This window comes from Halorubrum vacuolatum (assembly GCF_900188065.1).
Lineage (GTDB): Archaea > Halobacteriota > Halobacteria > Halobacteriales > Haloferacaceae > Halorubrum > Halorubrum vacuolatum.
In genome coordinates, this window is the sequence record NZ_FZNQ01000001.1 from 1 (window position 1) to 54,474 (window position 54,474).

Genomic DNA, 54,474 nt, shown 5'->3' on the forward strand with positions numbered 1-54,474 from the left:
TCCCGCCGTGCAGTCATCGGTGGTTTGCGTCATCTAGTGACGGCGCGTATCCCCGCCGTAAACGGCGAGGTTTTGCGCCTGCTCATCCGATAAACACCGTCGGTCCATCGTCGACACCGTTCACGATCGTCACCGGGATCTCGATCGCGTCCCCGAGGTAGGTCTCTGAGACCTCATACCGGAGGTGTCGCTTCTTCCCGGGTGCGACCTCGCTCTCGAACCGGAACGGATCGGTCCGGCCAGGCGTCCGCGTTCCTGTGTCGTTTTCGGCCATACAACCCACGGGCGGGCAGTCCTCTTGAAGCCTCTCGTGGGCGGTCGTTGCGATCCCGTGGCGTTCCTCCGCGTTCAGGCGGAGACGGAGTCAATCTCGGGCAGCACGTCGGTCCGCGTCGAGTGCATCACGCAGGAGCGTGGCGACGGCCTCGACGGCAACGACGAGAACCAGAATGATCAGGATCGCCGCCATGACGCGCGTGTAGTTCCTGGCGTTGAACGCCATGATCAGCGGGTAGCCGATCCCGCCGGCGCCGACGATGCCGAGCACCGAACTCTTCCGGGCGTTAAGCTCGAGATAAAACAGCGTCCAGGCGACGTACGCGGTCGTCACCTGTGGACGTCGGGCCGCCCACGTCGTCGCGAGGAGGCCCGCTCCGGTCGACATCACGGCTTCGACGGGCCGAGGGTCGATCTCCTCCATCTCGTCGGCGAACAGCCGACCGAGGTCACCGATCGTCCCCATGGCGATCGCGAGGACGCCGGCGACAGGTCCCAATCCGGCGAGGATCACGAACAACAAGGCGTAGACCATACTCGGGACCGCCCGGATCGTCCCCAGGAGGAGGCGAAGGGGGCCGTGAACCGGTCTCGGTGTCACGTTGCCTGCCGCGAGGACGCCGAGACAGAACGCCAGTGGCAGTCCGATCGCCGTTCCGACGGCCGCAATGGCGAGCGTTTCGATCGCCGCCCAGCCGAGCGCTGGCCCGTCCCCTTGGAACTCGGCGAGCAGTTCCGACGGGACGAGCATCTCCTCAAGCAGGACGGATTGCAAGTTTCCACGGTGCTCCCAGAGGTATCCGAGGTCGAACCCGAGCCAGGTGGCCGTGTAGACGACCGTTGCGAGGAGGCCGACGACGACGACGAGTCGCCGAAGCTGTCTTCGACGCCACGTGCGCTGGACCTGCTTGAGTTCGTGTTCGACGTCCGGAGGGTCCTCGGAACGTGTGTGGGTCCCTTCGGATGGTGTATCGCCCCTGTCGGCCGCCTGTTCGTGATCAGCCACCGTCGTACACCTCGAGAATGCGCTCTTGGCCGACGTCGGCAGCCGATGCATCGAGAACGAGACGGCCGTCGTCGAGGCCGAGGTACCGATCGGCGACCGCTCGGGCGAGTGCAGGCTGGTGGAGGCTGACCAGACCGACCAGCGACTCCTCCCTGACGACTTCGGCGAGCAACTCGAGGACCGTGCGACCGGTCTCGGGGTCAAGCGAGGCGACGGGTTCGTCCGCGAGCAGAACCCGTGGCTCCTGCTGGAGGGCCCGAGCGATCCCCACGCGTTGCTTTTCGCCACCGGAGAGATCCCCAACCCGGCGGTCGGCGTACCCGCCGAGCCCGACCGCGTGGAGGCGTTCGATGGCCTGCCGTTTGGCGGTCGGTGCGTGCCACCCGACCAGTTCCCGCCAAGCCGGCTCTCGGCCGAGCCCGCCGTCGAGGACGTTCTCGAGGACGGACTTGCGCTCAAGGAGCGCCCCTTCCTGAAAGACCAAGGCGACGTCCGTCGGACCGAGTGGTCGCTCGTTGAGCGTGATAGTCCCTCGATCCGGTCGCTCGAGACCATCGAGACAGCGGAGTAACGTGGTCTTACCGGCCCCGGATCGACCGACGAGAACCGCCAACTCGCCGGGCTGGAGCGTCACGGAGACGGAACTGACCGCCCGGGCATCGTCGTATCGTTTCTTGAGGTCGGTGACGGTGAGCATCGTTCGTGTCGCCTCCCTGTGGTCGGGTGCCGTTTCGAGGTCGCCGGGTTCCGTTTCGAGGTCCCCGGGTGCCGTTTCGAGGTCGCCGGCTACCGTATCGAACGAGACGCGGCGGTGGGGATCAGTCGGATTCGGCCTCGTCGAGCGTGTCGATATCGACGCCCATCTCGATCGCGATTTCGCGCGTCTGGTCGTAAAGGTCCGCGTCGAACTCCCCGTACTCGTCGACGCGGTGGTCCTCGAGGTGCTCCTCGGGGGTGTCATGGAGTCGGTCGGCCACTGCCTCGCGGACCTCATCCGGTGTGTCGGGTGTCGCGACGACGACGTCGAACGGGATCGGGTCACTCTCCCCGATGACCTCGAGATCGGCGTCGGTCTCGTCCGGCTCGGGATGCTCGAAGTCGCCGTAGGCGGCGGCAGCCACGTGGCCCTGTTCGAGTGCGGTCAGTGCGCTCCCGTGACCGCCGGCCCACTCGACCTCGACGTCCTCGGCTTCCGTGTTGACGTCGCCGGCGTCGATCCCTGCTTCACGAAGCGTGTACTGCGGGAAGATACCGCCGCTAGCCGAGAGCGGATCGACGAGGGCGAGCGTCTCACCGTCGAGGTCCTCGAGTGATTCGATTCCGGTCTCAGCGCGGGTAACGATGTAGGTCCGGTAGGAGTCGCTCCCGTGCGACCAGTTGACCGCGAGCGGGTGGACGCCGTCCTCCTGCGCGAGGGCGAAGATCATCGGCGAGAGGTTCCCGATTTCGCTATGCCCCTGAACGACGCTCTCGACGGCAGCCGCGTAACTGGTCGTCTCCTGACCCGCCACGGCGTCGACACCGTCGAACCCATCCTCAAGCCATTCGAACGTGCCGGCGTATTGCGTCTCGAGGTCCTCGAGGTCCTGAAACGGCGGCAACGCGAACCCGATCTCGCCGCCGGACCACTCGCCGACCGGATCGTCCGTGTCAAGGCCGGTGTCGTCGCCATTCGTCCCGTCATCGTTCCCACCGAGACAGCCAGCGACGCCCGTGAGAAGTGCGCCTCCGGCAACCCCAAGATAGCTTCGTCTGTTCACGCAGATGCCTCGGAACCACCCACAGATAACACCCACGAATATCATCCGTGAAGAAGCGTCTGTGATCGCATGCGGTCTGGACAGCGGAACGTCGACGGATCGAATCGACTGAAGCCCCCCGGACGCTGACCGTTGCTACCGTGGCCCCGTCGGTCCCTCCCCCGTTGGTCAACGGGGAACGGGCGTTCACCGACGATCCCCCGAGGGTTCTTATCGGAAAGCGCCGCCAGTCGGCCCATGTCATCCATACGCCCGACCGGTGCCGGCTTCGATACGTCCCACGAGGATCGCCGAGGGGAGACGGACTCACCCCGCCTGAACGGCGAGGAGCAGTACCCGTCCCGTGCAGATCCGACGACGCAGTCGGCAAGGATCGCCGAGTCCAACGTCCGCGAGCGGTTCAGCGGGAGACGGATCGCCGGCGGACGAGGCGGGGGATACCGATCCGCGGGAGCTTGGCGGCCGAACGCCGTCGCCCTCCTCGGGCTCGTGCTGGTCGTCGTCGGCTTCGTGGCCGTTCCGACGGTAGTCCTCATCGAGCGGCTGTCCACGGCGGTCAGCACGGGAGCGCTCGGGAACGGTGTCGGCCCGATGGGCGGTGTCACGACTGGGATCACATCGGCCGGGCAAATGCCGATCATTCACGGGCCGCTCAGGCTGCTGCGAAACGTCGCGCTCCTTGTCGCCGGACTCATCGCTGGCATCGGGGTCTCCGTGCTCGGACTCGTCACCCTTCGAGCGCTCATCCGGCGGTGACCGACGGCGCGTTCCGATCGATCGCTCGGAACGCCTTTCCGCACGGGGCCGGAAGGGGTGATATGGCGCTTATGGAATCCGACTCGGAACTCGAACGCGGCGATATCGCTCCGTCCTTCGAGCTACCCGGCACGGACGGTGAGACGTACACGCTGGAGAACTTTACCGGGAAGGCTCTCCTCGTCGTCTTCACCTGTAACCACTGTCCGTACGCGGTGGCGAAGTTCGACGTCCTCAACCGGCTTGCCGCCGAGTACGACGACCTCGACGTCGTCGGCATAAACCCGAACGACGCCGACGAAAAGGCGGACGATTCCTTCGAACGGATGCGTGAGTACGTCGCTGACGGTCGGATCGCCTACGACGCGTACCTTCGGGACGAAGACGGCGCGGTCGCCGCCGCCTACGGCGCGGTCTGTACGCCCGACCCGTTCCTCTTCGGTCGCGACGACGGGGGGACATGGCGGCTCCGATATCACGGTCGACTCGACGACGCGTTGAATCCGGAGGAGGAGCCGACGGAGTCCTATATTCGGCCGGCGGTCGAGTCGGTCCGTGCCGGCGAGGAGGTCTCGATCCCGGACCGGCCCTCGCGGGGCTGTTCGATCAAGTGGCCGCCGGAAGCACCGACCGACAGCTGAAGGGCCCCGCGGACCGTTCCGGTTGGCGCCGAAAACGATCAGTCGCCGCTTCCGTCGGCCCCGGCTCTTTTATCGCTGCCGTCCGCCTCGTTCCCATCCTCCAGCCGTTCGAGCGTCTCGTGGGCGTTCTCGACGGCGGCGTCCTTCTTCGCGGGATACGCCTCGACCTTCGCGCGGACGGTGATGCCGTCACCGAGCCGGATATCGCCCCCGAAGGCGGCCTGTTTGTCCAGCCGGAGAAAGAGCGCGCACTTCTCGTCGATGCGCTCGTCGAGTTCCGCGAGCACGCGGTCGAGGCCTTCGAGGTCGGCGAGTCGGTCGAGGACGTGACGCATCCCGTCCGCGGTCTCGATCCTCGTGGAGAGGATGACGATCCGGTCGCCATGGTGGCCAACGTTCTCGACGCGATCGATGTCGGCGTCCTCCGGGAGCAACTCGCGAAGCGCCTGCTCGACACGCTTCTCGTCCTCCGTCGCGTACGCGAACGTGCGGAGGTCGACGTAGTGAAAGGGGATTCTGGGCATGATTGGTGAGTCCGGCCGTCCACGGTGCGTCGGCGGTAGGGTGCCGATCGATGGACGATCGATGGGGGGTCCGAGCGGTTATTCCTCGTCGTCGACGGCTTCAAGCGCGTCCTCGGGGATGCCGGTTTCCTGGCCGTCCTCAAAGCTCACGGTGTAAGTCGACTCGCCGAACATGGTCTCCATGACCTGCGTGATCGTCCCGGCATCACCGTCGTACTCGCTGTGTTTGTCGTGCAGGACGACCTCATCATCCTTCTCAAAGCTCATAGAATCCCGTTTCCGTGGAACGGTTAAAAGCGCGCGGATCCGGTCCCGAAAGCGCGCACGGGTTCAGCCATGGGGTGGCGCAGCCACGGTTATAAAATCGAACGGGATCGGCCGCAGAGGGGTTGGACGGACACGACCGTCGACGAAACGAGGACGGGGCGTCGCATGCATCGCGCCGGGCAGCGGTACTGAACTCACCACACGAGCAAGAAGACGAGCGCGGCGAGTGCGATACCGAGCACGACGCCGACGGCGACGAGGACGAGGACGCTTTCGACGGTGACCGCGACGAGGATCGCGACGAGGATCGCGAGGAACGCGACCACGGCGGCGGGGATCCCGCCGTTCTCCACCAACCGGTCCATCGCAACGGCAAGACGCTGGCTCAGCGGCGGTTCGGCGGGGCTCCGTTCGGGCGGCTTCGCGAACGTCTCGTCGACGACGACCTCCTCCGGGCCGCGTTCCGGCGGCGGCTCGATGGCGACGTCGACGTACGCGACGCCGGAGCCGTAGCCGGTTACCACCTTCAGCTTGCCACGAACGGGCTCCTCCACCTCGTCGGTGGCGATGTGGACCCGGCGGATCCCCTCGTCCTCGACGAAATGGTTCACCGCGGCGAGCGACGCGACCCGATCGAGATCGTCATCGAGGTGGAGATGCACGTGTGTCGAGCGGCCGAGGTTCTGCAGCTCGACGGAGAACGGCCTGCTCGTCGTGAACCGGTCCGGTGCCTGAATGGAATGGACGCCGTCCCCATTCAACTCGACGGATAGGGTCGCCACAGGTGTCAGGTCGGACCCACGGTAGAAAAAGATTCAGTTCGATCCGGAAGACGGAGGGCTCCGAACGGCCGGAACGGTCTGGCGATTCGGGTCACCCGTCTCCGCTCAAGTCGGGTGACCGTTCAGGCGGTCGCCTCCTCCCGCATATCCGGTGGAAGGAGGTTCGGGATACCGTCTTCGATCGGGTAGGTCTCCCCGCACTCGGTGCAGGTGAGCGTTCCCTCGAGGATCTCCTCGTCATCTCGCTCGTCGACGTCGAGATCGAGGTCGTGTTTGTCGAGCGGGCAACAGATGATGTCCATCAGCGACTCCTTCATGTCGCGGGATTGGCCGGGGGCCATCAAAAGCCTGCGGGTTGCCGGAGCGGGAAAGGCGACGGCGACCAGCTCAGACCAGCTCCGCGTCCGTGACCTCGAGGTGACCGCGGTCGCCCTCCCATACCCGTTCGTACGTCAGGTCGATCCGTCGAGCCATATGTGGCCCATCGACGACGTACGTCTCGAACTCGCCGCCCTCCCCGAGCGGATGAACCCCGTACTCCTCGCGAAGCGCGAGCAGTTTCGCAAGCGTCTCGTGGTCGTATCGTCGCCCGAGCCAGGACTCGTCCAGTCCGTATGCGGCCACCTGCACGATCCGGATGTCGAACCCGGCGTCGATCATCGATTCGGCAAGTTCGACGGGGTTTTCACCCCAAAGCGGGGCGAACAGGTCGATCCCCAGTCGGTCACACATCCCGCGGATACGGCTCGTCTGAAACTCGCTCTCGACGGCGCCCGCGGTCACGCCCGCGAGGTCGATCCCCTCCGCCGCGGCGATCTCCGTCAACGCCGCCTCCATCGGGACGAGCTCCGCGTCCCCCTGTGCGCCGGCGTCCTCGACGTCGGCGGCGCCGAAGTCTGCCGGCTCCACCTCGACGAGGTCGATCCCGATGCTTTCGGCGGCGAGCGGAGCGAGTCGGGTCGCCGGCGTGTGATACATATAGGAGTCGCCGGCGGGATGAACGGTCAACAGTCGAGTGACCGAAAGCCCCTCCTCCAGCGCCCGATACACCGCCCACGAGGAGTCCTTCCCGCCCGAAAAGAGTCCGACCCAGTCTGCGGTCATACACGATTTGAGCGGCCCGATGGGTAAAGCATCCACGATCGTCGGATCATCCCTCCGAGTTATACCGAGAACGGCCAGTTATTACTCTAAAATGATAAATTATTACAGCCACGGCCGCGATCGGTCGACATGGACCGAAACGAAGTGGGGAGATCACCGTCCGAGAATCCGGAGTCGGAGGCCGAACACGGAAGCGAACTCGGCCGGAGGTCGGACGGCGAGCGGGGCTTGAACACGGTCGCCGTTTCGGCGGGCGAGGAGCCGTTCACCGTCGGGACCGAGGCCGGCGACGTCGTCTCGCCGATCCATCTCTCCTCGACGTTCGCGCTGCCGGGGCTCGACACGGGAATGAGCCTCGAAGACGTCGACCCCGACGCCGGCGAGTTCGTCTACTCGCGGCTCTCGAACCCGACCCGCCACCGATTGGAGACACGCCTCGCGGCGTTGGAGGGTGGCGAGCACGGACTGGCGTTCGCGTCGGGAACCGCCGCCATCTTCACCACGTTGCTCGCGTCGCTCGAACCCGGCGACCACGTCGTCGCCTTCGAGGACCTCTATGCCGGCACCCGACGCATGCTCGATCGGGTCTTTTCGGAGCGATTGGGCGTGGCGATCTCCTACGTCGATGCGACCGAGACCGCGAACGTCGCCGACGCGGCCGACGAGGACACCGCTGTGATCTGGATGGAGTCGCCGACGAACCCGCGGCTCGCGCTGTGTGACATCGCGGCGATCGCCGAGGTGGCCGACGAGGTCGGGGCGACCTTCGGCGTGGACAACACCTTCGCGAGCCCGGTCTTCCAGCAGCCGCTCGCGCTGGGAGCTGACGTCGTCGTTCACAGCACGACGAAGTACCTGAACGGACACTCCGACGCCGTCGCGGGGGCAGTCGTCACGAACGACGACGCGCTCGCCGAGGAGCTGACCTTCCTCCAGCAGGTCGGCGTCGGCGCGGCGAGCCCGCCGTTCGATAGCTATCTCGTCGGCCGTGGGATCAAGACGCTCGGGGCGCGGATGAGCCACCACGAGGCCAACGCGATGGCCGTCGCCGAGTACCTGGACTCCCGTCCGGAGGTGACGGCGGTGTACTATCCCGGGCTCGAAAGTCACCCGGACCACGATCTCGCCCGCGAGCAGATGTCGGGGTTCGGCGGCGTGCTCTCGTTCGAGATCGACGGCGAGATCGACGACGCGAAACGGTTCCTCGAGGCGTTAGAGGAGTTCACGCTTGCCGTCTCGCTCGGCGGCGTCGAGAGCCTGATCGAACTCCCGGCCGGAATGACACACGAGCCGATCCCCCGCGAGGAGCGTGAAGCGATCGGTATCACGGACACCCTGATGCGCGTCTCCGTCGGCATCGAGGACATCGACGACCTGATCGCCGACCTTGACCGCGGCTTCGAGGCGATCGGTCGGACGGCGACGAAGGCTCACGGCGACGATTGAGCCGACCGAACTGGATCGTCCATCAGTGGAGTTCCGCACGAAGCGCGTCGTTCATCGCCCCGACCGGTGCCGTCTCTCCGGTCCAGATCTCGAAGGCCTCGACGCCCTGGTAGAGGAGCATCCACGCGCCGTCGACCGTCGTCGCGCCGGCCGCAGCCGCCTCGCGGAGGAGCCGCGTCTCGATCGGGGTATAAACGGCGTCGAGGACGGCGAGGTCCGCATGGAGGTGGTCGGCGGGAACCGGCGTCTCCGTGGGGGCCTCCATGCCGACGCTCGTCGCGTTAACGAGGACGTCGGCCGACGCGACGTGCTCACCGAGGTCCGAGAGTCCGCCACCGGTCGCGCCCGGGACGTCACGTGCCAGATCCTCGGCCCGTTCGGCGGTTCGGTTCGCGATGTGAACCGTCGCGCCAGCGTCCGCGAGCGCGAACGCGGCCGCCCGCCCCGCCCCGCCCGCGCCGACAACGACGGCATCGGTTCCCGAGAGCGCGACACCGTGGTGTTCGAAGGCCCGCGTGACGCCGGCGGCATCCGTGTTGTGGCCCCGCGGGCGGTCGCCCGCCCCGTCGCGAATCGGGCCGAAGTCGATCGTGTTGACGGCGCCGATCCGCTCGGCGAGCGGGTCGACGGCGACGGACTCCAGCACGTCCTGTTTAAAAGGGATCGTCACATTCAATCCGGCGACGCCGAGCGTCGCAGCGCTCTCGACAGCCTCCCTAGCGGCGTCGGGGGCGGGCTCGAACGTGACGTAGCGGGCGTCGAGGCCGAGCGCGTCATAACCCGCCTCGTGCATCGGCGGCGACAACGAATGGCCGACCGGGTGGCCGATCAGTCCGTAGACGTCCATATCGAAGCGACCGTTGCGGGCCTCTTAAATGACGGCATCGTGCCGCTCATCGGCGACGTGTCATCGCGACCATTTATACCTCCGGACGAGAACGGTTCGGCGTGCCGCTCGGCTCGCCCGCAACCGAACTCCTCTTGCTTGCCGCGGGAGTCATCCTCTTGTATTTGGGCGCGGAGTCGCTTATAAAGGGCGCGGCGGATCTCGCGCTCGCCGTCGGGCTCAAAGCGTCGACCGTCGGCGTGACCGTCGTCGCGTTCGCCACGACCGCACCCGAGCTGTTCGTCGCCATCGTGGGTGCGGCCACCGTCTCGACCGATATCGGGCTCGGTGCGATCGTCGGCTCCAACATCGCCAACATCGGGCTGGTCCTCGGGATCGCCGCGCTCATCCGCCCGCTCGACGTCTCGGAGACGGTCCTCCGGAATCAGGTGCCGTTCATGGTGGTTGCCGCGCTGTTGCTCGTCGCGTTGGGCTGGAACGGTCGAATCGGTCGGCCGGAGGGGGTGGTGCTGCTCGTCGCGCTGGCGGGGTTCACCCTCGTCGTGATCCGCCGGATACAGCGAACCCAGTCCGGGATCACGGCCGCCGAACGGGACGCGATGCCGGACGCCAGACCCCGTGACGTCGGGCTCGTCGTCGTCGGGCTCGTCGCCCTCGTCGCCGGGTCGCAGTGGCTGATCTCGGGCGGCCGAGGGCTCCTCTCGGCGGCTGGGTTTTCGGACCTCTTCATCGGATTGACCGTCCTCGCCATCGGCACGTCGCTGCCGGAGCTCGCCGCCAGCGTCGTCGCCGCCGTCCGCGACGAGACGAGCTTCAGCATCGGCAACGTCGTCGGGTCGAACATCTACAACGTCCTCGCGGTGATCGGCATCCTGGCGATACTCACACCGATCCAGGTGAGCGCCGGCGTCCGTGCCTTCGAGTTCCCGGTGCTGGTCGCGATCACCGTTCTCGTCGTCGGCTTGATGATCCGCGGCGCGCGGCTCTCACGCCTCGACGGGTTCGTACTCATCGTCGCCTACGGCGTGTTCGTCTATCTGCTGTTTCCGTGACGCCGCGGTGGGTTCCTCCTTTCACCCCGCTCATGTGGCCTGTTCGGAGTCAACCGCGAGCACTCGCCCCGGACCGATGCCTATTCGGCGGCCCGCGTGGACGGATCGACCGTGATCGCGATCGTCGTCAGTCGGGCGGACGAGGCCTCCGAACACATCGGGGAGCGGCTGCTTGAAGCGGGGAGTTGGACGGAACACGAGGACCTCGACCGCCCGGAGGAGGTGGGCGGGGGGACCTACTATCGCACGCGGGGGTTCGAGCTTCGGACGTTCGAGGAGCTACACATCTATCTCGACGATCCGAGCGTCGCCTTCGATGACCCGGCGTTACTCGTCTTCGTCTCCAGACATCGCGGGGAGACGGGGCCGCTTCTGACCGCACACGTCACCGGAAACTTCGGACCCGCCGAGTACGGCGGCGATCCCGGGGCGCTGGCGCACGCACCGCCGGGCGCGGAGAAACGCGTCGTCGAGGCGCTCGCCGAGCACGCCCCGGATGGCTACGATGTCGGCATCGAATGCACCCATCACGGTCCGACAGACGTGACGGTTCCGTCGATGTTCGTCGAGCTGGGGTCCGGCGAGTCGGAGTGGGCGGATCCGGCGGGCGCGCGGGCGGTCGCCCGGGCGGTGCTCGAGTTGGGTGGCGATCGAGAGGTGCAGGATGGAAACAAACACGGAGCCCGCGAAAACCCGTATGAACACGTACCGGCGGATCTCCGTGGCGAAGACGACGTTCCAAGGCACATCGTGGGCTTCGGGGGCGGTCATTACGCCCCACGGTTCACGCGGATCGTGCGGGAGACGGAGTGGGCCGTCGGCCACGTCGCCGCGGACTGGGCGCTCGCGGAGATGGGGCCGCCGGGGGAAAACGCGGCGTTGGTCGCGCGGGCGTTCGAACGGAGCAACGCCGAGTTGGCGGTGATCGAGGGCGACCGTCCCGCGCTCGCCGCGACGGTCGAGGACCTCGGGTATCGAGTCGTGAGCGAGACGTGGATCCGGGAGGTCGAGGATCGACCGCAGCGGCTCATCGCGACCCTTGAAGCCGAGCTGACTGCCGTGGATGAGGGATTGCGGTTCGGGGACGTCGTTCCCCCGGCCCACGGCACCGACCCGATCGAGGGCCTCCGTGTCCGAACCCTCCCCGGCGACCTCCTCGCACGGGCACAGGGGATCGATGCGACGGCAACCCGCGCGGCCGTCGAGCGACACACGGTCGCCTTCGAGACGGAACAGGCGGGGACACGGGCGGCGGGCCGTGCGGTATTCCTCGCGACGGAAGCGGGAGGTGGTGAGGACGGCTGGTCGGACCCGATGCGTGCGCTTATCGTCGATCTCGCGACCGTCCTCGAAGACCGGTATGAGCGCGTCGAGGTCGACTTCGAGGGCGGCGTCGTCGTCGCCCGCGAGTCGGCGTTCGACCCCACGCTGGCTGCGGAGCGAGGGGTTCCGGAAGGGCCGGCGTTCGGTCGACTGTCGGCGGGCGAGTCGGTGGTCGTCGACGGGGAGCCGATCGAACCGGACGCGGTGACACGCGAGTCCGTCGATCGATTCCCGATCGGCTGATCGAGTGAACCGTCGAAAACGCCCCTGTCGGCCCGTGAAACGCCGTCAGCCCCACGTCTGACGATGGGCAAAGATAAATAGGCGTGGGTCGCAACGATGCCACATAATGGACTCCATCCTAGAGGATGCGATAGACGAGGCCGAGGAGGGAGCTGACGGATTCGGCGGACCGGACGGCGACGCCGGCGGTCCCCCGCAAACGGGTATGATGACCGACGAGGAGCTACAGGACGTTTTAAAGGACCTCCAAACGAACATCACGGTGATCGGTTGCGGCGGGGCCGGCGGCAACACGGTCAACCGAATGGTCGAGGAGGGGATCCACGGCGCAAAGCTCGTCGCCGCGAACACCGACGTCCAGCACCTCGTCAACATCGAGGCGGACACGAAGATCCTGATGGGCCAGCAGAAGACCCAAGGTCGAGGGGCCGGCTCGCTCCCGCAGGTCGGCGAGGAGGCCGCCATCGAATCCCAAGAGGAGATCCAGGACGCCATCGACGGCTCGGACATGGTGTTCGTCACGGCCGGACTGGGCGGCGGCACGGGGACCGGCTCCGCGCCCGTCGTCGCGAAGGCCGCCCGCGACTCCGGCGCGCTGACCATCGCCATCGTCACCACGCCCTTTACCGCCGAGGGCGAGGTGCGCCGGACGAACGCCGAGGCCGGCCTCGAACGGCTCCGTGACGTGAGCGACACCGTCATCGTCGTGCCGAACGACCGCCTACTCGATGCCGTCGGCAAGCTCCCCGTTCGACAGGCGTTCAAGGTCTCCGATGAGGTGCTCATGCGCTCGGTGAAGGGGATCACCGAGCTGATCACCAAACCCGGCCTCGTCAATCTCGACTTCGCCGACGTGCGCACCGTGATGGAGAAGGGCGGCGTCGCGATGATCGGGCTCGGCGAGTCCGACTCCGACTCGAAGGCACAGGACTCCGTCAAGAGCGCGCTCCGATCGCCGCTTCTGGACGTCGACATTTCCGGGGCGAACTCCGCGCTCGTCAACGTCACCGGGGGGACCGACATGTCGATCGAGGAGGCCGAAGGGGTCGTCGAGGAGATCTACGACCGGATCGACCCCGACGCGCGGATCATCTGGGGCACCTCCGTCGACGAGGAGCTGGAGGGCGAGATGCGGACGATGATCGTCGTCACCGGCGTCGACTCCCCGCAGATCTACGGCCGTAACGAGGCCGCGGAGGCGCAGGCCGCCGCTCAGATGGAAGATATCGACTACGTCGAGTAGACGAGTCCTCGGGACGGGACGAGCCGCACACGCTCCCCGCCACACCGACGCTCCCACCACACCGCGCCGCTCCCGCCACACCACTGCACCCGCCACACCGCCGCTCCCCTCCAATGGTTCAACTGCCTTTCACGACCGACGCCGACCGCGACGCAGTGCCGACGATCGACCGACCGACACCGGATACCGATCGTGGCATTCCGGGGCGGGCGGAGGCCCCGCTCACCGCGTCCGTCACGCTCGTGGTCGCCGTCGCCATGGGGGCGGCCCTCGGCGACCCGCTCACGTGGAGTGATGCGGGGACGGCGCTCACGGCCGTCGCCGCAGGGCTGACGCTCACCTCCCTGCTCGGACGTGGGTAGCCGTCGGGCGGGCGGCATCAAAAAGGTCAAACGGCTCCGCGTCAAAAACCCCGACAACATGAAAGTTCCCTACGACCTCAACAGCTACATTCGCGTGTTGAAACTGGCCAGCACGCCGAGCATGGACGAGTTTATGCAGGTCTCGAAGATCGCCGGCGCCGGCATCATCCTCGTCGGGGTTATCGGCTTCCTCATCTTCGCGATCATGAGCCTCCTCCCGGGGGTCGGCGCCTGATGGGGATCTTCTCGGTGAAGACGACCGCGAGCCAGGAGCGGACGGTCGCCGACATGATCGCCGAAAAGGAGATGCCGGAGATACACGCCGTCATCGCCCCCGACCAACTCACGAGTTACGTGATGGTCGAGGCGTCGAACGGCAACGTCTTCGCGCGGATCCTCGATGAGATCCCCCACGCCCGCGGCGTCATCGAGGGGGCGAACGGCCCCGCCGAGAGCCCGTTCTCGGAGGTCGAACACTTCCTTTCGCCGACCCCCGACGTCGAGGGGATCGCCGAGGGCGACATCGTCGAGCTCATCGCCGGTCCATTTAAAGGCGAGAAGGCGCGCGTCCAGCGTATCGACGAGGGCAAAGATCAGGTGACCGTCGAGCTGTACGAGGCGACCGTCCCGATCCCGGTGACGGTCCGCGGCGATCAGATCCGCGTGCTCGACTCCGACGAGCGGTGAGGACGGGCGGAAACACCACCCCGGCTTTTTATTCGCTCCCGCGTTCCACCCAGTATGCACGCCGTCGTGATCGGAGGGGGGATCGTGGGGGTGGCGACCGCACATGCCCTCGCGGAGCGCGAGGTTGCGGTCACGCTGCTCGAACGCGACGCGCTCGGAACCGGCAGCACGGCACGTTCTGCGGGCGGGATCCGGACGCAGTTCTCGACGCCGGTGAACGTTCGCCTCTCGCTCGCCAGCCTCCCGGTCTGGGAGACGTTCGAGGAACGGTTCGACGTCGATATCGGCTTTCATCAGCACGGCTACCTCTTTTTGGCCCGGACGGACGCGACGGCCGCGCGGTTCGAGGAGGCGGTCGGCATGCAGCGAGGGCTCGGTGTCGACGTCGAGCTGCTTTCGCCGGCAGAGGCGGCAGCGATCTGTCCGGGCCTGCGGGCCGATCGCTTCGTGGCGGCGACATACAACCCCCGCGACGGCTACGCGGATCCCAATCTCGCGGTACAGGGGTTTGCGGCCGCCGCCCGCGAGCGGGGGGCCGAGTTGCGGACCGGCGTGGCGGTTCGGGACCTCCACCTCGAGGGTGGGCGGATCGTCGGCGTCGAGACCACGGAAGGACGGATCGACGCCGACATGGTGATCAACGCGGCGGGTGCGTGGGCGGGACACGTCGTCGACCCGGCCGGCCGATCGCTTCCGATCGCGCCGCGTCGACGCCAGATCGCGGTCGTCAAGCCGGGGAGGGGGATACCGGCTGACCTCCCCCTCACCATCGACATGGACGCGGGCTCGTATTTCCGGCCCGAGGGGGAGGACACCGCGCTGGTCGGCGGTCACGCCGCGTCCGAGGACCCGGACGTCGATCCCGACGCGTATCCCACGTCGATGAACTTCGAGGAGGCGGTCGGCGCGCTCGAACGCGCCGCCGACTACACGACCTACTTCGACGGGGACACCCGGCTCGTGCGGGGATGGGCCGGTCTCTATGCAGTCACGCCGGATCGGCACCCGATCATCGAGGAGACCGCCCCGGGATTATACACCGTCGCCGGCTTCTCCGGGCACGGGTTCCAGCACGCGCCCGCAGCCGCCCGGTGCATCGCGGAGATCGCCCTCGACGGCGAGGCCGCGATCGAGGGTGTCGAGTCGCTATCGAGCGACCGTTTCGAGGACGAGGACGGACCCGTCGAGCAGAACGTCGCCTGATCGGGCGGCGTCGATCCCGCCGCATTCGATGACACGACGTATCGACCCCGCCGTCTTTATTCGGATCCGTGTCCTCGGTCGGAGCAACGATGGCGACCCGCGAGGCCCTCTGGAACTATCGCAACGAGTTCGGTGACGCGTTCGGGCGCACGTACTTCCGACGGTTCGGGCCCGGAGTGATAGCGAGCATCGGGCTCGGGACGTATCGTGGCGAGCCGACGGATGCGGTCGATGGCGGCCTTCGGAAAGCAGTCGGGCTCGCGATACGCTCCGGCGTCAACGTTCTCGATACCGCAAGCAACTACCGTCATGGGCGCTCCGAACGGGTCATCGGCGAGGTGTTGAGGAACTCGTCGATCGAACGCGACGCGGTCATCGTCTCGACGAAGGGTGGGTTCGTCCCCTTCGAGGGGGGCGAACCGATCGACCGCACCGCATTCCTTCGCGATCGGTTTCTGAACCCGGGGATCCTCGAGGTCGATGACCTCGCGGGCGGGTCACACGCGCTAGCGCCGACCTTTCTGGAGTGGTCGCTCGACCGATCGCTTGAACGACTGGGCGTCGCGACGGTCGACTGTTATTATCTGCACAATCCGGAGACACAGCTCGCGGTACGTTCACGCTCGGCCGTCTACGACGCGATCGAGGACGGCTTGGAGCTGTTGGAACGACGGCGACTCGCGGGCGACGTGGGGTGTTATGGCATCGCGACGTGGGAGGCGTTCCGGGTGCCCGAAACCCACGACTCGTATCTCTCGTTGACCGAGATACTCGCCCGTGCCGAGGCCGTCGGCGAACGGATCGGACCGACCGACGATCACGGGTTCGAAGCGCTACAGCTGCCGTTCAACGTCCACATGGCGGACGCGTTCACCCGGGCGAATCAGCGACCACCGAAGAAGGCTGCGCGCCCGTCCGATGGATCCGATCGAAGGACAAAAGGGACCGATGATGAGCGCCTGTCAACGCTCGAGTTGGCCCACGAGGCGGACCTCTCGGTGTTCACCAGCGCGAGCCTCGCAGGGGGCGATCTCGCGCGGATCGATGCGATCCCGCCGGCGGTCGATCGGGAACTCGCCGGCGACACGCCGGCTCAGCGGGCGATCAACTTCGCACGAAGCGCTCCCGGCGTCACGTGTGCACTCGTCGGCACAGCGGACCGCGATCATCTCAGCGAGAACGTCGCGGGCGGAACATTCGATCCGATGGGCGCGAAGGCGTTCGACTCGGTGTTTGTGTGACCGACACGAAGCGTCCCTCGTCCATGAGCACGCCACCGGGATCGGTTAAAAGAGGAGTAAACCCGATCTATCGGAGTTCTTTGAACCGGAGCCCGCAGTCCGGACAGATCCGCACCGAAAAGACCTCATCGGGGTCGTTCTCCTTTTTCAGTCCGCGTTCACACGCGGCGCAGGTGAGCCGCTCGTAGTTGTCTTTATAGAGGTCGCCGTCGCGAAGCGCCTTCCGCGTTGATTTCATATGCGCGGATTGAACATCGGACGGTATAAAAACCCCGACCCTCGTCGGACGACCGTCCGACAGCGATGTGGTCGGGTACCCGAAAAGCGAGGCGGACCGAAACGACAAGGACGGTTCGGATAGAACGGCACGTATGGCCACCCTCCTCGTCGTCGGCGGTAGCGGGTTTATCGGACGTGAGGTCTGTCGGCTTGCGGTCCGGGACGGACACGAGGTCCGGAGCATCTCACGTCGGGGCCCGCCAGCGGTCGATGCCCCGTGGACCGAGCAAGTCGCGTGGACGAGCGCGGACCTGTTCAGACCCGACGCGTGGCGAAGCCGTCTCGACGGCGTCGATATCGTGGTACACGCCGTCGGGACCATCACCGAAGCGCCGACGGACGGCGTCACGTTCGAGCGGATAAACGGCGATTCGGCGATCCTCACCGCGCTGGAAGCGGAACGGGCGGGTGTAGAGACGTTCGTCTTTCTCTCCTCGGCGGTGAAACCCCCCGGCGTCAGGCATGCGTATCTCTCCGCAAAACGACGCGCCGAGGCGGCTATTGCCGGGCTCTCCTTCGAGCACGTGACGCTTCGTCCCGGGCCGGTGTACGGCTCCGAACAACCGCACTTCCCGACATCCGTGAACACGATCCTCCGATTGGTCGGTTCGCTCACACCGCTTGCAGAGCGGCTCGGCGAGGCGCGGCCCCTCCCCGTCGAAACCGTCGCGCGGGCGGCCTATCGGAGCGCGCTCAATCCCGAGGAGACGCTTTTTGACGTCGAAGACATCCGACGGATCGGACAATGACAGCGGTGCCGAGTTCCGAACAGTTAGGCTTCCGGGCCCGCTGGTTCCGATACTGACTCCCCGTGGGTAACGACGACGCCCGGATCGATATGACGTCGGGGGCGATCCCCCCGAAGCTCTTCCACCTCGCGTGGCCGTTAGTGCTCGGCAACCTCTTACAGACACTATATAATCTTGCCGACATGTTTTGGGTCGGGAGGGTGAGCACGGACGCGGTCGCGGCCGTCTCGCTTATGTTCCCGCTCTCGTGGATGTTCGTCTCCACGGCGATGGGGCTCACGGCCGCGACCATCGCGCTCGTGAGCCAGCATATCGGCGCGGACAACGATCGTCGCGCGGACGCCATCGTCGCCCAGACGTGTCTGCTCGCGACTATCGTCTCCGTCGCGCTGGCGATCCTCGGATTCGCGACCCGCCATTGGCTGCTCTTTTGGATCGGCGCCCGCGACGCCGTCTACGTCGAGGCGCTCGCGTACATCGAGGTGATCTTCTTGACGCTCCCGCTCACGTTCCTCTTTTTCGCCTTCCGATCCTCGTTGCAGGGCGCGGGCGACACGAAGACCGCGATGTGGCTCGTGGCGGTCTCCGCGGGACTCAATATCGTCATTGACCCGTTTTTCATCCTCGGTTGGGGACCGTTCCCGGCGCTCGGTACGCAGGGTGCGGCGATCGCCACGTTCATCGCTCGACTGGTCGCCACCGCGATCGGTATCTGGATCCTGATCCGTGGCGACTGGGGCGTCAAACTCCACGTGAGCGACCTCAAACCGGACCCGGCGATCCTCCGCAGGCTGATCTCGATCGGCTACCCTGCGACGCTCGACGGCTGGGCGCGGTCGTTCGCGGCGGTCGCGATGGCGGCGCTGGTCGCCCGGTTCGGCCCGGCGGCGACGGCGGCGTACGGGATCGGCGTTCGATTGATGTCCGTCTCCTGGACGGTCGCCGGCGCGGTCGGACAGGCGACGGCGACCGGGGTCGGCCAGAACCTCGGGGCGAACACGCCGGCCCGTGCGGCGTCGATCACCCGCACCGCGACGCTTGCGACGATGCTCCTCCTCGGCGCAGCCGGCGGGCTCGTCTGGCTGTTTCCGGCGACCGCAATGAGGATCTTCATCGACGATCCGGCGACGATCGCGGAGGGTGTCATCTTCCTCCGGATCGTCGCGCTCTCGTGGGCGTTCTTCGGCGGGTTGATGGTGATACAAGGTGCATTTCGTGGAGCGGGCCACACCAAAGCCGCGATGGCGCTCTCGATGCTCTCCCGGTGGATCTTCCGGATTCCGCTGGCCGCCGGGCTCGCGTTCGGGGCCGTCTCCATCACCGTGGGTGGCGTCTCGTTCGGTCCCTTTACCGTTCCGGAAGTCGATCTCGGCTACGTCGGATTCGGTTGGGGTCCGGAGGGCCTCTGGTGGGCGTACGCGACCGCCGCAGTCGCTTCGTTCGTTATCGGCGTACTGTGGTTCCTTCGTGGGACGTGGACTGAAGGGGTCGTCGATGGGAAGCATTCGGATGAGGGAGTGCCACACGCCGTCGACGATCTCTCCGAGGACGACGATTGAGCGATCAGCCGGTGCGTGAGTGACTCGAGGTGACCGATCACAGGGATGGCGCTACCGCGGATCCTCCTCGGGAAGCGTCAGGACGTTCTCGCGTCCGAGACGGAAGCCGACGAGGTCACCCTCCTCGCGTAACCGCTTCGTGACCTGGCTGGTCTTCGCCGCCGTCCAGTCCAACTCCGCTGCGACCTGTTTCTGTTTCATCCGGCCCCCATGCGCCTCGATGAGCCGCATCACCTGCTCCTCGTTGCTCAACAGCTCCCGATCAACACCGGCGAACGGATCCGACTCGGTCGGCTCGGACGAGCCGTCCGCATTCGAGGGTTCCTTGGATTCGGGAGGGTCCTCGGATCCCTCGGTATCGGTTGTATCGGTGGTGTCTGTTATCTCTGTGGAGTTGGTTGTATTTTCGGTGTGCGTCGAACCCGCGGATTCGGTCGACCTGCCGGCCGCATCCGTAGCCGTCCCATCGGCGTCGATTTCTACCGCCGTACCGTCCTCCTCGGGCGATACACCGACGGGGTCGTCCCCCCGGTCGGTCGTTTCCCGACCGGGGACGGTGAGTCGCCCGCTCGCGAGTCCGTAACCGAGTGCGACGGCGAGCAGGATCACGCCGAGGAAGGCGAGCGTCGTCGCCGAGAGTATATGGTCGCTCGCGATGGGACCGGGATCGGCGGGGTCCGTCCCGTCGTCCACCGCAGCGGGATCGAGCGTCACACGGGGTTCACCCTCCGAGAACGTCGTCGGGCCACGCCAGCTCACGGACGTCTCGCCGGTCTCCGTGGGCTCCGGGGTCGCCTCAATGAGGCCATACTCCCCGTCCCACGCGATCCGAAGCTCGGAAGCATCATCAAGGAACAACCCGTCGATCGCGTCCCCGATGACCAACCGATCGCCGTCGACGGCCGCGAAGTTCGACCAGCGGAACGTGTACCGCACGATCCCGTACTCACGCGGCAACTCGACCCGTTCGGCGTCGATCCCAAATTCGGAAACCACCATTTCACGGTCGGTGAACTCGCTGGCATCCGCCGCAGTCGCATCCATCCGGTCGCCGAAGGGGTCGAGATAGGCGTCCGGATCCTCCTCGACATCCGCCCGCAAGTCGTCGAACGCCGCCTCTTCGTCCTCGGAATCGAGCCGAGTTCGGTACTCGATGGTCCATACGGCGTCGCCGCCGGACTCGACTTCGATCGAAAGGATAACGTCGTCGAGATCGACTTCGTCTTCGACCTCTGCGGGCCCGAACACGCTCGCGTGATCGGCAGTTGCGGGGACGGCCGACACGGCAGTGCCCCCCATCAGAAGCGCGAGGAGGAGACAAACACAGAGGGCGGCCGACGAACCTTTCACGTTCGACGGGCAGGGGAAGAACTAATAAAAGGCTTCGTACAGCGCCTGACGGGCGAGAGGACGAACCGATGATCGAGTCCGGTGGTCATTCGACGCCACCCCGATCACAGCCGTGAAAGATGGACGGCGGACGCCCCTCAGATCGGACCACTGCTCACCCCGCTTTCGCTGACCCCATTACCGGTAGGGCCGCCGCCGATGTCATCCGGTGGACCACCGCCCCGATCATCGTCTGAGCTTCCACCGCCCCGATCATCGTCTGAGCTTCCACCGCCCCGATCATCGTCGGACCCGCTGGCGTTTTCAGGTGGCCCTTGGCTCACATTGTGCGCGCCGCGATCGTCGTCCGCGTCGGGGGATCCTGCACGATCGCTCGCGTTTTCAGGTGGTCCCTCTCCGCGTGTCTCGTTCGCCGTGGGCGGTCCCTCTCCGCGTGTCTCGTTCGCCGTGGGCGGTCCAGCGTGCTCCGGACGATCCGGCGGGCCGCCGACATTCGGACCGGCGATATCACGGGCGATCTCGGCGACTTCGGGCCCGGAAAGCTCGTTCGCCTGATTTCGGAGGGTGTCGATCCGCTCGGCATCTATCCCACGGGCCTCCAACCGTTCTTGTGGAACGTTCTCGGCGGCGCTCACGCTGCGGTTCGTCGTGCGCTCTATTGTCGTCGTCTCGGCTGCCAGTCTAGCCATTCGGGAGCGATACTCGCCTTCACTGATCTCGCCGGCCTCCCGCAACTCTCGGAGCTCCTCCTGTCGGGCCTCGATCTCGTCCAAGCGCTCCGCGTTTCGGTCCAGGCGTTCCGCGATAGCGTCCGCGCGCTCCTCCTCGCTTCGGTTTTCCCCGAGACTGTACTCGTAGGATCGTGACGCCACGTCGCCGTCGAGTTCTGCGGCTCCGACCCCGACGACACCGGAGAGCCGCTCACCGGGACTCGTGCGGGTGTCGTTCCCCTCGCGATGTTGTCCCCCGTCGTCGTTCTGTGCGGCGTTGTCGTCGGTCGCGGCCACGTCTGCGGACGGGACGTCCGTCTCGAACACGTCCGCGGCCGTGACGCCTCCGATAGCGGCCCCCCCGATGCCAAGGATCAACAGTCCGGCGAGGGCGACCGTCATCGTCGGCGTCAGTCGTCTCATACACCCACATTGGCTTCCCGTTCACATATAAACTGATCACCTTCAATTCGGATTTATTCGGATCAACGCCGTCGGTCAGAACCTGCTCAGTCTATCGATCCTGCTGCTTTCTGCACATGTTGCAGCACGTAGATTGATTCGTTTCCGAGTCCAGTGACGGGTATGGAGCGGACACCGGATGGAACCCCGGTCGGGGTCGATGACCCGTACGAGGTCGCGGGCGTCTGTGACCACCTCACCGACGACGGCCGCTGCCGCTACGCGCTTGCATACGGCGGGAACGATCCCACGTTCACTGCGGCGCGGCGGCGGGACGACTATGCCTGTCACGTCGGCGAGGCGGGCCGCTGGCGTGCCTGTCCACACTACCGATTCACGAGCGACGAAGCCGCCTGTTACCGCTGTGGGATCGAGGAGATGCGGATGGCACACGACGAGTCGCGTCCGCTGTTGGAGGAACACCATCTTCAGTACGGAGGTGCCTCATCGTCGACCGAACAGGATGCAAACGAAGCGTCCACGAGCGGCGCGGACAAAACCGACGACCTGGAGGACGATGCCGGCCCGCATGAGATCACGGTGACGCTCTGTCGTTGGTGTCACGCGAAGGTGCACAAATCCATCGCCCGGATCGACGACGACGCGAGCCCGACCCCGGAGGCGATAGCGGAACACGAACGACGGCGATCACGGGAACGTTCGGAGGCGTCGTTCACGAGCGCGAGCGAGCGATACGACCCGGATCGATAGGCGGGTCCGCGTGAAATCGGCGTGCCGGTGCGTGACCGTCTACGCGACGCGTGGCAGCCTACGCCGTCGCCATCGGCTCGACGGCCTCCGTTATCCGGGCGAGCGCCTCGTCGATATCGGCGGCGTCGACATCCAAGTGGGTCGTGAAGCGGGTCGTATAGGTGTCGAACTCGCTGGCCCCGACGCCGACGGCATCGCACGCCTCCACGAGTTCCGTGGCGGTGATATCCGCATCCTCCGTGTGTGCGAGCACGATGTTGGTGTCCGGCGACGGCACCGAAAACCCGTCCAACTCGTCGAGTCCGGCGGCGAGCAGTGCCGCGTTCTCGTGATCCTCGGCGAGCCGATCGATGTTCTCCAACGAGAGCAGCCCGGGGGCGGCGATGATCCCCGCCTGCCGCATCCCGCCGCCGAGGAGCTTGCGGATCCGACGGGCCTCCTCGATGAACGCCTCCTCGCCCGCGAGGATCGATCCGACCGGCGCGCCGAGGCCCTTCGAGAGACAGAAGTTGACGGAATCCACCCGTTCAAGCAGATCGGTGATAGGAACCTCAAGCGCGACCGCGGCGTTGAACACGCGGGCGCCATCGAGGTGGACCGGGACCCCGGCGTCGTGGGCGGGAGCGGCCGCTTCGTCGAGATGCGCCTTCGGAACGGCCACGCCCCCGCGATAGTTGTGTGTGTTTTCGAGCGTCAACAGACCGGTTCCGGGTCGATGAAGGTCCTCCTCGACGATCCCCTCCTCGACGGCGTCGCCGGTCGGAACACAACGATCGCCGGCGTCGAGCGTACGGGGTTGGAGTCCCGAGATCCAGGATGCACCCGCGACCTCCCACCGGTAGATGTGTGATTCTCGCTCAAGTAAGACTTCCTGACCCGGTTCCGTGTGAACGTTCACCGCGATCTGGTTGCCCATCGTCCCGGACGGGACGTAGAGTGCGGCCTCCATGCCGACCAACTCGGCCGCACGGCGCTCCAGTTCGTTGACGGTCGGGTCACCACGATGGACGTCATCACCGACGTCGGCATTGCGGGCCGCCTCGCGCATCGCGTCGGAGGGTTTCGTGACGGTGTCGGAACGAAGATCGATGAACTCCTCGGTAGTCATTCGTGAGACGATACACGTGCCCGCGGGAAATAGACTCGCTTCGGATCGCCACCACACTCCCGTCGGCCGTCGCCGCGCTCACGTCGACCGTCGCCGCGCTCACGTCGACCATCACCGCCCTCACGTCAGCCGTCGCCGAAACATCATGAGGGCATCGCCGGAACGTCCCGAGAGCCCCGTCGTCTCCGCGCCCTTCATAAGGACGTGGGGATCAGATCCGATATGGCAACGGAAGCCACGGCTGACGACGCGACGGACGCTCCCGAAGCGTACGAGGCCCTCCTCGACCGTGCACGACGATGGAACGCGATCGGAAGCGCCGCGGGCGTCCTCGGCTGGGACCAACAGGTGATGATGCCGGAAGGTGGCACGCCTGCCCGATCGAAACAGCTCTCGGCGCTCTCGTCGGTCAAACACGACATGCTCACCGCCGAGGAGACCGCCGACCTCCTCGAGGCGTTGGCCGACACCGATCTGAACGACGAGCGGGCGGCGGTCGTCCGCGAGATCCGACGGAAACACGAGCGGGCTGCGGCGGTCCCGGTCGAGTTGGTCGAGGAGATCTCCGAGGCGAGTTCCGAGGCGCTTCCCGCCTGGGAGGAGGCGAAGGCGACGGACGATTTCGACCACTTCGCCCCCCATCTCGAAAGACACGTCGAACTCAAACGCGAGTACGCCGAGGCGATCGATCCCGACAGCGACCCGTATGCGGTGTTGTTTGCGGATTATGAACCCTGTCTGTCGATCGATCGGGCGGAGGCGATCCTCACGGAGCTTCGCGAGACGCTCGTCCCGATGATCGATGCGATCCGTGACTCCGACGCCGATCTCGCCGTCGACACCTTCGAGGGGACGTTCCCGGTCGATGAACAGGAGGCGCTCTCGCGGGACGCGCTCGAACTGGTCGGCTATGATTTCTCTCGCGGTCGGCTCGATGTCTCCTCACACCCGTTCACCTCGGGGAACCAGTTCGATTGCCGCGTGACGACCCGCTTCGATGAATCGGATCCGCTCGGAGCGATCGGCTCGACGATCCACGAGTTCGGTCACGCCCAGTACAACCTCGGGCTGCCGAAGGACCACTGGGGAACGCCGCTCGGGGAATCCCGTGACCTCTCCGTTCACGAGTCGCAGTCGCGGCTCTGGGAGAATCACGTCGGACGGAGCAAGCCGTTCTGGGAGCTGTTCCTCCCGACGGTGAAGGATCGATTCCCCCAAGTCGCCGATGCGACCGTACAGGACGCCTACGAGGCGGCGAATCAGGTGTACGAGGACAACCTTATTCGGGTCGAGGCGGACGAACTCACCTATCACCTTCACATCATCGTGCGGTTCGAGATCGAACGCGACCTCGTCCGTGGGGACCTCGCCGTCGAGGACGTCCCGGAGGTCTGGAACGACAAGTACGAGGAGTACCTCGGCATTCGCCCGGAGACCGACGCGGAAGGCTGTCTACAGGACATCCACTGGAGCCACGGGAATTTCGGCTACTTCCCGACGTACTCGCTCGGCTCCGTGATGGCCGCACAGCTGTACGCCGCCGCCGAGGAGGCGATCGACGACCTCGAAGGCGCCATCGCCGAGGGCGACTTCGATCCGCTTCACGAGTGGCTCGCGGAGAACGTTCACCGGCACGGCTCCCGATATGAGACGAACGAACTCGTCGAGGAGGCGACCGGCAAGCCGTACACCGCGGACGCGTTCGTCGAGTACGTCGAGCGCAAGTACGGCGAGTTGTACGCCCTCTGAAACCACCGACCGCTGCGGACACGGATCGTATATAAGCGCCGACCGCTGCGGACACGGATCGTATATAAGCGGTATCCAAATCGTTTTGACTGCGGGTTGTTCTGTATATGCATGGATCGCTCCCCGTGTATTCTCTATGTCTCCGGATCAGCGTCCAATGACGGGCTTTCGGATCACCTACGGGAGCGACTTGGAGGGACCACGACTGGGGGAGACACCGAAGCGGCGACGATACACACCGTTACCACGGGCTCGGACGCCGCCGAACGGCTCCAAAACGACGCGTTCGACGCGATCGTCATCGAACACGACCCGCCGACGATGGACGGACTCGCCGTGCAGCAGTCCATTCGGGACGAGCCAGGAGAACTCCCGACAGTACTCGTTCCGAAGCGGGGTTCCGAGAAGCTCGCTGTAACGGCCTTTCGGCAAGGGATCACGGATTATGTTCCACGGGAGAACGGCGATCGGCCGTTTGGAGACCGGCTCGCCGACCGGATCGGGGAGCTGGTCTCGAACGATCGGTCGACACCGTTCGAGCGACTCCCCGTCGGGGCCGCGATCTGGGACGACCAGTTGACGCTTCGTCGGACGAATTCGGAAGGGGAGACGCTGCTCGGACGGGATCGGCGCGCGCTTCGGGGCGAGTCGCTGTCGACGTTTTTGCTCGACACCGAGACCGGGGATAACCCGGAACAGCAGGTCGAGGGGGGTACACAGCAGGTCCTCCCGGACCGTGATGCGGTGTCCCGGGCCGACGGCGACCCGCTTGAGACGGTCGTCCCGACGCGAACGGCCGATGGACGCATACGCACCTACGAGTGGGTCCATCGGGGGCTGCTCGATGCGGAGGGGGATCTCGAGGCAGTGATCTCGACGTTCCGCGACGTGACGGCCCGAACCGAACGGGAGCGTCGCGTCAACGAGCTCCGAGATCGCCTCCGGAAGCTCTCATACACGACGACGGTCACGGAGACGGTTGATGTCGCGGTCGATGCCGCCGCGGACGTCATGGAGGCGTCGTTGAGTGGGATCCACCTGGTGGATGCGGACGGGGAGCGCCTCTCGCTTGCGAGCGGTGTGGAGGAACTCACGGAGGTGTTCGAGACGACGCCGTCGTACGAGCGCGACAGCGCGCCGGGGACACGGGCGAGATTCGTCTGGGACGTCTTCGAGAGCGGGTCTCCGGCCCGGATGGACGACGTGGAGCACGATGAACGGATTCGAGAGGAGACGCCGGCACGAAGCGTACTCATTCATCCCCTCGGCGAGCACGGCGTGTTCGTGATCTCCGCGCGGGAACCGAACGCGTTCGACGACACCGACGAGGCGCTCGCGGGGATCCTCTCACGAACGTTGACGACGGCGATGAATCGCGTGAAACGCGAGGAACAACGCCGGACACGTGAACGCCGATTGAGCCGGTTACACGAGGCGACCCGCGACCTCATTGAGTCGGAGACGGAACGCGAGGTCGCCGCACAGACTGTGACGGCCGCCGAAGAGGTTCTCGGATTTCCGATCACGGTGGTGCGACTGTTTGATCCCGATGTGGGTGGATTGATCCCCGTCGCCGAGAGCGACGCCGTGGAGGACGTGCTTCCGAAACGCGGGACGTTTAAACCGGACGACGGCAGCCTCAATTGGCGGGCATACGAGCGCGGTGAGGTGACGATACACGACGACATCGAGGAGACGTCAGCACTCGATACCGGAACGGGTCTTCGAAGCTTGTTGGTGCTTCCGCTTGGCTCGTACGGGACCATGTCGATCGGCGAGCTTGAGCCACGCGCCTTCGAGGAATCCGATATCTCGCTGGCACGGATCCTCGCGACGACCGTGGAGACCGTTCTCGAAGCCCACGAACGGAGAGCGGAACTCCTTCGTCAGCGCGACGAACTCGAAGCACAGAACGACCGGCTCGAACGCTTCGCGGACGTGTTGAGCCACGACCTCCGCAATCCACTCAACGTCGCACGCGGGCGCTTACAACTCGCACGAGAGGGCTGCACGTGTGGGTTAGCCGATCAGTTCGAAGCGATCGACGACGCCCACGACCGAATGGAAACGCTGATCGAGCGGCTGTTGACGGTGGCGCGAGAGGGGGAAACGATCCTCGATACCGATCCGATCGAGCTCCGTGAGTTCGTTGCACGATGCTGGCGGACGGTCGACGCCGCCGATGCCGAGTTGGAGGTACAGACCGATCGGACCATCCACGCCGATCGCGTTCGACTCGGCCGGCTCTTCGAGAACTGCTTTCGAAATGCGATCGAACACGGGGTGCGTGAGGACGGAACCGTGAGGATCACCGTCGGTGATCTCCCGAACGACAACGGCTTCTACATCGAGGATGACGGTCCCGGAATTCCGGCGGACCGACGCGAGGAGGCGTTCGAGTTCGGCTACACGACGACCGGTGGTGGCACGGGGTTCGGGCTCGCGATCGTCGGCCAGATCGTCGCCGCACACGGCTGGGAGGTAACGCTCGTCGAGGGCACCGAGGGGGGCGCACGGTTCGAGTTCCGAACGGACCCGGGGTCGTGAGCATCCACGCGGTATCGCAGGTTTCGGGTGGCTCTCGAACGGCTATTCGTCCGAAGTTTATAAATGACTCAATTATTTAGTCAGACGGCCGGCGGATTTCAGCCGCATTGGAACGCGATGGGGTTTATACGTGCCTGCAGGCCGTTCGTTCAACCAGAGGGAGAAGACCCATGTCAACGCAAGCGCGCAACGAGTTCGGCGGGGAGTTCGGTGGCATAGAGCTGTTCGGCAAGGCGCACTCGCTGTCGGCGCTGTTCATCGTGGCGCTGCGGGCCGTCATCGGCGGGATGATGCTGTTCGCGGGGCTCGGCAAGTACGCCTTCATAAGCGGGGAGGCGTTCGACGCCAGTGGCTACCTCGCGAACGTGGATCCGGCGAGTCCGGTGAGCGGGATCTACGCGTCGATGGCGGCGACCCCGTGGTTCGTCGAGATGGCGAACGTACTCGTGCCGTTGACGCAGGTGCTGATCGGCCTCGCGCTCATCGCGGGCGTGTTCGTCCGGCTCGCCGCCTTCGGCGGGGCCCTCCAGATGTTCATGTTCTACCTGGGCAACTGGGAGGGACAGTGGCTCGCCGCGTTCGACTCGACGCTCATCTACGCGGTCGTCTTCCTGACGGTCGCGGCCTTCGGCGCTGGGCGCATCCTCGGGCTGGATGCCTACATCGAGCAGATCGAGATCGGCGGACGGCCGCTCGTCGAGCGGTTCCCCGTCGCCCGCTACCTCCTCGGGTGATTCCGGGCGACGCTCGCCGTTCCACGCCCGCGCGTGAAAAATAACCCGCACTGGCCGGTCAGAGTGCATTCGCACTGGCCGGTCAGAGTGCATTCGCACTGGCCGGTCAAAGTGCATTTTCCGACGGCCGCTCGGCCGAGTTACTCGATGACGATCACGTCGCTGACCTCGAAGCGGGCACCGCCGTCCCTCGCGTCGGTGACGGTGATCCGCCAGCCGTGTGCTTCGACGATGCCCTTCACGATCGAGAGGCCGAGACCGGCACCGGCCGTGCCGGTGGAAAAGCCGCTCTCGAAGATACGATCCCGGTCGTCCTCGGGGATGCCGGGACCGTCGTCCTCGATATAAAACCCATTGTCGGCTCTCAGGGCTCCGATCCGAATGGTCACGTCCGACCCGCCGTGTTCGACGGCGTTCCGAAAGCAGTTCTCGACGAGACGGGCGAGCCGGGAGGGATCCGCACGGAACCGAACGTCGTCACCGACCGTCACCGTCGCCGAACCCGTTTCGACGGCACGCCAACAGTCATCGACGACGCTCGACAGTTGGACGGTTCGAAGGTCCTTCTCCTCGACGGTATCGCCCTCGCGAGCCATCGTAAGAACGTCCTCGATAAGCCCCTCCATTCGATCGATCGCCCGGGCTGCCGCCTCGAGGTTCCCGGAGTCGGTCCGCTCGCGTTCCAAAGCGATCCGACCCTGTGCGACGTTAAGCGGGTTCCGGAGGTCGTGTGAGACGACGCTCGCGAAGTCATCGAGTCGGGCGACCTGCGCTGCGGTGCGTTCCCTGAGCAGTTCGGCTTCCAGCATCCTCGCGATCAGCTCCGCGAACATCGTCTCCGCGTCGGTGAACGCCTCCTCACGCGGATCGAATGAGACGAAACAGAGCGTTCCGTAGGGACGGTCATCGACGTACAGCGGCGTTCCGTGATAGCAACTGATCCCGTGATCCTGATAGACCGGATCGTCGCGAAGCCCCTGGGAGACAGCGTCGTGGATCGCGAGCGACGCCGTGCCGTCGATAACCCGGCGACAGTACGTTCCCGCGAGCGAAGAGGTCACTCCCGCTGGGAATTGGCCATCGTCCGGATCGGTGCTTGCGATCGACCGCCAGTAATCGCCGTCCGGGTCGATCCGTGCCAGATAGCCGTTCTCGACCCCAAGGTACGCCCGACCGATCGCCATGGCCCGTTCGGCTTTGGTCTCGAAGGAGTCGTCTCCACGCATCACGGCGTACAGCCGCTCCCGGGCCTCCGCGGCGTTCGGCCGCTCGTCACCCTCACGGGGGTCGCCTCGTTCCTCGATGTCGAGAAGATGAGCGCCATCCCCCTGCTCGTCGGCCCCGGAACCACCATCGGTCCCACCGACGGTAGTGGTATCAGCGGGGTCAGATCGATCGGCGGCACCGTTGGGTTGGTCATCGCACATTACTGTAAGGTAATGAACTCGCCGCACAAGCCTATCTCTGCCGATTCGTGCCACACCGGCAGCCCAGCCGATCCGTGCCCCGTGAACGGTCGAGAAACACGGGCGCCCCGAGGGAACGAAGTCGGTACGGAGCCGATCAGCGGCCTATTCGCCGCCACTCACGCAGGGTGAACCGGTCATGGACCGTTTCGGTATCGATCGTCCACTCGGCGTCGTCGAAGCGAGGATAGAACGTGTCGCCCTCGTACTCGCCGTGGACGTGGCTCAACACCATCCGATCGACGTGCGGCTGAAAGAGTTCGTAGATCGCCGCCCCGCCGAGAACGTATGCGACGTCTTCGCGTCCCTCCGCCCCGGCGGCGACGAACTCACGGGCCCGACCGATCGCCGTCTCGACGTCCGGAACGACGACCGCGTTCGGGTCGTCGACCGCACCGAGACTGCGACTGAGGACGATCCGTTTCTCGCCGGGTGGATCCGCACGCATCGACTCGAAGGTTCGCCGGCCGAGTATCACCGGGGCATCCGCGACGCGAGCACGGTACTGTCGTTTATCGGCCGGAATGGAGGGCCACGGGAGTTCACCATCCAGACCGATGGCGTGGTTCTCCGCGAGCGCCGCGACGCTGACGAGTTGCACAGCGTATCCACGTGACCAAGGAATATAAGCGCGGACCAAAAGCCGCTCTCGATCCGGAGCAGGGACAAAATCGAGAGGGGGCGGATTTATGTCGGACCGCGTCGGACATGACAGTATGGAAGAATCACGGCTCGGAACGATTCAAGAGACGGTACGGGGACGAACGACGAGAGCCCTCGGACGGGCGCGGTACGCCGCCATCGGCGGGGCGATCGGTGGCGGGGTCGGCGGCCTCATCAGCCGCAACGCCGCGAGCACCGGAGCCGGCATCGGCGCGCTGATCGGGGCCATCGTCGGCGAGACACGGACCGACGTGGATTCGCTGTTCGACGAGTTGGCCGAGACGGTCGGCGCGGCCAGATCCGGTGAGACGGACGAGCAGGACGAGGACGCCGTCTGATCGGCCCATCGCTGTCTGATCGGCCGATCGACGTCGACGACCGCACACAACGGAGCATCGGTGTACACCCGTTACTGTACGTCTTTTATACGAACAGCGATGGTGATCAAAAGGCGTCGTCTATCGTCCGATGAAATCGACGGGTGGCGAGAGGTTTCGCTTCCCGCCGAAGGTGAGGACAAAGAGGATCCCGAGGCCGACGCCATACGCCGCCATGATGGGAACCGTCATCAGGAACATGGTGACCACGTCCGCGGGCGTAAAGATCGCCGAGAACAGCAGGATTCCGACGGTCACCTCACGCCATCGCCCGCGGAAGGCCTGATACGGCATCCCGGCGTTGTTTAAAAGCACCATCAACACCGGGATGTCGGCGAGGAAGCCGATCCCGATGGTGGTGAAGATGACGAGCCAGAGGAAATCGCTCACCTGATAGGTGATGATCATGTCCGCGTTCGCGGCGTCCGTGACGAGCCAGCCGATGATCGCGGGGGCGATATAGCCGTAGCCGAGCGCGAAGCCGCCGACCAATCCCGCAAAGAGGGCTCCGGTCCAGAGGTAGACTTGTCGGATACGTCCGGCAACGAAGCCGCGTTCGCGGAGCGCGGGCCACGCATAATATAAAAGCACCGGGAAGACCGCGATCAGCCCCAGTAGCACGGAGAATTTCACCATGAAGATAAGCGCCTCCACCGGATGAAGCGTGATGAGGCTGATCCCGCCGTCGACCTCCGCCGGGACACGAGCCTCGAGGTCGGACCGAACCGCAGCGAGCCCGCCGAGATACAGCCACGTGAACGCGAGCGCCATCACGCCGCCGAAGACCACGAGGATCCGGAACGAGCGGGAGCGAAGCGAATCGAAGATGAACCGCAGGTCCTTGTAGTAGCCGCCGATGTCGTCCTCGGCGTCATCGTCATCCGTCAGCTCCGAGAGGAACGAGGAGGACGCGCGGGACGCCCGATCGCCCATGTCGCCGCCGAGGAGCCCGGAATCACCGTCGGAGGCGGCCGCTCCCGAGCCGGCCGCTTCGTCGGCCGCGACCGTCTCATCGTTGCTGCCGGCCGCCGGCACCCCGTCGTCGCCGTCCTCGCTTGCGCCGTCCTCGGCGATCGCATCGTAGCGGTCGAGGATCGCCTGCGCCTTCTCGGGGTCGTCCTCCTCCAGTGCCGCCCCCGCGAGCGCGACGGACTCGTCCTCGGTTAGCTCCGCGAACGCCGCTTCCGGCGCCGAGCGGATCCCCGCGGCGTCGAGTTCGCCGAGATCGATCGCGGTCGGATCGCCGTACTGGGAGCCGGCACTTGTCGTATCGAGGTCGGTGTAGACCGCCCATAGAGTCGCCAACAGGCCGAACGCGGCGGCCCACGCGACCCCGTAGAGCCCGACCGCGACGAGCGGGTCGAGCCCCAATCCCTCCCCGGCGGGAACGATCCGCCAGTCGCTGCCGGCCCACGCGAGGAGGTCGTTCGCGCCCGTCCGCCCACCGTACTCGTAGAACCCGTAGACGAGCGCGCCACCGAGCGCGGCGAGGCCGGCGACGATGTTCCAGTGGTTCCGAACCGCGGCCGCGACGTCGATCCGATCGGAGCTCCGTTTCGCCGTCACGACGACCTTCGCGAGGTAGAGGCTGAACCCGTAGAGGGCGATGAGCGGGAACGCCCACATCAGCTGGGTGAACGGGTCCGGCGGCGAAAAGAGCGCGCCGAAGACGAAGATGCCGACGACCGCGTATCGCCACTTGTCCCGGAACGTCTCGTACTGGACGATCTCGGCGTACGACAGGCCGGTGACGAGCAGCGGCATCTGCCCGGCCAGCCCGAACGACAGCGAGAGGAAGACGATGAACTCCGTCCACATCACGATCGAGTAGGTGGGTTGGAGTCCCGCCTCGAGGCCGAACCCGGCCAAAAACGAGAACATGATGGGGAAGAACGCATAGACACCGTAAGCGACCCCGACGCCGAAGAGGCCGGTCGCGAGCAGGCCAATGAGCGCGAGTTTCCACCGCGGAACCGGGGACTGCGGCCACATCCCGCGGCCGCGAAGCTCGTCGCGTGCGAAGTAGATGAGCGGCGGAATCGCCACGATGGCACCGATGATGAGCCCGATCTTCGCCTGAAGGAGGATCACCTCGAAGGGGGTCTGTGCGATGACCTCCGTCTGCTCGGCGATCTCCGGGGTCATGTTGGCCTCGGTGACCCCCTTTAGGAAGTCCCAGACGTAGATCCGGAGCGCCCAGAACGTCCCCAAAAAGCCCAGGAGGAAGACGATAAAGACCTTCTGGAGGTCCTTTTGGATCGACCGCAGAAACGCCTTCGCGGTCTCTCGACCGTCGGCGATGGTCCGTTGGGTATCCTCGTCGAGGGCGCTCGCCATGCCCGATCCGAGGTCCGTCGGTGTTATCAACCTTTTCGACCGCGGCCGACCCGTCCGACGGGCCATCCGCCGCGATGAACTGCGAACGGGGAGCCATGGGTGACGGTCGAATTCTTCGAACGCATCCAAAAAGGCCTATAATGGCCGGGTGGCGAGTGAAAGACGAATGGACGACTCCGACCGGTCGCGTGATGAGCCGTCGGAACCCGAAACGCCGGATGCCGGAGGTGTGGAGGTCAGCGACGGCGCCGACGCGGAGGCCACCGAAGACGACGTAGCCGACGACGGTGCGGAACGCGAGTCGGCGACCGATGCGGACGACGGGGGCGGCGAGCGACCGATCTCGGGAGACGCCGAAGAGGCGGACGGCGAAGCTGTCGGAGTGGACGAGGACGACGAAGACGACAACGTAGACGACGAGGGCGACGAAGAAGCCGGAGACGGAGGCGACGAAGAAGAAACCGAAGACGACCAAGAAGCCGAAGACGACCAAGAAGCCGGAGACGACGACGAAGAAACCGAAGACGACCAAGAAGCCGAAGACGACCAAGAAGCCGGAGACGACGACGAAGAAACCGAAGACGACCAAGAAGCCGACGACGACGAGGACGACGTGTTCACCGGCATCGAGGGTCCCGAGGAGGACGAGGAGATGCCGCTCGCTCAGCACATCGAGGAGATGATGCGACGGCTCGGGATCGTCTTCCTCTTCGGCGGGCTTGCGACGCTCGTGGCGGTGACGGAATCGACCGCGTTGATCAACTACTTTTGGAACTATCACATTCCGGCGCCCACGGAAAATCGCCCGCGGCTGTACGGCCCGCTGGAACTGCCGCTCACCCGGTTAAAAGTGGCCGGGATCGCCGGCGTCGTCGTCGGGCTCCCGGCGTTCGTCTACCAGACATACCTGTTCATGAAACCAGGGCTCTACGAGAACGAGCGACGCTACTACCTCGCGGCCGTCCCAACGAGTCTCGTCCTCGGGAGCGTCGGCGTCGCGTTCGCCCACTTCCTCGTGTTGCCCGCGATCTTCTCGTATTTCACCACCTACACCGAGGACGCGGCGGTGGTCGCCTTCGGGCTCGCGGAGACGTTCAACCTCATCGTCGTCATGCTCGCGTTCATGGCCATCGTCTTTCAGATCCCGCTTTTCATCATGCTCGCCATCATGATGAACCTCGTGACCCGGCAGTGGCTGGAGGACAAACGGCTCATCTTCTGGGGGGCGTTCCTCGGCATCGCGTTCATCTTCAGCCCCGACCCGACCGGGATGGCCCCGATCATCGTCACGCTCACGATGATCGTTTTATATGAAGGGACCCTCGCCGTCCTCCGATGGACGGGGAACTGAGCTGCCGCGGCCCGTCTCGTCCAATACCGCCGGTCGGCTCCCAACGCGACCGACCGGCCCCCGACGCGACTATTTAACCCCCGTCGCCGTCCCGCTTCAGCGAGAGCGCCGTCCGGTCGAACGAGCAGACGAGTTCGTCCTCGCCGTCGACGATTTTGAAGGCCTCGACGCGCATCGTGACGACGCCGCGCTCGCCGTCGCTCGTCTCCCGTTTCTCCGTCACCGTCGACTGCGCGCGGATCGTATCGCCGTGAAAGACCGGGTTCGGATGTTCGACATCGTCATACGAGAGGTTGGCGACGATCGTTCCGTCGGTCGTTTCCGGGATCGACAGCCCCACCGCGAGCGCCATCGTATATAAGCCGTTGACGAGTCGCTCGCCGAACTGTGTCCGGCCCGCGAAATCCGCATCGAGGTGTAACGGCTGCTGGTTCATGCTCAGATCACAGAAGCGCTGGTTGTCGGACTCGCTTATCGTCCGCCGCCGTTCGTGTTCGATCGTCTCACCGACCGTGAACTCCTCGTAGTAGAGACCAGTCACGTCTGCGTCTCCCGCAGCGATTTAAAAAGTCTGTCGCCGACCACGATCACCGACGACGCGGGCGGGTCGCCGTCGCTTTTATATTCCGTCCGGCGAGCGAGTCGATATGACGCGACGAAGCCTCCTCTTTACCCCCGGCGACAGACCGAAACTCCTGTGGAAGGCGGCCGACGCGGGCGCGGACGTGGTCTGTTTCGACCTCGAGGACGCGGTCGCACCGGGACGGAAGGCCGAGGCCCGCGAGACGGTCCGTGAGGTCCTCGCCGATCCAGGCTTCACGACGGACGCCGAAGTCTGCGTTCGGCTCACGGCGGAGCCGGCGGACGACCTCGACGCGCTCGTCGGGGGATCACCCGGGGCGGGCGAGGACGCAGGATCATCCGGGGCGGGCGAGGACGCAGGATCATCCGGGGCGGGCGAAGACGGGGGGATCCGACTGGACGCCGTGATGCTCCCGAAAGTCGAGACGGCGAAGCGGATCGAAACGGTCGCAGCGATGTGTGCTGAGCGTGGGCTGGACGTCGTCGTCCTCGCGTTGATCGAGACGGCCGCGGGCGTCCTGTCGGCCCCCGACATCGCTGACGCGGGGCCAACCGACGCGCTCCTGTTCGGCGCCGAGGACCTCGCCGCCGACCTCGGGGCGACCCGAACCGCCGAGGGGACCGAGGTACTGTACGCCCGCGAGCGCGTCGTCGTCGCCGCCAGCGCCGCCGGGATCGACGCCATCGACACCGTCTACACCGACTTCGAGGACACCGATGGGCTCCGTGAGGAGACCGCCTTCGCGGCGACGCTCGGGTACGACGGGAAGCTGGCGATCCACCCGGCGCAGGTCCCGGTTATCAACGACGCATACACGCCGACGGCGGAACGGGTCGCGTGGGCCGAGGCGGTGATCGAGGCGCGTGACGATGCAGCCGACGATGACCGGGCCGTCTTCGAGGTCGACGGCGAGATGATCGACGCCCCGTTGATCGCCCAAGCCGAACGGATACTCGATCGGGCGCAGGCCGCCGGGATTCGGTGATCGGGTGCGGGTTCACCAAGGCGTCAGGCGGCCTCATCGACACAATTAACCCGACAGGTCGGGCTGGTTTCGGTATGTCGGAACCGCAGAATCCGTTCGAGAGCCTCCGGGAGCAGGTCGCCGACGCCGCGACGTATCTCGACGTCGATCCGGGCGTCGTTCGGCGGCTCTCCACGCCCGAGCGGATCCTCGAGACCAACCTGACCATCGAACGCGACGATGGCTCGTTGGAGACCGTTCGTGCGTACCGCTCACAGTTCAACGGCGACCGCGGCCCATATAAGGGCGGTATCAGGTATCACCCGAAGGTCACTCGTGAGGAGGTGAAGGCGCTGTCCGGCTGGATGGTATATAAATGCGCCGTGGTCGACATTCCGTACGGCGGTGGGAAAGGCGGAATCGCGATCGACCCGGCCGACTACTCGGAAGCCGAACTGGAGCGGCTCACGCGCGCCTACGCGAAGGAACTCCGCCCTCTCATCGGTGAGGACACTGACATCCCCGCGCCGGACGTAAACACCGGCCAGCGCGAGATGAACTGGATCAAAGACACGTACGAGGCGCTGGAGAACACGACCGCACCCGGCGTGATCACCGGAAAGGCGCTCGATTCCGGCGGCAGCGCGGGACGCGTCGAGGCCACCGGCCGGTCGGTCATGCTCACCGCCCGCGAGGTGTTCGACTGGCTCGGCGAGGACGTCTCGGACGCGACCGTCGCCGTGCAGGGCTACGGCAACGCCGGTTCCGTCGCCGCCACGCTGCTCGATGAACTCGGCGCGACGATCGTCGCCGTCTCCGACTCATCAGGCGGCGTGTACGATCAGGCCGGGATCGATCCACAGGCGGTGAAACGGCACAAGGCCGAAACCGGCTCGGTGACTGGATTTGGGGACAACGAATCGCTGACGAACGAGGAGGTCCTGCTGCTCGACGTCGACCTCCTCATCCCGGCCGCGTTGGAGAACGCCATCGACCGTGAACTCGCAGGCGACGTTCGTGCGGACGTGATCGTCGAGGCGGCCAACGGCCCGCTTACGCCCGGTGCCGACGACGTCCTCGCCGACCGTGACGTGACGGTGGTGCCGGACATCATCGCGAACGCCGGCGGCGTGACGGTCTCGTACTTCGAGTGGGTGCAGAACCGCCAGCGGTTCAATTGGACCGAAGCGCGCGTAAACGACGAGCTCGAACGGGCCATTACGGAGGCGTTCTCGGGACTCGTCGACTGCTATGAGGAACACGACGTCCCGAACCTCCGGATCGCGGCGTACGTCGTCGCCCTGCAGCGGGTGATCCGTGCGTACGAACAGGGCGGGACGTGGCCGTAGACGGGGTGAAAGCCGCGGACCGATACGCCTATTTTGCTCGTCGTGTATCGTGTTAACATGAATGAGCGTCTGCTCGGCTGGTTCGGGGAAGCCGACGAGCGGACGCTCGATGCCGTCAGGGACGCTGAAACCATGCGGAACGCGGTCGACCGCGACGAACTCGCTCGGAAGATTCCATCGGGCTGGACCGTCCGATCCGACATCGTGCTGTATGGAAACGACACGCTCACCGACGTCCTCGTGTTCAGACACGATCGGACGCGTCAGGAGCTGATCGTCCTTCCGGAATCGAACACCGACCCCAATGGGCCGGTGCGATTTTACCACCACGACCGGAACGCGGGCTACCGACGCGAGCTCCCCGTCAGGAAGCGCTCGCTCTCGTCCGGGCTGTCGTACGCGCTCGACCGGATCGAACGGTTCGAGCGGGTTTTCGACGGTCGAAGCGCAGCGCTTCCGGGTAACGGAATATAAATACGACTTAAAAGAGACGAACCGACGTCGCCGCTCAGGCGACCGTCTCGATCTCGGCTAACCGATCGGCGAGGAAGGTCGCGATCGGGACGTCTTCACTCTCGACGAACCGTACGATCTCTTCGCCGTCGGGGGATTCGACGACCACGGTCGGGATGAACTCGATGTCGTATTCCTCGACACCGGGGCCCTCCTTTCGTCCGTCGACTTTGCTCACCGCATAGCGTTCGATCCGGTCGGCAGGGACGCCGGCGGCTGCAAGCGCGGCGCCGAACGCCGGGAGCTGTTCTTGACAGTCGATACACCAATCGCCGCCCCAGACGTGAAAGACGTACGCCTCGGCATCGAGCGCGGCGAGCACGTCGTCATCGAAAGCGTCCGTATCGAGGTTCGGGTCCGGATCAAGCGTTTCGAGGGTCATACCGACGGTAGGACGCCGGTGCTGTTAAAAGGCGCGTCGGGGGCAACGGTCGCATATGGCGGTGGCGTCCGGACGATACGAGCGTTACTCCCGACGACGACGCCGCACTCGACGTCGATACTCGCCGTATCGGTCCGTGGGATCGAAGGGGGCGGGGGCGCTGTTTTCGGTCGCTGAACCGCATTCGGGACACTCCGCACGAAGCGTGTAGACGGGTCGGTCGTGGGCTGCGTTTGGGTCGGCACAGACGCGAATGTGTGAGCGCATGGGTCAAACGAGGAGTACGGGGAAAAGCGGGGTTACTCGTCGTCCTCGCGACGCTCACGGTGGAACTCGCCGGTCCCGCCCGCGGCCTCGATCGCCTTGCGGGCGCGGTCGGCGGCGGCTTCGAGTTCGGCCTCGGCGGTCTTGTAATCGGGCGCACGGACCTTGATCCGGTACTCGGGCGAGCCGACGTAGCCGACCTCCAACTCGACCTCCTCGGGGACTTCCCCGTTGCCCTCGGCGGCCGACAGCGCGGCCTTGATGTCGTCGACGCCGTCCGACGCTGCGGACGTGAGGTCGACGTAGCCGGTCACGTCGACGTAGGGGACGGAGACGTTCTCGCGGGCGGCGGCGACGATGGCCTCGACGGCCTCCTCGTCGATGTCGACGTCGGCGAGCGCCTCCTCGCCGTGGATCGCCGCCGTCTCGAATGCGTCGTACAGCGAGTCGTACTCGACGAGCATGGCGTTCGCGACGCTCGTGTAGCGCTCGTCCTCGACGTCCTCGCCGAGCGCGATGAGCATCCAGTTGTCGGCCTTCCGCTCGTTCTTCCACGCCTGAATGGTCTCTTTTCGCTGGTGTTCGTTGACGTCCTTGATCGAGAGGTCGATCTGTTCGGAGGACTCCTGTACCTCCAGAACCTTCGCGACGACCGTCTGTCCCTCACGGACGTGGTCGCGCACGTTCTTGATCCAGCCGGACGCGACCTCGCTGATGTGACAGAGACCGCGCTTGTTCTCGTACTGGTCGAGGTCGACGAAGACGCCGAAGTCGGCGATCTCATCGACCTCGCCAACGACCAGTTCGCCGGGTTCGGGCCATCCGCTGTACTGCATGACAGGGGGTGAGGCGGTTACCGTGCCTCGACGGTTTCGACGATCTCGCCGTGCAGCTCGGCCTCCCCGCCGGTCGGGGTCGCGAGCGTCGTGCCACAGACCGCACACGACACGACCGATGAGGCCTTGCCGAAGACGACCTGTTCGTTCTCACAGTCGCCACACGCGAGACGATAGAAGTTTCCGGCCATGATCACTCCTGGAAGGTGAGTCGGCCGGCGCGCCAGCCTTCGCGCATGTGGGCCTTCCCGCAGTCCGAGCAGCGGTACTTCAGGTGCGTCTTCTTCGTGGGTTTGTCCCCACCGGGCACCTTCGAGTACCCGCCCGCGTTGCCGATCGTCGCGAGCGCACGGCGTCGCTGTCGGGCGTCGCGCTTCAGGCCGGTCGCGCGGCCGGATCGGACCTTCTCGACCTCGTGTTCGTGGTGACCGTCACAGTTCGGACAGTAGGTGTTAAACCGACGTGGCATTTCCATGGATATCTACCTTGGCCGGGATTTGACGCCGACGCTTAAAACGGGTTTGGTCTGGCGCGGGTCGGTGAACCGGTCACACCGGAGCGCGAGGGTGTAGAAACCACCCGACGACGGTCGACGGTGGAACGGTGACAAGCAGCCTAGAGTGTGTAGTCGTGCTCGCCGGTTTCGCTTTCCAAAAAGGCCGTCAAGAGGTCGATAGTCCCGGCGATGTCGTCGGCGTTCGCCGTTTCAGTGACCGTGTGGAGGTACCGCGTCGGGATCGAGATCGCCCCGACCGGCTTCGCGCCGTTCGACCGCTGGAAACCGGCGGTGTCGGTGCCGCCAGCGGGAAGCACCTCGTGTTGATGCTCGATTCCTTCAGTCTCCGCGACGCTGGTGAGTCGGCTGTGGACCTTCGGACTCGTGATCACGGAGGAGTCCTTCAGCTTGATCGCCGTCCCCGCGCCGAGCTCGGTCACGGCGTCGGCCTCCTTGCCGATCTGTGGCACATCGTTCGCGACGGTGACGTCCAGAGCGATCGCGAGGTCGGGATCGATGTCGACGCCGAGCGCATGCGCGCCGCGAAGCCCCACTTCCTCCTGGACCGTCGCGGCGAAGTGGATCGTCACGTCCGGCTCCTCGATCCGGCGTGCCGCCTCGATCATCGCGAAGACGCAGACGCGGTCGTCGAGCGCCTTCCCGGTAATACAGTCGCCAAGGATAGTTGTCGTCTGATCGAGCGTGACGAGATCGCCGACGCTCACGAGTTCGGATACCTCCTCGCCCCCGCGCCCGAGGTCGATGAACAGGTCGGAGACCTCGTCGTTCCGCTCCCGCTGCTCGTCGGTGAGCGTGTGTGGGGGGACCGAGCCGATGACGCCCGTCAGATCCTCTTCGCCGTGAACCGTGACGCGCTGGGCCCGGAGCACCCGGGCATCGAATCCACCGAGTGGGTCGACCTGAACGAAGCCATCCTCGGTGACGTGGCGAACCATGAACCCGATCTCGTCCATGTGGGCGGCGACGGCGACCGAGTAATCCGCGTCGCCTTCGATGGTGGCGACGACGTTGCCCATCGCGTCGGTCTCGACGTGATCGGTCGTCTCCGAGAGTTCACGGCGAACGAGCCCGCGTACACGGTCCTCATAGCCGGAGACCCCGCGGGCCTCGGTCAGTTCACGGAGCAGATCGTAATCGAACGCAAACGACATTACCGGGGGCTTCGTTCGCGACCGTGAAGTAGCGACCGATCGGCCCTGCACCGACCGATCGGTGCTTCAACGCCTCGTTTCCCGCGAGGGGGTTCGAGGCGGATGAAACAAAGAACTCGATCGTTATTTATTGCCGTTTCGCAACGCTTTTGCGGGCGCTCGCTGCACGTGAGGGCATGACCGATGTCGAAGCCGAACTCCGCGAGCAGTTCATCGATGCCTTCGAGGGTGCCGACTATCCCGTGAACAACCAGATGGACCTCGTTCCCGCGCTCCCGAACGGTCCGGCCACGAAGTTCGAAGCCGGCGACGTGAGCCTGACTGCGATGGAGATGGCCGCCAAACTCGGCAGCGAACAGGAGTTCCCCTACGACACCGTCGAGGAGCTGGTCGATGACATCATCGCGGGGCTCAAAGCAAAGGATATCATCTAACACCCCGACCATCACGGTCCCACGACGCGACCCTCCTCTGATCCGATCCAAACGACAGCGACGACCACGGGCCGACACGTCGGGACTTTCATGTACGTTCACCCCCTACGACGCGTGTGCTTGGCGAACTACTCGGTATCGTCCCCCCGTGGTTGCTGGTCGGGACGGTGATCGGGCTCGGTGCCTCCGTGGTGGTGGCCCTGCTTTTCGTGGTCGGCAACTGGATCTCACCGACACCGGCGGTCGGCGGGGCACACCGAGCGGATCGGTCCGGGACCCACGTCCCCGGGGATGTCAGACGCATCCGCGAGATACGGGCCTACCTGACCGCGATCGACGAGCGGTTTCACGAGGACCACGAGGTCTCCGGGGTGCAGGTTCCGTTTTATCTCCCGGAACGGGGCGTCGCGATCACGTTCAATGCGCGGGAGTACTTCCGGTTGGAGCGTGATGGCGTGTTCGCGATCCTGTGTGAACACGAGATGCCCGGGCGCGGCCTCGGTCGACGGCTGCCGTTCGAGGTCAACGAGCCGGAGTGGCACGAACGGGAGACGACTGGTCGACGGACGAGTCGGTGGACGGACGACCGCCTCGGCGGCAACGCACAGTCGCGGCGGGCGATCGAGGATGCGTTCGATGTGCTCGGGTTGTCCTCGAACGCGACCGCCGCCGACGTCAGGAGGGCGTACCGCGAGCGCGTCAAGCGTGTCCACCCGGATCAAGGTGGGAACGAGGAGGAATTTAGGGAGCTTCAGGACGCCTACGCCACCGCGCGAAACTACGCTGAGGGCGGTACCCGCGCCGCGGAACCGACGGCGGGCTTCGGGCGGTGACCGGGGACGATTCCGGCAGGACTCCCTCGCTCCCGGATGGAATCCGATTCCATGACCGCGCGGTCTTCATCGAGCACGCCGAAACGCTCGTCATCGCCGACACACACGTCGGACGGGATGCCGGTTCGGGCGTGACGCTGCCGCTCGGTGAACGGAGCGACCTCCGCGAGCGACTCGGGCGACACCTCTCGCGGTTCCAGCCGACACGGGTGGTCATCGCGGGCGACGTGGTGCATCCGTTCGACGGCGGCTCCGAGGGGATCCAAGAGACGGTGGAGGCACTGATAAACGACTGTCGGGAAGCCGGCGCTCGTCCGATCCTCGTCGCCGGCAACCACGACGTCGCGCTCGCCTCCGTGTGGGATGGCCCTATCCACGACGAGTACGTGATCGGGGCGGCTGACGACGGTGAGAAGGGGCGTGACGGGGACAACGAGGAGCGTGACGGGAACGGTGAAGGGCGTGACGGGGACAACGAGGAGCGTGACGGGAACGGTGAAGGGCGTGACGGGTACGACGAGAAGCGACATGGCGGCAACGACGTGAGAAGCCGTGAAGACACCGTGACCGTGATCTGCCATGGTCACGAGAAACCCTCGAGGGAGGGCGATCTATATCTGTGTGGGCATCTCCATCCCGCCATCGAGATCGAAGGTCACCGTCGGCCGTGTTTCCTTTATCAATCGGGGAGTAAACCGAAGGGATCCGTCCTCGTCGTACCCGCGTTCAACCGCCTCGCGCCGGGGATCCGGCTCGATGGACGAGCCGATCCGGGCGTTTCCCTCCCGCTTTTAAATAACCTTGATCGGACGCGACCGATCGTATTCGATCCGGGACGGAGTGAACCGCTCGTCTTCCCGCCGCTCGGTAAACTCCGAACGTTTCTGTGAGGAGCCGCCATCGCGGCGGCCGAACCGAGCGACACTCGACCGCCACCCACGATTGTTAACATTACTCAATTTCTTCACAGCGACATCTATTGTCATCGATGATCATGTCGCTCACGCATGCAAGCAGCGAGACTTCACGAGTACACACACGAGATGAGCGAGGCGTTGCGCATCGAGGAGATCGACCGACCGAGCGCGACGGGAAATGAGGTCGTCGTCGAGGTAGAGGGCGCCGGCTGGTGTCAGACCGACAACCACGTGATCGAGGGGATGTGGGAACAGTACGTCCCACAGGAGCTCCCGATGACGCTCGGCCACGAGAACGCCGGAACGGTCGTCGAGACGGGAGATGCCGTCTCCGTCGTCGAGGAGGGCGAGCGGGTCATCTGCCATCCCGTCATGACCTGTGGGACCTGTCGACCATGTCGGCTCGGCGAGGACATGTACTGCGAGAACGTCGCGTTCCCCGGACTGACCCACGACGGGGGCTTCGCGGAGTATCTCCTCACGAACGAGCGGGCGGTGATCCCGCTCCCGGGCGAGGTTGACCCCGCGACTATCGCACCACATGCGGACGCCGGGATCACGGCCTATCACGCCGCGAAGAAGGCCTCGAAGGAGCTCAATCCGGGCGATGTCGCCGTCGTCATCGGCGTCGGCGGGCTCGGCCACATCGGCGTCCAGTGTCTCGACGCGCTCACAGCGGCGGACATCGTCGCGCTCGACCTCAAGGAGTCCGCCCGCGACCTCGCGAGCGACCTCGGCGCACGGTACACGTTGAACCCGGCGGAGGCGGACGTCGAATCGGAGATCGACGCGATCTCGAACGGGGCCGGTGCCCAGCAGATCATCGACTTCGTCGGGCGGGATGAGACCACGGCGCTCGGACCGAAGATCGCCTCGCCCGGCGGCGACCATCACGTCGTCGGCTACGGCGGTCACGTCCACGAACCCGCACAGGCGTTCGTCAACGGCGAGTTCGCCTACCGCGGGACGCTGGTCGGCAAGTACACCGAGTTACAGGAGTTGGTCGCGCTCGTCGACCGAGGGGACGTCGACCTTCACACCAGCCAGTACGGCCTCGACGACGTGAACTCGGTGGCGGAGAAGCTGGAGCACGGCGAGATCGACGGCCGCGCCGTGATCGTCCCGTAAGGGAGTCGAAACCTGCTCCGGCTCCAATCCCGGCCCCGTCCTCTCGGCGGATGGCCGACTCCGGCACCTCCTTGTGAATGGACCACACAAGGAAACATATGAGCGAAGACGAGGGTTCCGCGGCGATCACGGACCCGCTCACGGACGCCGACGTACGACGGGTCTTGGGGCCGAACGGCGAGATCCGTGCGGACGCGACCGTTCCCGATCTGGATGACGAGACGCTCGTCGGGATCTACCGGGACATGGTGATCACCCGGCGATTCGACGAGCGCGCAGTCAGCCTTCAGCGACAGGGCCGGATCGGGACCTACGCGCCGTGTGCGGGCCAGGAGGGGTCGGCGGTCGGGACGACCTACGCGCTCGCCGACCGCGACCTCATCAGCTACCAGTACCGGGAGCACGGCGCGGTCGTCGTCCGCGACCTTCTCGCGGAGTACCTCCCGTACTGGATGGGCCACGAGGCCGGCACCGAAGCGATCGCGGACGGGAACATCTTTCCGCTCAACATCGGCATCGCCGCCCACCTCCCCCACGCGGTCGGTGCCGCGTGGGCGTTCGACTACCGCGATGAGGATCGGGTGGTCGCCTGTCACTTCGGCGACGGCGCGACGAGCGAGGGCGACTTCCACGAGGCGTTGAACTTCGCCGGCGTCTTCGACACCCCGGTGGTCTTCTGCTGTCACAACAACGGCTGGGCCATCTCGATCCCGGAGTCACGCCAGACCGCGAGCGAGACGTTCGCGGGAAAAGCGACCGCCTATGGGTTCGAGGGGATCCGCGTCGACGGGATGGACCCGCTCGCGAGCTACGCTGCGATGACGGAGGCGGTCGAGCGCGCCCGGAAAACGAGCGAGCGGAGCGGGGACGGCGGAACGGGTGAGGCGGACGGCCCCGACGAACCGCCACGCCCCACGTTGATCGAATTCGTCGAGTATCGATTCGGCGCGCACACGACCGCCGACGACCCGACCGCCTACCGCGACGCCGATGAGGTCGAACGGTGGCGCGCGATCGATCCGATCGATCGGATGGAGGCGTTCCTCCGCCGAACCGGCCGGATCGACGACGGGGAGATCGAGGCAATCCGTGAGACCGCGGACGACATCGTCGCCGACGCCATCGATGCGGCCGAGGACGTCCGTGCCGACCCGGCGACCCTGTTCGATCACGCATACGAGGACCTCCCGCCGGAGCTACGTCGCCAGCGCGACGACCTGCTCGCGGCGATCGATGAACACGGACACGAGGCGTTCCTGCGGGAGGAGTGAAAAGCGAGCAGCCAACGCCCGCGACGGCGACTTATTTATAAATACTCGCCGGCCGCGTCGGCCGCCCGCCGACCGCTTTTCAGCGCGCCCTGGATGGCGGACCACTCGGTGTACTCGCCCGCGAGGACGACCGGGCCGTCCGGGGCGTCGGGGTCGGGCAGCGTGTCGTGGATCCCCGGTGGTTGTGCGAACTGTGCAAACGGGATACGGTCGGTGTCGACGACCTCAAGCCCTTCGAAGCCGCGCTCGGGATACCACCCCGAGAGGGCCGCGCGTGTGTCCTCACGCAGGTCCTCGTCATCCCGGTCAAGCGCCGCCTCCCCGAGGAACGTCGCCGCCAGCAGTGCTCGGTCGGCGGGCGCGTACTCCGGGGCGACCTCCGACATCGGCACGACGATGTTCGGGGACTCCTCGGCGGCGTTTAACAGGATTCGCTTACCCGTCTCGAACGCCGTCCCCTCCGGAAGCGTATACCACTGGGTGACGGTTCCGACCCCGGCCTCGGGCACCCGGTCGACCCCGGTCAGGCGACGTGCCTCGGGTGGGGTCGCCGCGACGACGACCGCGTCGCTGTCGGCGGTCGAACCGTCCGCGAGCGCGATCCGGACGCCGTCGGCCGGGCCGCCGGATCCGAGGCGGAAGCGACCGCGGATCCCCCCGCCCGCCCGGCCGCTCATCGGCCCGTCGCCGTCCCCCGCGTCGCCGATGTCTATCGCCTCCACGTCCTCGCCCGTTCGGATCTCGACGCCAGCGTCGCGAGCGCGCGCCTCAAGTTGTGCCGCGATGGCGGCCATCCCCTCGCGAGGGACCGCGATCGACCCGCGGCCCATCGCGCGGAAGGTGTACTCGAAGACGTGTTTCGAGGTCGAAAGCGATCGGTCGAGGGTGATCCCCCCGTAGAACGGCTCGACGAAATGTTCGATGTAGGAGTCGGCAAAGCCCCAGTCGCGGAGGTACTCGCGTATCGAGGTGTCGCGTCCGGTGAAAAAGTCGTCCTCCTCCCGTTTCGAGAGGTCGTATCGGAGCGCGAGGGTGCGCAGTTTGTCCGAGAACGACACCTCGTGGTTGAGCGCCGACTCGACGGCCCGACGCGGATCGCGGAGCGGGTCGGAGAGGACCGCCCGCGAGCCGGGTCGACAGATCGTCGCCCCCGGCGAGAAGCGTCGGAGGTCGAGTCCGTCGATGTCCAACTCGTCGGCGACCGCGGGGTAGCTCGTAAACAGCACCTGAAAGCCGCGATCGAGGGTGAACCCGTCGACCTCCCGGCTTCGAACCCGCCCACCGACGGTCGGTCGACGCTCGAAGAGGGTCACGCTCGCGCCCGCCTCCGCGAGGTGTGTCGCTGCCACGAGTCCCGCGAGGCCGCCGCCGACGACGTTGACGTCTCCGTTCATACGTCCACCTTCGGCCGGGGAGCTTATAAGCGACGGCGGAACAGCTTCCGTGCGCTCAGCGAACCCGGGAAGCGAAGCGATTAGTCGCCGCCGATATAAGCACCGACATGGAGACGACGGAGACCTTTCGCGGGCTGGAGAGCCGGTCGTCGGGACGGGTTCACGGGACTGCGGACCACCTCGAAACCCCGGACACGGATGCCCAGCTGGATCCAATTTATCACTACGACGGGATCGACCCGGAGACGCTCTTCGGGACCGAGAGCGTCCCGGTCGGGGTCGGTCAGTGGCGCTTCGAGCCGCTGTTACCGTTCCCGGCCGAGGTCGCGAACACCGCTGGGGAGGGGGCGACGCCGCTTGTACGGACGGATCGGCTGGCCGAGGAGTTGGACGTCGAGGCCGTCTACGTGAAAGACGAGGGACGCAACCCGACCGGGAGCGTCCTCGACCGCGGGCTCTCGCTCGCGGTGACGGCAGTTACACGGCGGATCGCGACGGCCGGACGTGACGGCGGAGACGACGGCGACAACGAGGGCGACGGCGACACGGACGCCGCCGATGTCGAGCCGCTGGTCTGTGCGAGCCCGGGCAACGCGGGGACGTCGATGGCCGCCTACGCCGGCCGTGCGGACCTCCGATCCTATTCGTTCGTCCCCTCACGCTCGGGGTTCGCGAACAAGTCGATGACGAACGTCCACGGCGGGAAGATGCGTGTCGTCGGTGGTCGGTACCCCGAGGCTGCCGCGGCCGTCGACGAGCAGCTCGCCACGGATTACACCGACCTGAACGAGTTCGCCACGCCGTACCGGCACGAGGGTATCAAGACGCTCGCGTTCGAGTTGGTCGCGGACCTCGGTGGGGCGCCCGATGTCGTCGTCGTGCCGACGGCCACCGGCGAGGTGCTCGCGGGAGTTTATAAAGGGTTCGTCGAACTCGACCGGATCGACGCCATCGACGACGTGCCGCGGCTGATCGCCGCCCAGCCGGAGGGATGTGCGCCGATCGCGACCGCGCTCGAACGGGGGCTCACGGAGCCGGAGCCGTGGGCGACGCCCGACACGATCTGCGGCGAACTCGAGGTTCCGAACCCGGCCGGCGGCGCGCGAGCGGTGGCGGCGATCGAGGAAAGCGACGGGGTCGCCGTCGCCGTTCCCGACGACGACATCCTCGCGAGCGCCGTCGCGGTCGCACAGAACGAGGTGCTGGAGATGGGGGCCGCAGGGGGGGCCGCGCCGGCAGGCGCGTGGGCGGCCGCCGAGGACGACTTCTTCGCGGGCGACGAGACGGTCGTGCTCGTGAACGTCGAGAGCGGCCTCAAGACCCCCGACGTGCTCAGGAGCCACCTGATGGCACAAGGGATATAAAAGTCGTCCGTAGCCCAGCCTATCGCGCGTACAACTTCGTCCCCATCAGCGCCGCAAGCGACGTCCCGTCGTTGGGCGTGACGGCGACGTATGGCTGCTCGACGGGTCCGAAGACGTCGACGACGCGACCGACCGACGAGAGCGACTCGTCGACGACGCCACGGCCGATCGGTGGGGGGTCCTCGTCGCGGCCGATCCGCGCGATGGCGAGTCCCTGTGCCGTCCGAACGACGGTTCCGACCCGTTGCATCGTCACGCCCGGAGGACGCCGAGATAGGCGGCGATCGCCTGCACGAGGTCGTTTTTCGCCGTGTCCTCGGTGCCCTGCACGATGACCGCTCCACGGGGTTCAAACTCGCGGGAGTAGGTCTTCTCGCGTTCGATCACCGCATCGTAACCGACCTGCTGGACCGCCTTCGCGATCTCGTCGACGGTCGGGTCGGAGACGGCCAGATCCGCGGGGACGCGGCGGCCGTCCGACCGTGAGAGGTCCGCATCGAAGTACGCGGGATAGACGACGTTCTCGACCATACCGGAGGAGCGAGCGCGCGGCCTAAGGCCGTTTCGACTGCGGACGCCCCGCGCGACGGACCGCGTCGCCCACGGGAGCTACGAGAGATGGGCGGTGACGTCCGTCGAGGAAACCATGCCGACGTAGTCGTCCTCGACGACCGGCAGGTGTTTGACGCCATACATCGTCATCATCGCGGCGACCTCCTCCATGAGCAGGTCGGGCGTGACGGTTTCGACGTTCTCCGTCATGACGTCCGAGACGGCCGTCGTGGCGACGTCCTCGCCGTTTGCGACCGCGTCGATGATGTCCGTCTGGGTGATGATCGATCGCGATCCGGCCGTCACCACCAGCGCGCTGATGTTCTTTTCGCGCATCTTCCGCGCGGCGTCCTGGACGGACGCGTTCGGTTCGACCGTTTCGAGCGGCGTCGACATCACTTCGGCGACGCGGGTCCGCTTATCAGGATCCATAGCTCTTCGTTGCCACTGACGTACATGGTCCTTTCGGCGGGCCGAAGCGTTGCCGCGGAACACCGAACGCGAAAACGGCTCGCAAGGATGACGGAACGGGTTACAGCCCCGCCAGGTGGGCGGTGAGGTCCGTCGTCGAGAGCATCCCGATCACCTCGTCATCCGTCGTCGTAACCGGATAGTGGGAGTATCCCGCGGTCGTGAGCAGGTCGGCGACGTCCGAGAGGGTGTCCTGCGGGCCAACCGTCACGACATCGGTGGTCATGGCGTCGCCGACGGGAGTTTCGTCCTCCGGATCGTTTTCACGCACCAATCGAACGAAGTCCGTTGCGGTGAGGAGGCCGCGGAGCCGGTCGGCCGCGTCGACGACGAGGACTGATCCCACACCCGCCTCAAGCATGCGCCCCGCGGCGGTGGAGACGGTCGCGTCGTCATCGACGGTGTGCAACTCGTTCGACATCACCCGTGCGACGAAGACGTCGTCCATGTTGTTTGGTAACGTAGCGCAGTATATTAAGTTGGACGGCGATCGCCGTCGGGCCCCGCCGGTCACTCCCGGGTCAGGTCGGAAGGAGATACTCGGGGGCGCCGGCGAGTCCCGCGAGCGCCTCCGCTTCGACGTGATGGAGATCGCCAGGGATGACGAGGAGGTGCAGGGGATCGCCGAACGACCGGGTCGCGAGCGCGGAGAGCGTGTCGGCAGCCACGAGCGGCTCCGGCGATCCGGCGCGAGCGACGACGACGGCGAGGACGTCCTCCCAGCCGGCCGCGAGCAGCTCGGCCGCATTGTCGGCGGGCATATACTCCTCGTGCTCGGGGTCCGGCCCCTTCGGGCCCATACCGACCTTGATATCGAGGTAGACGAGGGTGTGAAGTCCGCGCTCGCGGTTCGCCTCGATGGCATCGATCACGCTCGCCGGCACGCCGTCGCCGCCGTGGGCGTACGGGAACGGGAGCGTCACCGCCTTTCCGAACCGATAGTTCTGCAGACCCGTCAGCCCGGCCGCGGCCGTCTGGGCGGTGACGCCATGGATCACCCGTGTCTCGATCCCGCGTGCCTCCGCGCGCATCCGAAGGTCCGTGTGGGTCGTCGAGATCATGGTATCACCCGCGGTGAGAAACGCCGCATCGCCGGTTTCTGCGGCCGAGAGGATCGCCTCCGGGTCGCGCTCGACGCCCTCGCGCGAACGGACCTCGATCCGGACGTCGTGATGCCGCTCCAAGTCCGTGACGTCGGCGCCGACCAATCGGCTGGTGTAGAACTCCGCGAAGACCGAATCCGCCGCCCGGAGCGCCTCACGGCCCTCTACGGTGATCGAACGTTCATCATAGAGGCCGAGTCCGATGAAGGTGAGCATACCACCGATGGGATCCGCGGAAAAATAAAACACGTCGGGATCGTCGCGACCGGCTTGCAGTCGGCGGATCATTCACGATCGTTCCTTGTGAATCCATAGCAAGCCCTAAGAGGTGACCAACGTAACATCGATCCACTAGGCCTGCCCAGGGCCCAGACCCATAATATGACTGACGAAGAACTCATCTGGCGGATCTCGGGAGGATCCGGGGACGGGATCGCTTCCACGAGCCAGAACTTCGCGAAGGCCCTGATGCGATCGGGGCTCAACGTATTCACGCATCGGCACTATCCGTCGCGGATCCGTGGCGGCCACACCTACACGGAGATCCGTGCGGCCGCGGAACCGGTGAAATCACGGGGCGACGGCTACAACTTCCTGCTCGCGCTCGGCGACTCCTTCGCGCGGAACCCACAGGAGGAGGCGCTGTACGGGAACGAGGAGATCAAGCCGCTCTCGGAGAACCTCGATGAGCTCCGTGAGGGCGGCGTCATCGTCTACGACGCCGGGCTGCTCGACACCTCGGAGATCCCTGACTTCGACGAGCGCGCCGAGGAGAACGGATGGCACGTCTATCCGCTCGACCTCCGTGGACTCGCCCGCGAGCAGGGCCGCGAAGTCATGCGAAACACCGCGGGTGTCGGCGCGACCTGTGCGCTCATCGGCATGGAACTCTCCTACGTCGAAGAGCTCATGCGCGATGCGATGCCCGAGAAGATCCTGGATCCGAACCTCGAGATCCTCAACATCGCCTACGAACAGGTGATCGACGAACACGATGTCGACGCCCACGACGTACAGATCCCCACGGGCGAACACGAGTCGGACCAGCTGCTCATGTCCGGCTCCGACGCCATCGCCTACGGCGCCATCGACGAAGGCTGTCGGTTCATCGCCGGCTACCCGATGACGCCGTGGACAGAGGTGTTCACGATCATGAGCCAGAACCTGCCCAAGCTGGGTGGGATCTCCGAACAGGTCGAAGACGAGATCGCCGCCGCAGCGCTCGCCGTCGGCGCATCGCACGCCGGCGTCAAGGCGATGTCCGGCTCCTCCGGGGGCGGCTTCGCGCTCATGTCCGAGCCGCTCGGGCTCGCCGAGATGACCGAGACGCCCGTCGTGCTGTTGGAAGCCATGCGCGCGGGTCCCTCGACCGGGATGCCGACGAAACCGGAGCAGTCGGACCTCGAACACGTCCTCTACACCTCCCAAGGGGACTCCCAGCGCGTCGTCCTCGCGCCGGGGACCGTCGAGGAGGCCTACGAGCAGTCGCGGCTCGCGTTCCGGATCGCCTACGAGTACCAGATCCCGGTCGTCCTGCTGTACGACCAGAAGCTCGGCGGCGAGCTGATGAACGTGCCGCGTGACGCCTTCGATCGGGAGCCGAACCCCGAACTCTACCACACCCTCACCGAGGAGGAGCTGCCGGAGCAGCCTCACTCCGCCGACGGGAAGTTCCACCGGTACCAACACGACGTCGAAAACGGCGTCTCGCCCCGGTCGCTTCCCGGCCAGCAGGGCGGTCGCTACCTCGCGTCGGGTAACGAACACGACCCGACGGGCCACATCAGCGAGTCGCCCGACAACCGGGTCGCCCAGATCGACCGCCGGGCCGAGAAGCTGGCGGCGATCCGCGCCGACCTCGACACCGAGTCGACACAGTCACACCACGGCCCGGAGGAGGCCGACTACGGGATCATGACGTTCGGCAGCCAGCAGGGAACCGTCGAGGAGGCGGTCGACGTGCTCAACGCGGCCGGCCACTCGGTGAAGTCGCTCGGCGTTTCGGACATGTTGCCGTTCCCGAGCGAGGAGGTCGAGGCGTTCATCGAGAGCGTCGATGAGGTGCTCGTGGTCGAGATGACCGCGTCCGGACAGTTCCGTGGCCTCGTCCAGAAGAACCTTGGCCGACACGGCGAGAAGCTGTCGAGCCTATTGAAATACAACGGAAACCCGTTCGAACCGGCCGAGATCGTCGACGGCTTCGAGGCCGTCATCATCGAGGACGGGACGGACGACCCCGCACATCAGACCACTTTCGTCCCAGCGGCAGGTGACTAACAATGAGCGCATTCTCAGCAATCAACGAGGAACGCGAGATCGACCGAGACGAGTACACCCCGAGCGTCGAACCACAGCCCACGTGGTGTCCCGGCTGCGGTGACTTCAGCGTCCTGAAGGCGCTGAAGCAGGCGCTTCCGGAGGTCGGACGCACCCCGGAGGAAACGCTTCTGTGTACGGGGATCGGCTGTTCCGGAAAACTGAACAGCTACCTCGACACCTACGGGTTCCACACCCTTCACGGACGCTCGCTACCCGTCGCCCGTGCGGCGAAGCTGGCGAACCCCGGTCTCGAGGTCATCGCCGCCGGCGGTGACGGTGACGGCTATGGGATCGGTGCCGGCCACTTCATCCACAGCGCCCGGGAGAACCACGATATGACCTACATCGTCTTCAACAACGAGATCTTCGGACTGACGAAGGGGCAGACCTCGCCCACCAGCCCGAAGGGGCACAAATCGAAGACGCAGCCGTCCGGCAGCGCCAAGCAGCCGCTCAAGCCGCTTTCGCTGGCGCTGAAAGCCGGGGCGTCCTACGTCGCTCGAACCGCGGCGGTCAACCCCAACCAGGCGAAGGAGATCCTCATCGAGGCCATCGAACACGACGGCTTCGCCCACGTCGACTTCCTGACGCAGTGCCCGACGTGGAACAAGGACGCACGCCAGTACGTCCCCTACATCGACGTCAACGACTCCGACGAGTACGACTTCGATAGGACCGACAGCGTCGAGGCCGCACAGATGATGCACGAGACCGAACAGGCGCTCCACGAGGGGAAGGTGCTCACCGGACGCTACTACGTCGATGAGGACCGCCCGTCCTACGGGCAGGAGAAGCGTGCGCTCGGCGAGATGCCCGAGGAGCCGCTGGCGGAACGCTACTGGGACGACGACTACGAGTGGGAGCGGTCGTACGACCTGTTCCTCGACAAGCACGCCTGATCGGGAGGTCGATCGGACAGCGAACGGTCGCGGGTCGCGACCGTGTTTACGGATTCGCAAGGTATTTTTTCTGCCCCGACAAGGAGTCTATATGAGTACCGTATCGACGGAGGAACGAATCCTCTCGGTGTTAGAGGAGGACGCACAGGCCTCCTGTGGTGAGATCGCCGAACGGGCCGATGTCTCGAAGCCCACGGTCAGAAAGTACGTGAGCAAACTGGAGGAGGAGGGCGTCATCGTCGGCTACTCGGCGGATATCGATCCGAAGAAGCTCTCCTCACAGACGATCGCCATGGTCGGGATGGACGTCGACTC

At 65.8% G+C, this 54,474-nt stretch carries 61 protein-coding genes and 1 pseudogene (1 of these 62 only partly in view); 32 read left to right on the top strand and 30 right to left on the bottom strand.

The features are described from left to right. Positions 1–88: 88 nt before the first annotated feature. The 4 genes and pseudogenes from CHB65_RS00005 to CHB65_RS00020 form a co-directional block, all read right to left on the bottom strand. Positions 89–274 (bottom strand): annotated as a pseudogene (locus tag CHB65_RS00005) (hypothetical protein); the annotation flags it as partial. Positions 275–364: 90 nt separating this feature from the next. Further along, a complete protein-coding gene (gene phnE, locus CHB65_RS00010) occupies positions 365–1,282 on the bottom strand; it encodes a phosphonate ABC transporter, permease protein PhnE (protein WP_218818900.1) in 918 nt (305 codons plus the stop codon). Continuing rightward, positions 1,275–1,979: a phosphonate ABC transporter ATP-binding protein gene (locus tag CHB65_RS00015; RefSeq protein WP_089383006.1), complete on the bottom strand. Its 705-nt coding sequence runs from the start codon at positions 1,977–1,979 to the stop codon at positions 1,275–1,277. Before CHB65_RS00015 ends, phnE begins: the two co-directional genes overlap by 8 nt. Before the next feature lie 121 nt (positions 1,980–2,100). Continuing rightward, complete coding sequence (locus CHB65_RS00020) at positions 2,101–3,042, bottom strand: PhnD/SsuA/transferrin family substrate-binding protein (RefSeq protein ID WP_089383007.1); 942 nt, start codon at positions 3,040–3,042, stop codon at positions 2,101–2,103. A 237-nt stretch (positions 3,043–3,279) separates the two neighbouring features. Here CHB65_RS00020 and CHB65_RS00025 point away from each other — a divergent pair, with 237 nt between their 5' ends. Then, entirely contained in the window at positions 3,280–3,798 is a 519-nt protein-coding gene (locus tag CHB65_RS00025) for a hypothetical protein (RefSeq protein WP_089383008.1), read from the top strand. Positions 3,799–3,860: 62 nt separating this feature from the next. Continuing rightward, positions 3,861–4,439 (top strand): thioredoxin family protein, encoded by a 579-nt coding sequence (locus CHB65_RS00030; RefSeq protein WP_089383433.1) that lies wholly within the window; start codon positions 3,861–3,863, stop codon positions 4,437–4,439. Between the two features lie 38 nt (positions 4,440–4,477). Here the strand turns inward: CHB65_RS00030 and CHB65_RS00035 are convergent, their stop codons facing one another. The 5 genes from CHB65_RS00035 to CHB65_RS00055 all read right to left on the bottom strand — a co-directional run bounded on the left by CHB65_RS00035 (position 4,478) and on the right by CHB65_RS00055 (position 7,116). Next, positions 4,478–4,963 (bottom strand): RNA-binding protein, encoded by a 486-nt coding sequence (locus CHB65_RS00035; protein WP_089383009.1) that lies wholly within the window; start codon positions 4,961–4,963, stop codon positions 4,478–4,480. 78 nt (positions 4,964–5,041) lie between these two features. Next, positions 5,042–5,230 carry a DUF1918 domain-containing protein gene (locus CHB65_RS00040; RefSeq protein ID WP_089383010.1) on the bottom strand — a complete coding sequence of 63 codons (189 nt, stop codon included), beginning with the start codon at positions 5,228–5,230 and terminating at the stop codon, positions 5,042–5,044. Between the two features lie 194 nt (positions 5,231–5,424). Next, positions 5,425–6,012 carry a DUF7524 family protein gene (locus CHB65_RS00045; RefSeq protein ID WP_089383011.1) on the bottom strand — a complete coding sequence of 196 codons (588 nt, stop codon included), beginning with the start codon at positions 6,010–6,012 and terminating at the stop codon, positions 5,425–5,427. A 122-nt stretch (positions 6,013–6,134) separates the two neighbouring features. Further along, on the bottom strand, positions 6,135–6,329 hold the full coding sequence (locus CHB65_RS00050; protein WP_089383012.1) for a methytransferase partner Trm112: 195 nt from the start codon (positions 6,327–6,329) through the stop codon (positions 6,135–6,137). 70 nt (positions 6,330–6,399) lie between these two features. Beyond that, positions 6,400–7,116, bottom strand: a complete 717-nt coding sequence (locus CHB65_RS00055) for a diphthine--ammonia ligase (protein ID WP_089383013.1) — start codon at positions 7,114–7,116, stop codon at positions 6,400–6,402. 129 nt (positions 7,117–7,245) lie between these two features. On the opposite strand from CHB65_RS00055, the gene CHB65_RS00060 reads away from it, so the two are divergent. After that, positions 7,246–8,562 carry a trans-sulfuration enzyme family protein gene (locus tag CHB65_RS00060; RefSeq protein WP_089383014.1) on the top strand — a complete coding sequence of 439 codons (1,317 nt, stop codon included), beginning with the start codon at positions 7,246–7,248 and terminating at the stop codon, positions 8,560–8,562. A 22-nt stretch (positions 8,563–8,584) separates the two neighbouring features. Here CHB65_RS00060 and CHB65_RS00065 read toward each other — a convergent pair whose 3' ends face one another. Beyond that, entirely contained in the window at positions 8,585–9,409 is an 825-nt protein-coding gene (locus CHB65_RS00065; RefSeq protein ID WP_089383015.1) for a shikimate dehydrogenase, read from the bottom strand. A gap of 101 nt (positions 9,410–9,510) precedes the next feature. On the opposite strand from CHB65_RS00065, the gene CHB65_RS00070 reads away from it, so the two are divergent. The 8 genes from CHB65_RS00070 to CHB65_RS00105 all read left to right on the top strand — a co-directional run bounded on the left by CHB65_RS00070 (position 9,511) and on the right by CHB65_RS00105 (position 16,763). Continuing rightward, the gene (locus CHB65_RS00070) at positions 9,511–10,461 is read left to right on the top strand and encodes a calcium/sodium antiporter (RefSeq protein ID WP_089383016.1); all 951 of its coding nucleotides are present in this window, start codon (positions 9,511–9,513) and stop codon (positions 10,459–10,461) included. A 111-nt stretch (positions 10,462–10,572) separates the two neighbouring features. Further along, complete coding sequence (locus CHB65_RS00075) at positions 10,573–12,027, top strand: D-aminoacyl-tRNA deacylase (protein ID WP_089383434.1); 1,455 nt, start codon at positions 10,573–10,575, stop codon at positions 12,025–12,027. A 106-nt stretch (positions 12,028–12,133) separates the two neighbouring features. Next, the gene (gene ftsZ, locus CHB65_RS00080; RefSeq protein WP_089383017.1) at positions 12,134–13,270 is read left to right on the top strand and encodes a cell division protein FtsZ; all 1,137 of its coding nucleotides are present in this window, start codon (positions 12,134–12,136) and stop codon (positions 13,268–13,270) included. 113 nt (positions 13,271–13,383) lie between these two features. Then, a complete protein-coding gene (locus tag CHB65_RS00085; RefSeq protein WP_143420324.1) occupies positions 13,384–13,632 on the top strand; it encodes a hypothetical protein in 249 nt (82 codons plus the stop codon). Positions 13,633–13,690: 58 nt separating this feature from the next. After that, a complete protein-coding gene (locus tag CHB65_RS00090; RefSeq protein WP_089383435.1) occupies positions 13,691–13,867 on the top strand; it encodes a protein translocase SEC61 complex subunit gamma in 177 nt (58 codons plus the stop codon). Further along, on the top strand, positions 13,867–14,319 hold the full coding sequence (locus tag CHB65_RS00095; RefSeq protein WP_089383019.1) for a transcription elongation factor Spt5: 453 nt from the start codon (positions 13,867–13,869) through the stop codon (positions 14,317–14,319). Before CHB65_RS00090 ends, CHB65_RS00095 begins: the two co-directional genes overlap by 1 nt. Before the next feature lie 54 nt (positions 14,320–14,373). Then, complete coding sequence (locus tag CHB65_RS00100) at positions 14,374–15,522, top strand: NAD(P)/FAD-dependent oxidoreductase (protein ID WP_089383020.1); 1,149 nt, start codon at positions 14,374–14,376, stop codon at positions 15,520–15,522. A gap of 89 nt (positions 15,523–15,611) precedes the next feature. Next, positions 15,612–16,763, top strand: coding sequence for an aldo/keto reductase (locus CHB65_RS00105; protein ID WP_089383021.1), 1,152 nt, complete (start codon positions 15,612–15,614; stop codon positions 16,761–16,763). A gap of 67 nt (positions 16,764–16,830) precedes the next feature. On the opposite strand, the gene CHB65_RS17200 is transcribed toward CHB65_RS00105, so the two are convergent. After that, positions 16,831–17,001, bottom strand: coding sequence for an HVO_0758 family zinc finger protein (locus CHB65_RS17200; RefSeq protein ID WP_179213540.1), 171 nt, complete (start codon positions 16,999–17,001; stop codon positions 16,831–16,833). Between the two features lie 133 nt (positions 17,002–17,134). On the opposite strand from CHB65_RS17200, the gene CHB65_RS00110 reads away from it, so the two are divergent. Both CHB65_RS00110 and CHB65_RS00115 read left to right on the top strand, forming a co-directional pair. Next, positions 17,135–17,791 carry an SDR family oxidoreductase gene (locus CHB65_RS00110; RefSeq protein ID WP_089383436.1) on the top strand — a complete coding sequence of 219 codons (657 nt, stop codon included), beginning with the start codon at positions 17,135–17,137 and terminating at the stop codon, positions 17,789–17,791. Positions 17,792–17,880: 89 nt separating this feature from the next. Beyond that, complete coding sequence (locus tag CHB65_RS00115) at positions 17,881–19,350, top strand: MATE family efflux transporter (RefSeq protein WP_089383437.1); 1,470 nt, start codon at positions 17,881–17,883, stop codon at positions 19,348–19,350. Between the two features lie 51 nt (positions 19,351–19,401). On the opposite strand, the gene CHB65_RS17205 is transcribed toward CHB65_RS00115, so the two are convergent. Both CHB65_RS17205 and CHB65_RS00125 read right to left on the bottom strand, forming a co-directional pair. After that, positions 19,402–20,700 (bottom strand): helix-turn-helix transcriptional regulator, encoded by a 1,299-nt coding sequence (locus CHB65_RS17205; RefSeq protein ID WP_179213541.1) that lies wholly within the window; start codon positions 20,698–20,700, stop codon positions 19,402–19,404. A 137-nt stretch (positions 20,701–20,837) separates the two neighbouring features. Continuing rightward, a complete protein-coding gene (locus CHB65_RS00125; protein ID WP_089383022.1) occupies positions 20,838–21,833 on the bottom strand; it encodes a DUF7096 domain-containing protein in 996 nt (331 codons plus the stop codon). A 162-nt stretch (positions 21,834–21,995) separates the two neighbouring features. Between CHB65_RS00125 and CHB65_RS00130 the strand changes: the two genes are divergently transcribed. Further along, positions 21,996–22,583, top strand: a complete 588-nt coding sequence (locus CHB65_RS00130) for a DUF7097 family protein (protein WP_089383023.1) — start codon at positions 21,996–21,998, stop codon at positions 22,581–22,583. 58 nt (positions 22,584–22,641) lie between these two features. Here the strand turns inward: CHB65_RS00130 and CHB65_RS00135 are convergent, their stop codons facing one another. Then, the gene (locus CHB65_RS00135) at positions 22,642–23,691 is read right to left on the bottom strand and encodes a threonine aldolase family protein (RefSeq protein ID WP_089383024.1); all 1,050 of its coding nucleotides are present in this window, start codon (positions 23,689–23,691) and stop codon (positions 22,642–22,644) included. A 2-nt stretch (positions 23,692–23,693) separates the two neighbouring features. On the opposite strand from CHB65_RS00135, the gene CHB65_RS17210 reads away from it, so the two are divergent. The 4 genes from CHB65_RS17210 to CHB65_RS00150 all read left to right on the top strand — a co-directional run bounded on the left by CHB65_RS17210 (position 23,694) and on the right by CHB65_RS00150 (position 28,721). Further along, entirely contained in the window at positions 23,694–23,840 is a 147-nt protein-coding gene (locus tag CHB65_RS17210) for a hypothetical protein (RefSeq protein ID WP_179213542.1), read from the top strand. 73 nt (positions 23,841–23,913) lie between these two features. Beyond that, positions 23,914–25,440 carry a carboxypeptidase M32 gene (locus tag CHB65_RS00140; protein WP_089383025.1) on the top strand — a complete coding sequence of 509 codons (1,527 nt, stop codon included), beginning with the start codon at positions 23,914–23,916 and terminating at the stop codon, positions 25,438–25,440. Positions 25,441–25,551: 111 nt separating this feature from the next. After that, complete coding sequence (locus CHB65_RS00145; protein WP_089383026.1) at positions 25,552–27,987, top strand: GAF domain-containing protein; 2,436 nt, start codon at positions 25,552–25,554, stop codon at positions 27,985–27,987. 170 nt (positions 27,988–28,157) lie between these two features. Then, entirely contained in the window at positions 28,158–28,721 is a 564-nt protein-coding gene (locus tag CHB65_RS00150) for a DoxX family protein (protein ID WP_089383027.1), read from the top strand. Between the two features lie 140 nt (positions 28,722–28,861). Here the strand turns inward: CHB65_RS00150 and CHB65_RS00155 are convergent, their stop codons facing one another. Both CHB65_RS00155 and CHB65_RS00160 read right to left on the bottom strand, forming a co-directional pair. Further along, the gene (locus CHB65_RS00155; RefSeq protein WP_245809875.1) at positions 28,862–30,148 is read right to left on the bottom strand and encodes a sensor histidine kinase; all 1,287 of its coding nucleotides are present in this window, start codon (positions 30,146–30,148) and stop codon (positions 28,862–28,864) included. A 136-nt stretch (positions 30,149–30,284) separates the two neighbouring features. After that, positions 30,285–30,788: a dihydrofolate reductase gene (locus tag CHB65_RS00160; protein ID WP_089383028.1), complete on the bottom strand. Its 504-nt coding sequence runs from the start codon at positions 30,786–30,788 to the stop codon at positions 30,285–30,287. A gap of 115 nt (positions 30,789–30,903) precedes the next feature. Between CHB65_RS00160 and CHB65_RS00165 the strand changes: the two genes are divergently transcribed. Then, positions 30,904–31,188: a hypothetical protein gene (locus tag CHB65_RS00165; protein WP_089383029.1), complete on the top strand. Its 285-nt coding sequence runs from the start codon at positions 30,904–30,906 to the stop codon at positions 31,186–31,188. Between the two features lie 120 nt (positions 31,189–31,308). Here the strand turns inward: CHB65_RS00165 and CHB65_RS00170 are convergent, their stop codons facing one another. Continuing rightward, on the bottom strand, positions 31,309–33,564 hold the full coding sequence (locus tag CHB65_RS00170; protein WP_089383030.1) for a twin-arginine translocase subunit TatC: 2,256 nt from the start codon (positions 33,562–33,564) through the stop codon (positions 31,309–31,311). Between the two features lie 166 nt (positions 33,565–33,730). On the opposite strand from CHB65_RS00170, the gene tatC reads away from it, so the two are divergent. Beyond that, the gene (tatC, locus tag CHB65_RS00175; RefSeq protein WP_089383031.1) at positions 33,731–34,915 is read left to right on the top strand and encodes a twin-arginine translocase subunit TatC; all 1,185 of its coding nucleotides are present in this window, start codon (positions 33,731–33,733) and stop codon (positions 34,913–34,915) included. Positions 34,916–34,988: 73 nt separating this feature from the next. Here tatC and CHB65_RS00180 read toward each other — a convergent pair whose 3' ends face one another. Further along, complete coding sequence (locus CHB65_RS00180; RefSeq protein WP_089383032.1) at positions 34,989–35,456, bottom strand: MaoC family dehydratase; 468 nt, start codon at positions 35,454–35,456, stop codon at positions 34,989–34,991. Between the two features lie 106 nt (positions 35,457–35,562). On the opposite strand from CHB65_RS00180, the gene CHB65_RS00185 reads away from it, so the two are divergent. From CHB65_RS00185 to CHB65_RS00195, 3 genes are all read left to right on the top strand, one after another. After that, positions 35,563–36,483, top strand: coding sequence for an HpcH/HpaI aldolase/citrate lyase family protein (locus CHB65_RS00185; protein ID WP_089383033.1), 921 nt, complete (start codon positions 35,563–35,565; stop codon positions 36,481–36,483). 74 nt (positions 36,484–36,557) lie between these two features. Then, a complete protein-coding gene (locus tag CHB65_RS00190) occupies positions 36,558–37,811 on the top strand; it encodes a Glu/Leu/Phe/Val family dehydrogenase (protein ID WP_089383034.1) in 1,254 nt (417 codons plus the stop codon). Between the two features lie 57 nt (positions 37,812–37,868). After that, positions 37,869–38,285 (top strand): hypothetical protein, encoded by a 417-nt coding sequence (locus CHB65_RS00195; protein ID WP_089383035.1) that lies wholly within the window; start codon positions 37,869–37,871, stop codon positions 38,283–38,285. 34 nt (positions 38,286–38,319) lie between these two features. On the opposite strand, the gene CHB65_RS00200 is transcribed toward CHB65_RS00195, so the two are convergent. The 6 genes from CHB65_RS00200 to CHB65_RS00225 form a co-directional block, all read right to left on the bottom strand. Then, a complete protein-coding gene (locus tag CHB65_RS00200) occupies positions 38,320–38,706 on the bottom strand; it encodes a thioredoxin family protein (protein ID WP_089383036.1) in 387 nt (128 codons plus the stop codon). Between the two features lie 84 nt (positions 38,707–38,790). After that, positions 38,791–38,973 (bottom strand): RNA-protein complex protein Nop10, encoded by a 183-nt coding sequence (locus CHB65_RS00205; RefSeq protein ID WP_089383037.1) that lies wholly within the window; start codon positions 38,971–38,973, stop codon positions 38,791–38,793. 32 nt (positions 38,974–39,005) lie between these two features. Continuing rightward, the gene (locus CHB65_RS00210; protein WP_089383038.1) at positions 39,006–39,806 is read right to left on the bottom strand and encodes a translation initiation factor IF-2 subunit alpha; all 801 of its coding nucleotides are present in this window, start codon (positions 39,804–39,806) and stop codon (positions 39,006–39,008) included. Between the two features lie 17 nt (positions 39,807–39,823). After that, positions 39,824–39,997, bottom strand: a complete 174-nt coding sequence (locus CHB65_RS00215; RefSeq protein WP_089383039.1) for a 30S ribosomal protein S27e — start codon at positions 39,995–39,997, stop codon at positions 39,824–39,826. Positions 39,998–39,999: 2 nt separating this feature from the next. Then, entirely contained in the window at positions 40,000–40,281 is a 282-nt protein-coding gene (locus tag CHB65_RS00220; RefSeq protein WP_089383040.1) for a 50S ribosomal protein L44e, read from the bottom strand. Between the two features lie 140 nt (positions 40,282–40,421). After that, a complete protein-coding gene (locus CHB65_RS00225) occupies positions 40,422–41,474 on the bottom strand; it encodes a M42 family metallopeptidase (RefSeq protein WP_089383041.1) in 1,053 nt (350 codons plus the stop codon). Between the two features lie 176 nt (positions 41,475–41,650). Between CHB65_RS00225 and CHB65_RS00230 the strand changes: the two genes are divergently transcribed. From CHB65_RS00230 to CHB65_RS00250, 5 genes are all read left to right on the top strand, one after another. Further along, a complete protein-coding gene (locus tag CHB65_RS00230; protein WP_089383042.1) occupies positions 41,651–41,908 on the top strand; it encodes an MTH865 family protein in 258 nt (85 codons plus the stop codon). A gap of 116 nt (positions 41,909–42,024) precedes the next feature. Continuing rightward, positions 42,025–42,741 (top strand): J domain-containing protein, encoded by a 717-nt coding sequence (locus CHB65_RS00235; RefSeq protein WP_089383043.1) that lies wholly within the window; start codon positions 42,025–42,027, stop codon positions 42,739–42,741. Further along, on the top strand, positions 42,738–43,631 hold the full coding sequence (locus CHB65_RS00240; protein ID WP_089383044.1) for a metallophosphoesterase: 894 nt from the start codon (positions 42,738–42,740) through the stop codon (positions 43,629–43,631). Before CHB65_RS00235 ends, CHB65_RS00240 begins: the two co-directional genes overlap by 4 nt. 117 nt (positions 43,632–43,748) lie before the next feature. Continuing rightward, positions 43,749–44,786, top strand: coding sequence for an NAD(P)-dependent alcohol dehydrogenase (locus CHB65_RS00245; protein ID WP_089383045.1), 1,038 nt, complete (start codon positions 43,749–43,751; stop codon positions 44,784–44,786). Between the two features lie 98 nt (positions 44,787–44,884). Then, positions 44,885–46,057, top strand: coding sequence for a thiamine pyrophosphate-dependent dehydrogenase E1 component subunit alpha (locus tag CHB65_RS00250; protein ID WP_089383046.1), 1,173 nt, complete (start codon positions 44,885–44,887; stop codon positions 46,055–46,057). Between the two features lie 35 nt (positions 46,058–46,092). Here CHB65_RS00250 and CHB65_RS00255 read toward each other — a convergent pair whose 3' ends face one another. Beyond that, a complete protein-coding gene (locus CHB65_RS00255) occupies positions 46,093–47,451 on the bottom strand; it encodes an NAD(P)/FAD-dependent oxidoreductase (protein ID WP_089383047.1) in 1,359 nt (452 codons plus the stop codon). A gap of 107 nt (positions 47,452–47,558) precedes the next feature. On the opposite strand from CHB65_RS00255, the gene CHB65_RS00260 reads away from it, so the two are divergent. After that, the gene (locus CHB65_RS00260; protein ID WP_089383048.1) at positions 47,559–48,815 is read left to right on the top strand and encodes a pyridoxal-phosphate dependent enzyme; all 1,257 of its coding nucleotides are present in this window, start codon (positions 47,559–47,561) and stop codon (positions 48,813–48,815) included. A gap of 19 nt (positions 48,816–48,834) precedes the next feature. Here the strand turns inward: CHB65_RS00260 and CHB65_RS00265 are convergent, their stop codons facing one another. The 5 genes from CHB65_RS00265 to dph5 form a co-directional block, all read right to left on the bottom strand. Next, positions 48,835–49,065, bottom strand: a complete 231-nt coding sequence (locus CHB65_RS00265; RefSeq protein WP_089383049.1) for an H/ACA ribonucleoprotein complex subunit GAR1 — start codon at positions 49,063–49,065, stop codon at positions 48,835–48,837. 2 nt (positions 49,066–49,067) lie between these two features. Next, on the bottom strand, positions 49,068–49,346 hold the full coding sequence (gene srp19, locus CHB65_RS00270) for a signal recognition particle subunit SRP19 (protein WP_089383050.1): 279 nt from the start codon (positions 49,344–49,346) through the stop codon (positions 49,068–49,070). A gap of 78 nt (positions 49,347–49,424) precedes the next feature. Further along, the gene (locus tag CHB65_RS00275) at positions 49,425–49,799 is read right to left on the bottom strand and encodes a CBS domain-containing protein (RefSeq protein ID WP_089383051.1); all 375 of its coding nucleotides are present in this window, start codon (positions 49,797–49,799) and stop codon (positions 49,425–49,427) included. A gap of 100 nt (positions 49,800–49,899) precedes the next feature. After that, on the bottom strand, positions 49,900–50,286 hold the full coding sequence (locus tag CHB65_RS00280) for a CBS domain-containing protein (RefSeq protein ID WP_089383052.1): 387 nt from the start codon (positions 50,284–50,286) through the stop codon (positions 49,900–49,902). 73 nt (positions 50,287–50,359) lie between these two features. Further along, the gene (gene dph5 / locus CHB65_RS00285; RefSeq protein WP_089383439.1) at positions 50,360–51,157 is read right to left on the bottom strand and encodes a diphthine synthase; all 798 of its coding nucleotides are present in this window, start codon (positions 51,155–51,157) and stop codon (positions 50,360–50,362) included. Positions 51,158–51,322: 165 nt separating this feature from the next. On the opposite strand from dph5, the gene CHB65_RS00290 reads away from it, so the two are divergent. The 3 genes from CHB65_RS00290 to lrpA1 form a co-directional block, all read left to right on the top strand. Next, entirely contained in the window at positions 51,323–53,218 is a 1,896-nt protein-coding gene (locus CHB65_RS00290) for a 2-oxoacid:acceptor oxidoreductase subunit alpha (RefSeq protein WP_089383053.1), read from the top strand. Between the two features lie 2 nt (positions 53,219–53,220). Next, positions 53,221–54,159, top strand: a complete 939-nt coding sequence (locus CHB65_RS00295; protein ID WP_089383054.1) for a thiamine pyrophosphate-dependent enzyme — start codon at positions 53,221–53,223, stop codon at positions 54,157–54,159. A 91-nt stretch (positions 54,160–54,250) separates the two neighbouring features. Then, a protein-coding gene (gene lrpA1 / locus CHB65_RS00300; RefSeq protein WP_089383055.1) for an HTH-type transcriptional regulator LrpA1 crosses the window boundary here: on the top strand, positions 54,251–54,474 show its 5' portion. The gene runs 205 nt beyond the window's last position; 224 of the gene's 429 nt are visible here — the first part of the coding sequence; the start codon lies at positions 54,251–54,253; its stop codon lies beyond the right edge, outside the window.

Excerpts from the sequence above, each read along its gene's own strand:
- CHB65_RS00150 (WP_089383027.1), top strand. The coding sequence starts at position 28,158 with ATGTCAACGCAAGCGCGCAACGAGTTCGGCGGGGAGTTCGGTGGCATA.
- CHB65_RS00275 (WP_089383051.1), bottom strand. The coding sequence starts at position 49,799 with ATGGATCCTGATAAGCGGACCCGCGTCGCCGAAGTGATGTCGACGCCG.
- ftsZ (WP_089383017.1), top strand. The coding sequence starts at position 12,134 with ATGGACTCCATCCTAGAGGATGCGATAGACGAGGCCGAGGAGGGAGCT.
- CHB65_RS00050 (WP_089383012.1), bottom strand. The coding sequence starts at position 6,329 with ATGAAGGAGTCGCTGATGGACATCATCTGTTGCCCGCTCGACAAACAC.
- tatC (WP_089383031.1), top strand. The coding sequence starts at position 33,731 with ATGGACGACTCCGACCGGTCGCGTGATGAGCCGTCGGAACCCGAAACG.
- CHB65_RS00035 (WP_089383009.1), bottom strand. The coding sequence starts at position 4,963 with ATGCCCAGAATCCCCTTTCACTACGTCGACCTCCGCACGTTCGCGTAC.
- CHB65_RS00115 (WP_089383437.1), top strand. The coding sequence starts at position 17,881 with ATGACGTCGGGGGCGATCCCCCCGAAGCTCTTCCACCTCGCGTGGCCG.
- CHB65_RS00100 (WP_089383020.1), top strand. The coding sequence starts at position 14,374 with ATGCACGCCGTCGTGATCGGAGGGGGGATCGTGGGGGTGGCGACCGCA.
- CHB65_RS00125 (WP_089383022.1), bottom strand. The coding sequence starts at position 21,833 with ATGAGACGACTGACGCCGACGATGACGGTCGCCCTCGCCGGACTGTTG.
- CHB65_RS00205 (WP_089383037.1), bottom strand. The coding sequence starts at position 38,973 with ATGCGCTCACACATTCGCGTCTGTGCCGACCCAAACGCAGCCCACGAC.
- CHB65_RS00155 (WP_245809875.1), bottom strand. The coding sequence starts at position 30,148 with ATGTGCGATGACCAACCCAACGGTGCCGCCGATCGATCTGACCCCGCT.
- CHB65_RS00090 (WP_089383435.1), top strand. The coding sequence starts at position 13,691 with ATGAAAGTTCCCTACGACCTCAACAGCTACATTCGCGTGTTGAAACTG.
- CHB65_RS00110 (WP_089383436.1), top strand. The coding sequence starts at position 17,135 with ATGGCCACCCTCCTCGTCGTCGGCGGTAGCGGGTTTATCGGACGTGAG.
- CHB65_RS00280 (WP_089383052.1), bottom strand. The coding sequence starts at position 50,286 with ATGGACGACGTCTTCGTCGCACGGGTGATGTCGAACGAGTTGCACACC.
- CHB65_RS00220 (WP_089383040.1), bottom strand. The coding sequence starts at position 40,281 with ATGGAAATGCCACGTCGGTTTAACACCTACTGTCCGAACTGTGACGGT.
- CHB65_RS00200 (WP_089383036.1), bottom strand. The coding sequence starts at position 38,706 with ATGACCCTCGAAACGCTTGATCCGGACCCGAACCTCGATACGGACGCT.
- CHB65_RS00245 (WP_089383045.1), top strand. The coding sequence starts at position 43,749 with ATGCAAGCAGCGAGACTTCACGAGTACACACACGAGATGAGCGAGGCG.
- dph5 (WP_089383439.1), bottom strand. The coding sequence starts at position 51,157 with ATGCTCACCTTCATCGGACTCGGCCTCTATGATGAACGTTCGATCACC.
- CHB65_RS00295 (WP_089383054.1), top strand. The coding sequence starts at position 53,221 with ATGAGCGCATTCTCAGCAATCAACGAGGAACGCGAGATCGACCGAGAC.
- CHB65_RS00215 (WP_089383039.1), bottom strand. The coding sequence starts at position 39,997 with ATGGCCGGAAACTTCTATCGTCTCGCGTGTGGCGACTGTGAGAACGAA.
- CHB65_RS00255 (WP_089383047.1), bottom strand. The coding sequence starts at position 47,451 with ATGAACGGAGACGTCAACGTCGTCGGCGGCGGCCTCGCGGGACTCGTG.
- CHB65_RS17200 (WP_179213540.1), bottom strand. The coding sequence starts at position 17,001 with ATGAAATCAACGCGGAAGGCGCTTCGCGACGGCGACCTCTATAAAGAC.
- CHB65_RS00015 (WP_089383006.1), bottom strand. The coding sequence starts at position 1,979 with ATGCTCACCGTCACCGACCTCAAGAAACGATACGACGATGCCCGGGCG.
- CHB65_RS00250 (WP_089383046.1), top strand. The coding sequence starts at position 44,885 with ATGAGCGAAGACGAGGGTTCCGCGGCGATCACGGACCCGCTCACGGAC.
- CHB65_RS00055 (WP_089383013.1), bottom strand. The coding sequence starts at position 7,116 with ATGACCGCAGACTGGGTCGGACTCTTTTCGGGCGGGAAGGACTCCTCG.
- CHB65_RS00130 (WP_089383023.1), top strand. The coding sequence starts at position 21,996 with ATGGAGCGGACACCGGATGGAACCCCGGTCGGGGTCGATGACCCGTAC.
- CHB65_RS00210 (WP_089383038.1), bottom strand. The coding sequence starts at position 39,806 with ATGCAGTACAGCGGATGGCCCGAACCCGGCGAACTGGTCGTTGGCGAG.
- CHB65_RS00025 (WP_089383008.1), top strand. The coding sequence starts at position 3,280 with ATGTCATCCATACGCCCGACCGGTGCCGGCTTCGATACGTCCCACGAG.
- CHB65_RS00225 (WP_089383041.1), bottom strand. The coding sequence starts at position 41,474 with ATGTCGTTTGCGTTCGATTACGATCTGCTCCGTGAACTGACCGAGGCC.
- CHB65_RS00140 (WP_089383025.1), top strand. The coding sequence starts at position 23,914 with ATGGCAACGGAAGCCACGGCTGACGACGCGACGGACGCTCCCGAAGCG.
- CHB65_RS00145 (WP_089383026.1), top strand. The coding sequence starts at position 25,552 with ATGGATCGCTCCCCGTGTATTCTCTATGTCTCCGGATCAGCGTCCAAT.
- CHB65_RS00260 (WP_089383048.1), top strand. The coding sequence starts at position 47,559 with ATGGAGACGACGGAGACCTTTCGCGGGCTGGAGAGCCGGTCGTCGGGA.
- CHB65_RS00085 (WP_143420324.1), top strand. The coding sequence starts at position 13,384 with ATGGTTCAACTGCCTTTCACGACCGACGCCGACCGCGACGCAGTGCCG.
- CHB65_RS00165 (WP_089383029.1), top strand. The coding sequence starts at position 30,904 with ATGGAAGAATCACGGCTCGGAACGATTCAAGAGACGGTACGGGGACGA.
- CHB65_RS00190 (WP_089383034.1), top strand. The coding sequence starts at position 36,558 with ATGTCGGAACCGCAGAATCCGTTCGAGAGCCTCCGGGAGCAGGTCGCC.
- CHB65_RS00030 (WP_089383433.1), top strand. The coding sequence starts at position 3,861 with ATGGCGCTTATGGAATCCGACTCGGAACTCGAACGCGGCGATATCGCT.
- CHB65_RS00060 (WP_089383014.1), top strand. The coding sequence starts at position 7,246 with ATGGACCGAAACGAAGTGGGGAGATCACCGTCCGAGAATCCGGAGTCG.
- CHB65_RS00230 (WP_089383042.1), top strand. The coding sequence starts at position 41,651 with ATGACCGATGTCGAAGCCGAACTCCGCGAGCAGTTCATCGATGCCTTC.
- CHB65_RS00065 (WP_089383015.1), bottom strand. The coding sequence starts at position 9,409 with ATGGACGTCTACGGACTGATCGGCCACCCGGTCGGCCATTCGTTGTCG.
- CHB65_RS00040 (WP_089383010.1), bottom strand. The coding sequence starts at position 5,230 with ATGAGCTTTGAGAAGGATGATGAGGTCGTCCTGCACGACAAACACAGC.
- CHB65_RS00185 (WP_089383033.1), top strand. The coding sequence starts at position 35,563 with ATGACGCGACGAAGCCTCCTCTTTACCCCCGGCGACAGACCGAAACTC.
- CHB65_RS00195 (WP_089383035.1), top strand. The coding sequence starts at position 37,869 with ATGAATGAGCGTCTGCTCGGCTGGTTCGGGGAAGCCGACGAGCGGACG.
- srp19 (WP_089383050.1), bottom strand. The coding sequence starts at position 49,346 with ATGGTCGAGAACGTCGTCTATCCCGCGTACTTCGATGCGGACCTCTCA.
- CHB65_RS00265 (WP_089383049.1), bottom strand. The coding sequence starts at position 49,065 with ATGCAACGGGTCGGAACCGTCGTTCGGACGGCACAGGGACTCGCCATC.
- CHB65_RS00290 (WP_089383053.1), top strand. The coding sequence starts at position 51,323 with ATGACTGACGAAGAACTCATCTGGCGGATCTCGGGAGGATCCGGGGAC.
- CHB65_RS00170 (WP_089383030.1), bottom strand. The coding sequence starts at position 33,564 with ATGGCGAGCGCCCTCGACGAGGATACCCAACGGACCATCGCCGACGGT.
- CHB65_RS00135 (WP_089383024.1), bottom strand. The coding sequence starts at position 23,691 with ATGACTACCGAGGAGTTCATCGATCTTCGTTCCGACACCGTCACGAAA.
- CHB65_RS00105 (WP_089383021.1), top strand. The coding sequence starts at position 15,612 with ATGGCGACCCGCGAGGCCCTCTGGAACTATCGCAACGAGTTCGGTGAC.
- CHB65_RS00095 (WP_089383019.1), top strand. The coding sequence starts at position 13,867 with ATGGGGATCTTCTCGGTGAAGACGACCGCGAGCCAGGAGCGGACGGTC.